Source organism: Hydrogenophaga sp. NFH-34, assembly GCF_021401345.1.
Taxonomy (GTDB): domain Bacteria; phylum Pseudomonadota; class Gammaproteobacteria; order Burkholderiales; family Burkholderiaceae_C; genus Hydrogenophaga; species Hydrogenophaga electricum.
This window is the reverse complement of sequence record NZ_JACBGE010000014.1, coordinates 1-56,057: the sequence shown is the minus strand read 5'-3', so window position 1 is coordinate 56,057 and position 56,057 is coordinate 1. Positions and strand designations below refer to the sequence as shown.

At 68.8% G+C, this 56,057-nt stretch carries 50 protein-coding genes (1 of these 50 running past the window's edge); 40 read left to right on the top strand and 10 right to left on the bottom strand.

Annotation, left to right across the window (positions count from 1 at the left end; all coding sequences use genetic code 11):
* The 3 genes in view from L0977_RS14540 to paaK are tightly spaced (at most 1 nt apart) and all read left to right on the top strand, a layout consistent with a single transcriptional unit that may run on beyond the window.
* Window positions 1-433, top strand: the 3' portion of a protein-coding gene (locus L0977_RS14540; protein ID WP_234265568.1) for an enoyl-CoA hydratase-related protein. Its footprint begins 374 nt before the window's first position; the window shows 433 of its 807 coding nt (coding positions 375-807); its start codon lies off the left edge, out of view; its stop codon occupies window positions 431-433.
* Window position 434: 1 nt separating this feature from the next.
* The gene (gene paaI, locus L0977_RS14535; protein ID WP_234265567.1) at window positions 435-875 is read left to right on the top strand and encodes a hydroxyphenylacetyl-CoA thioesterase PaaI; all 441 of its coding nucleotides are present in this window, start codon (window positions 435-437) and stop codon (window positions 873-875) included.
* Window positions 872-2,167 carry a phenylacetate--CoA ligase PaaK gene (gene paaK / locus L0977_RS14530; RefSeq protein ID WP_234265566.1) on the top strand — a complete coding sequence of 432 codons (1,296 nt, stop codon included), beginning with the start codon at window positions 872-874 and terminating at the stop codon, window positions 2,165-2,167. Before paaI ends, paaK begins: the two co-directional genes overlap by 4 nt.
* Window positions 2,168-2,188: 21 nt before the next feature.
* On the opposite strand, the gene L0977_RS14525 is transcribed toward paaK, so the two are convergent.
* From L0977_RS14525 to L0977_RS14510, 4 genes are read right to left on the bottom strand one after another with little or no spacing between them, the layout of a single operon-like run.
* Window positions 2,189-4,033, bottom strand: a complete 1,845-nt coding sequence (locus tag L0977_RS14525; protein ID WP_234265565.1) for a M61 family metallopeptidase — start codon at window positions 4,031-4,033, stop codon at window positions 2,189-2,191.
* A 13-nt stretch (window positions 4,034-4,046) separates the two neighbouring features.
* A complete protein-coding gene (locus L0977_RS14520) occupies window positions 4,047-4,532 on the bottom strand; it encodes a DUF3429 domain-containing protein (protein WP_234265564.1) in 486 nt (161 codons plus the stop codon).
* A 13-nt stretch (window positions 4,533-4,545) separates the two neighbouring features.
* Window positions 4,546-5,262, bottom strand: a complete 717-nt coding sequence (locus L0977_RS14515; protein WP_234265563.1) for a DsbC family protein — start codon at window positions 5,260-5,262, stop codon at window positions 4,546-4,548.
* A gap of 43 nt (window positions 5,263-5,305) precedes the next feature.
* On the bottom strand, window positions 5,306-6,490 hold the full coding sequence (locus tag L0977_RS14510) for an FAD-dependent monooxygenase (RefSeq protein ID WP_234265562.1): 1,185 nt from the start codon (window positions 6,488-6,490) through the stop codon (window positions 5,306-5,308).
* A 75-nt stretch (window positions 6,491-6,565) separates the two neighbouring features.
* On the opposite strand from L0977_RS14510, the gene L0977_RS14505 reads away from it, so the two are divergent.
* The 3 genes from L0977_RS14505 (at window position 6,566) to L0977_RS14495 (ending at window position 9,501) form a co-directional block, all read left to right on the top strand.
* On the top strand, window positions 6,566-7,471 hold the full coding sequence (locus tag L0977_RS14505; protein ID WP_234265561.1) for an MOSC domain-containing protein: 906 nt from the start codon (window positions 6,566-6,568) through the stop codon (window positions 7,469-7,471).
* Between the two features lie 162 nt (window positions 7,472-7,633).
* A complete protein-coding gene (ychF, locus tag L0977_RS14500; protein ID WP_234265560.1) occupies window positions 7,634-8,728 on the top strand; it encodes a redox-regulated ATPase YchF in 1,095 nt (364 codons plus the stop codon).
* A complete protein-coding gene (locus tag L0977_RS14495; protein ID WP_234265558.1) occupies window positions 8,728-9,501 on the top strand; it encodes an RNA pseudouridine synthase in 774 nt (257 codons plus the stop codon). Before ychF ends, L0977_RS14495 begins: the two co-directional genes overlap by 1 nt.
* Here the strand turns inward: L0977_RS14495 and L0977_RS14490 are convergent.
* The gene (locus L0977_RS14490; protein ID WP_234265557.1) at window positions 9,474-10,670 is read right to left on the bottom strand and encodes an MFS transporter; all 1,197 of its coding nucleotides are present in this window, start codon (window positions 10,668-10,670) and stop codon (window positions 9,474-9,476) included. The two genes, L0977_RS14495 and L0977_RS14490, sit on opposite strands and share 28 nt — an antisense overlap.
* Window positions 10,671-10,708: 38 nt before the next feature.
* Window positions 10,709-11,191 (bottom strand): YqaA family protein, encoded by a 483-nt coding sequence (locus L0977_RS14485; protein WP_234265556.1) that lies wholly within the window; start codon window positions 11,189-11,191, stop codon window positions 10,709-10,711.
* A 160-nt stretch (window positions 11,192-11,351) separates the two neighbouring features.
* Here L0977_RS14485 and dusB point away from each other — a divergent pair, with 160 nt between their 5' ends.
* The 4 genes from dusB (at window position 11,352) to L0977_RS14465 (ending at window position 15,667) form a co-directional block, all read left to right on the top strand.
* On the top strand, window positions 11,352-12,407 hold the full coding sequence (dusB, locus tag L0977_RS14480; protein ID WP_234265647.1) for a tRNA dihydrouridine synthase DusB: 1,056 nt from the start codon (window positions 11,352-11,354) through the stop codon (window positions 12,405-12,407).
* A gap of 21 nt (window positions 12,408-12,428) precedes the next feature.
* Window positions 12,429-12,665, top strand: a complete 237-nt coding sequence (locus L0977_RS14475) for a helix-turn-helix domain-containing protein (RefSeq protein ID WP_234265555.1) — start codon at window positions 12,429-12,431, stop codon at window positions 12,663-12,665.
* 37 nt (window positions 12,666-12,702) lie between these two features.
* Window positions 12,703-14,301, top strand: coding sequence for a bifunctional phosphoribosylaminoimidazolecarboxamide formyltransferase/IMP cyclohydrolase (gene purH, locus L0977_RS14470; RefSeq protein ID WP_234265554.1), 1,599 nt, complete (start codon window positions 12,703-12,705; stop codon window positions 14,299-14,301).
* 64 nt (window positions 14,302-14,365) lie between these two features.
* Window positions 14,366-15,667, top strand: a complete 1,302-nt coding sequence (locus L0977_RS14465; protein ID WP_234265553.1) for a DEAD/DEAH box helicase — start codon at window positions 14,366-14,368, stop codon at window positions 15,665-15,667.
* Here L0977_RS14465 and L0977_RS14460 read toward each other — a convergent pair whose 3' ends face one another.
* Window positions 15,668-15,997, bottom strand: coding sequence for a DUF6172 family protein (locus L0977_RS14460; protein WP_234265552.1), 330 nt, complete (start codon window positions 15,995-15,997; stop codon window positions 15,668-15,670).
* Between the two features lie 176 nt (window positions 15,998-16,173).
* Here L0977_RS14460 and L0977_RS14455 point away from each other — a divergent pair, with 176 nt between their 5' ends.
* Together L0977_RS14455 and L0977_RS14450 are read left to right on the top strand one after the other, a co-directional pair.
* Window positions 16,174-17,457, top strand: coding sequence for a sigma-70 family RNA polymerase sigma factor (locus L0977_RS14455; protein WP_234265551.1), 1,284 nt, complete (start codon window positions 16,174-16,176; stop codon window positions 17,455-17,457).
* A 119-nt stretch (window positions 17,458-17,576) separates the two neighbouring features.
* Window positions 17,577-19,973 carry a TonB-dependent siderophore receptor gene (locus tag L0977_RS14450; protein WP_234265550.1) on the top strand — a complete coding sequence of 799 codons (2,397 nt, stop codon included), beginning with the start codon at window positions 17,577-17,579 and terminating at the stop codon, window positions 19,971-19,973.
* Window positions 19,974-20,036: 63 nt separating this feature from the next.
* On the opposite strand, the gene hemL is transcribed toward L0977_RS14450, so the two are convergent.
* Together hemL and thiD are read right to left on the bottom strand one after the other, a co-directional pair.
* Entirely contained in the window at window positions 20,037-21,335 is a 1,299-nt protein-coding gene (gene hemL, locus L0977_RS14445) for a glutamate-1-semialdehyde 2,1-aminomutase (protein ID WP_234265549.1), read from the bottom strand.
* 14 nt (window positions 21,336-21,349) lie between these two features.
* The gene (thiD, locus tag L0977_RS14440; RefSeq protein ID WP_234265548.1) at window positions 21,350-22,294 is read right to left on the bottom strand and encodes a bifunctional hydroxymethylpyrimidine kinase/phosphomethylpyrimidine kinase; all 945 of its coding nucleotides are present in this window, start codon (window positions 22,292-22,294) and stop codon (window positions 21,350-21,352) included.
* A 142-nt stretch (window positions 22,295-22,436) separates the two neighbouring features.
* Between thiD and L0977_RS14435 the strand changes: the two genes are divergently transcribed.
* The 6 genes from L0977_RS14435 to L0977_RS14410 all read left to right on the top strand — a co-directional run bounded on the left by L0977_RS14435 (window position 22,437) and on the right by L0977_RS14410 (window position 32,568).
* The gene (locus tag L0977_RS14435) at window positions 22,437-22,610 is read left to right on the top strand and encodes a rubredoxin (RefSeq protein ID WP_234265646.1); all 174 of its coding nucleotides are present in this window, start codon (window positions 22,437-22,439) and stop codon (window positions 22,608-22,610) included.
* Between the two features lie 93 nt (window positions 22,611-22,703).
* Window positions 22,704-23,096: a response regulator gene (locus L0977_RS14430; RefSeq protein ID WP_234265547.1), complete on the top strand. Its 393-nt coding sequence runs from the start codon at window positions 22,704-22,706 to the stop codon at window positions 23,094-23,096.
* Window positions 23,096-23,461: a response regulator gene (locus L0977_RS14425; RefSeq protein WP_234265546.1), complete on the top strand. Its 366-nt coding sequence runs from the start codon at window positions 23,096-23,098 to the stop codon at window positions 23,459-23,461. Before L0977_RS14430 ends, L0977_RS14425 begins: the two co-directional genes overlap by 1 nt.
* Window positions 23,462-23,484: 23 nt before the next feature.
* Window positions 23,485-24,009: a chemotaxis protein CheW gene (locus tag L0977_RS14420; protein WP_234265544.1), complete on the top strand. Its 525-nt coding sequence runs from the start codon at window positions 23,485-23,487 to the stop codon at window positions 24,007-24,009.
* An 88-nt stretch (window positions 24,010-24,097) separates the two neighbouring features.
* Window positions 24,098-26,359, top strand: coding sequence for a methyl-accepting chemotaxis protein (locus L0977_RS14415; protein ID WP_234265543.1), 2,262 nt, complete (start codon window positions 24,098-24,100; stop codon window positions 26,357-26,359).
* A 35-nt stretch (window positions 26,360-26,394) separates the two neighbouring features.
* Window positions 26,395-32,568 (top strand): hybrid sensor histidine kinase/response regulator, encoded by a 6,174-nt coding sequence (locus L0977_RS14410; RefSeq protein WP_234265542.1) that lies wholly within the window; start codon window positions 26,395-26,397, stop codon window positions 32,566-32,568.
* Window positions 32,569-32,587: 19 nt separating this feature from the next.
* On the opposite strand, the gene L0977_RS14405 is transcribed toward L0977_RS14410, so the two are convergent.
* The gene (locus L0977_RS14405; protein WP_234265541.1) at window positions 32,588-34,123 is read right to left on the bottom strand and encodes a cryptochrome/photolyase family protein; all 1,536 of its coding nucleotides are present in this window, start codon (window positions 34,121-34,123) and stop codon (window positions 32,588-32,590) included.
* Window positions 34,124-34,190: 67 nt separating this feature from the next.
* Between L0977_RS14405 and L0977_RS14400 the strand changes: the two genes are divergently transcribed.
* The 22 genes from L0977_RS14400 to L0977_RS14295 all read left to right on the top strand — a co-directional run.
* Window positions 34,191-34,781 carry a YqgE/AlgH family protein gene (locus tag L0977_RS14400; RefSeq protein ID WP_234265540.1) on the top strand — a complete coding sequence of 197 codons (591 nt, stop codon included), beginning with the start codon at window positions 34,191-34,193 and terminating at the stop codon, window positions 34,779-34,781.
* Window positions 34,782-34,950: 169 nt separating this feature from the next.
* Window positions 34,951-35,355: a Holliday junction resolvase RuvX gene (ruvX, locus tag L0977_RS14395; protein ID WP_234265539.1), complete on the top strand. Its 405-nt coding sequence runs from the start codon at window positions 34,951-34,953 to the stop codon at window positions 35,353-35,355.
* Window positions 35,352-35,870 (top strand): bifunctional pyr operon transcriptional regulator/uracil phosphoribosyltransferase PyrR, encoded by a 519-nt coding sequence (pyrR, locus tag L0977_RS14390; protein ID WP_234265538.1) that lies wholly within the window; start codon window positions 35,352-35,354, stop codon window positions 35,868-35,870. The genes ruvX and pyrR overlap by 4 nt, the downstream gene beginning before the upstream one ends.
* Window positions 35,871-35,875: 5 nt before the next feature.
* Window positions 35,876-36,832, top strand: coding sequence for an aspartate carbamoyltransferase catalytic subunit (locus L0977_RS14385; RefSeq protein WP_234265537.1), 957 nt, complete (start codon window positions 35,876-35,878; stop codon window positions 36,830-36,832).
* On the top strand, window positions 36,829-37,899 hold the full coding sequence (gene hisC / locus L0977_RS14380; protein ID WP_234265536.1) for a histidinol-phosphate transaminase: 1,071 nt from the start codon (window positions 36,829-36,831) through the stop codon (window positions 37,897-37,899). Before L0977_RS14385 ends, hisC begins: the two co-directional genes overlap by 4 nt.
* A gap of 130 nt (window positions 37,900-38,029) precedes the next feature.
* Window positions 38,030-39,358 (top strand): dihydroorotase, encoded by a 1,329-nt coding sequence (locus tag L0977_RS14375; protein ID WP_234265535.1) that lies wholly within the window; start codon window positions 38,030-38,032, stop codon window positions 39,356-39,358.
* A gap of 1 nt (window position 39,359) precedes the next feature.
* Window positions 39,360-40,163, top strand: a complete 804-nt coding sequence (locus L0977_RS14370; protein ID WP_234265534.1) for a lysophospholipid acyltransferase family protein — start codon at window positions 39,360-39,362, stop codon at window positions 40,161-40,163.
* An 8-nt stretch (window positions 40,164-40,171) separates the two neighbouring features.
* Entirely contained in the window at window positions 40,172-40,531 is a 360-nt protein-coding gene (locus L0977_RS14365) for a DUF2946 domain-containing protein (protein WP_234265533.1), read from the top strand.
* A 242-nt stretch (window positions 40,532-40,773) separates the two neighbouring features.
* Window positions 40,774-42,780, top strand: a complete 2,007-nt coding sequence (locus L0977_RS14360; RefSeq protein ID WP_234265532.1) for a TonB-dependent receptor family protein — start codon at window positions 40,774-40,776, stop codon at window positions 42,778-42,780.
* A gap of 53 nt (window positions 42,781-42,833) precedes the next feature.
* Window positions 42,834-43,346, top strand: coding sequence for a copper chaperone PCu(A)C (locus tag L0977_RS14355; protein ID WP_234265531.1), 513 nt, complete (start codon window positions 42,834-42,836; stop codon window positions 43,344-43,346).
* A 36-nt stretch (window positions 43,347-43,382) separates the two neighbouring features.
* The gene (locus tag L0977_RS14350) at window positions 43,383-43,820 is read left to right on the top strand and encodes a DUF2946 family protein (protein ID WP_234265530.1); all 438 of its coding nucleotides are present in this window, start codon (window positions 43,383-43,385) and stop codon (window positions 43,818-43,820) included.
* A gap of 84 nt (window positions 43,821-43,904) precedes the next feature.
* Window positions 43,905-44,552 (top strand): Crp/Fnr family transcriptional regulator, encoded by a 648-nt coding sequence (locus L0977_RS14345; RefSeq protein WP_234265529.1) that lies wholly within the window; start codon window positions 43,905-43,907, stop codon window positions 44,550-44,552.
* 41 nt (window positions 44,553-44,593) lie between these two features.
* Window positions 44,594-46,009, top strand: a complete 1,416-nt coding sequence (locus L0977_RS14340) for a PepSY-associated TM helix domain-containing protein (protein WP_234265528.1) — start codon at window positions 44,594-44,596, stop codon at window positions 46,007-46,009.
* A gap of 26 nt (window positions 46,010-46,035) precedes the next feature.
* Window positions 46,036-46,536, top strand: a complete 501-nt coding sequence (locus L0977_RS14335) for a copper chaperone PCu(A)C (protein ID WP_234265527.1) — start codon at window positions 46,036-46,038, stop codon at window positions 46,534-46,536.
* 38 nt (window positions 46,537-46,574) lie between these two features.
* On the top strand, window positions 46,575-47,468 hold the full coding sequence (locus L0977_RS14330) for an MbnP family copper-binding protein (protein ID WP_234265526.1): 894 nt from the start codon (window positions 46,575-46,577) through the stop codon (window positions 47,466-47,468).
* Window positions 47,469-47,518: 50 nt separating this feature from the next.
* The gene (locus L0977_RS14325) at window positions 47,519-49,594 is read left to right on the top strand and encodes a TonB-dependent receptor domain-containing protein (protein WP_234265525.1); all 2,076 of its coding nucleotides are present in this window, start codon (window positions 47,519-47,521) and stop codon (window positions 49,592-49,594) included.
* Window positions 49,581-50,768: a methanobactin export MATE transporter MbnM gene (locus L0977_RS14320; RefSeq protein ID WP_234265524.1), complete on the top strand. Its 1,188-nt coding sequence runs from the start codon at window positions 49,581-49,583 to the stop codon at window positions 50,766-50,768. Before L0977_RS14325 ends, L0977_RS14320 begins: the two co-directional genes overlap by 14 nt.
* A 28-nt stretch (window positions 50,769-50,796) precedes the next feature.
* Window positions 50,797-52,968 (top strand): TonB-dependent siderophore receptor, encoded by a 2,172-nt coding sequence (locus L0977_RS14315; RefSeq protein WP_234265522.1) that lies wholly within the window; start codon window positions 50,797-50,799, stop codon window positions 52,966-52,968.
* 9 nt (window positions 52,969-52,977) lie between these two features.
* The gene (locus tag L0977_RS14310; protein WP_234265521.1) at window positions 52,978-53,820 is read left to right on the top strand and encodes a DJ-1/PfpI family protein; all 843 of its coding nucleotides are present in this window, start codon (window positions 52,978-52,980) and stop codon (window positions 53,818-53,820) included.
* A 19-nt stretch (window positions 53,821-53,839) separates the two neighbouring features.
* Window positions 53,840-54,757 carry a DJ-1/PfpI family protein gene (locus tag L0977_RS14305; RefSeq protein WP_234265520.1) on the top strand — a complete coding sequence of 306 codons (918 nt, stop codon included), beginning with the start codon at window positions 53,840-53,842 and terminating at the stop codon, window positions 54,755-54,757.
* A gap of 87 nt (window positions 54,758-54,844) precedes the next feature.
* Complete coding sequence (locus L0977_RS14300) at window positions 54,845-55,552, top strand: energy transducer TonB (protein ID WP_234265519.1); 708 nt, start codon at window positions 54,845-54,847, stop codon at window positions 55,550-55,552.
* Window positions 55,553-55,594: 42 nt separating this feature from the next.
* Window positions 55,595-56,057, top strand: a 463-nt coding sequence (locus tag L0977_RS14295; RefSeq protein WP_234265518.1) for a MotA/TolQ/ExbB proton channel family protein, incomplete at its 3' end; no start/stop codon positions are given.

Genomic DNA, 56,057 nt, shown 5'->3' with positions numbered 1-56,057 from the left:
GGCCATGACCTGTGACATCGCCATCGCGGCGCCGGGTGCCGGTTTCATCCAGGCCTTCAGCAAGATCGGCCTGATCCCCGATGCCGGCGGCAGCTGGTTCCTGGTCGAGCGGCTGGGGCTGGCGCGCGCCATGGCGCTGGCGATGACGGGCGACAAGCTGCCCGCGCAGCAGGCGAAGGAGTGGGGCCTGATCTGGGACGTGCAGGACGATCCGCTGGCCGCCGCGCTGGCGATGGCCGAGCGCCTGGCGGTGATGCCGACCCAGGCCCTGGTGGCCACGCGCGCGCTGCTGCGTGACGCGTCCACGCGCACGCTGGACGCGCAGCTCGATGCCGAGCGCGACACGCAATCGGCGCTGGGCCGCACGCACGACTACATCGAAGGCGTGATGGCGTTCCGCGAAAAGCGCGCCCCGCGGTTCAAGGGGCAATGACATGAGCCCGGAAGAACGCGCCCGGCAAGTCGGTGACACCATGTTCGCGGCCGACGTGGCGGCGCGCGAAACCATGGGCATTCAGATCGTGAGCGTCGAGCCCGGCCGCGCCGTGCTGCGCATGGCGGTCCAGCCACTGCACCTCAACGGGCATCGGATCTGCCACGGTGGCTTCATCTTCACCCTGGCCGACACCACCTTTGCCTACGCCTGCAACAGCTACAACCGCAACGCGGTGGCGGCGGGCTGCAGCATCGAATTTCTCAAGCCCGGTCTGGAAGGTGATGTGCTGACCTGCGAGGGCGCCGAGCAGGTGCTGCAGGGCCGGCATGGCATCTACGACATGCGGGTCACCAACCAGAACGGCGAGGTGGTGGCCGTGTTCCGCGGCAAGAGCGCGGTGATTCCCGGCCAGGTGTTTCCGGAGGAGCCGTGCGCATGAACCCCTTTCCGCTCGAACCCATCGAAAAGGCCAGCGTCGACGAACTGCGGGGTCTGCAACTCAAGCGCCTGCAGGCCACACTGCGCCACGCCTACCGGAACTCACCGGTCTACCGCCGCAAGTTCGACGAAGCCGGCGTGCACCCGGACGACTGCCGCTCGCTGGCCGATCTGGCCAAGTTCCCGTTCACCACCAAGCAGGACCTGCGCGACAGCTACCCGTTCGGCATGTTCGCGGTACCGCGCGCGCAGTGCGCGCGCATTCACGCCAGCAGCGGCACCACCGGCAAGCCGACCGTGGTGGGCTACACGCTGCGCGACATCGACACCTGGGCGACGGTGATGGCGCGCAGCATCCGGGCCAGCGGCGCCAAGCCCGGCGACATGGTGCACGTGAGCTACGGCTACGGGCTGTTCACCGGCGGCCTGGGCGCGCACTACGGCGCCGAAAAACTGGGGCTGACCGTGGTGCCTTTCGGCGGTGGCCAGACCGAGCGCCAGGTGCAGCTGATGGAGGACTTCCGGCCCGACATCATCATGGTCACGCCCAGCTACATGCTGGCCATCGCCGACGAATTCGAGCGCCAGGGGCGGGACCCGCGCGAGAGCAGCGTGCGCCTCGGCATCTTCGGTGCCGAGCCCTGGACCAACGACATGCGCGTGGCGATCGAGGCGCGCATGGACATCGACGCGGTCGACATCTACGGCCTGTCCGAGGTGATGGGGCCGGGCGTGGCCAACGAGTGCGTCGAGACCAAGGACGGCCCGACGATCTGGGAAGACCATTTCTATCCCGAGATCATCCACCCCGAAACGGGCGAACCGGTGGCCGACGGCGAGATGGGCGAGCTGGTGTTCACCAGCCTCACGAAAGAGGCGCTGCCCATCATCCGTTATCGCACGCGCGACCTCACGCGCCTGCTGCCCGGCACGGCGCGCACCATGCGCCGGATGGAAAAGATCACCGGCCGCAGCGACGACATGATGATCGTGCGCGGCGTCAACGTGTTCCCGACGCAGATCGAAGAACTGATCCTCCGGCGCCCGGAACTGACCGCGCACTACCAGTGCCTGTTGCGCCGCGATGGGCACATGGACGAGCTGACCGTGGCGGTCGAGACCCGGCCGGGCCTGTCACCCGACAGCCTGGAGGCGCGCGCGGCGGCCGAGCTGCTGCGGCACGAGATCAAGGTCTATGTCGGCAGCAGCGTCGAGGTCGCGTTGCGGCCCGAAGGCGGCGTGGAGCGCAGCCAGGGCAAGGCCAAGCGGGTGCTGGACCTGCGCCACGGCTGAGGCGCCGCGACGGCGTGCGGCTCAGGGGGCCAGCCAGGCCTGCAGGCGCTGGGCGTCGGCCGGGCCTACCCGCAGCGCCTGCACAGGTTCTTCGGGCCAGACCAGCTCGCAGCGCAGCAGGCGGCGGTCGCGCGCGACGATCGCGGTGCAGCGCCGCCGCGCGCCGAGCAGCAGGGGCAGCTCGTCGAGTTTGCGGATCTGCCAGGCTTCGGCGGGCTGGCCGCGCCGCGGCGGCGGTATCTCGATGCCCAGCCATTCGTCGCCAGCCGCCAGCCCGGCCGCTTCGGCCGCGCCACCGCGCAACACGGTCTTGACGGTGATGCCGCCGGATTCGCTCACGCGCAGCCCCAGTTGCTGCGCCAGCGGCGCCTTGTCGCGGTCCACGCTGGCGCCTTGCGCGCGCAGCAGCTCGGCCAGCGGCAGGTCGTCGGTGCCGTGCACCCAGTCGCGCAATTCGCGGGCGAAGCTGCGGCCGCCGACCGCGCGCAGCGCCCGGGCAATGTCGGCCTCGCGCACCGGGCCCCCGGCACAGGCGGCCCACAGGTGCCGCATCACGTCGTCCAGCGAGCCGGTGCCGGCCGCGCGCAGCGTGAGGTCCAGGCACAGCGCCACCAGCGCTCCCTTGGTGTAGTAGCTGACGGTGGCGTTGGGCGTGTTTTCGCCGACGCGGTAGTACTTGATCCAGGCGTCGAAGCTGGCCTGCGCCACGCTCTGCAGGTGGCGTCCCGGCGTCTGGAGCACCTGGTTGGCGGTCTTGGTGACCAGTTGCAGGTAGGCGAGGTTGTCGATCAGGCCCGCGCGGCGCAGGAACAGGTCGTCGTAATAGCTGGTGAAGCCTTCGAAGAACCACAGCAGCTCGGTGTAGTTCTCGTGCGCGTAGTCGTAGTGGGCGAACTCGGCCGGCCGCAGGCGCTTGACGTTCCAGGTGTGGAAGTACTCGTGGCTGATCAGCCCGAGCAGCGTGGTGTAGCCGTCAGCGGCCTTGAGCGGGGTGGTGGCCCGCGCAGCGGCGGAGCGTGGGGGCAAATCCGCCCTCTGGCAGATCAGGGCGGTGCTGTTGCGGTGTTCCAGGCCGCCGTAGCCGTCGGCGCTGGCGTGCAGCATGAACACGTAGTGGGTGAAGGGCGGTGCCTGGTCGCCATGCCAGAAGCGGATCTGCGCTTCACAGAGGCGGCGCGTGTCGGCCAGCAGCCGTTCGCCGTCGAAGCCCGCGCCGGCACCGCTGACCACGAAGCGGTGGGGCACGCCGCAGGCTTCGAAATCGCCTTGCCAGAAGGTGCCCAGCTCGACCGGGCAGTCGGCCAGCTCGTCGTAGTCGGCTGCCCGGTAGCGCCCACGGCCGTCGGCATCGGCCTGCTCGGGGCTCAGGCCCGTGGCGACGCGCCAGCCGGCCGGCAGATCGTCGGCGGCCAGCGTCAGCGTGTGGGGCTGTGCGGTCTGGCCCGCGACCCGCAGGCACAGGCTGGTGCTGTTGAAGAAGCCGCGCGTGGCGTCGAGAAAGGCGGTGCGCACCGAGGCGTCGAAGGCGTAGACCTCGTAGCGCAGTTCCAGCGGCTGACCGGCTTGGGCATCGATCTGCCAGCTGTGTTTGTCGAGCTGGCGCACCGCCACGGCCTGTCCACCCTGGGTGGCTTGGAGGTTCTGCAGGTGCTGCGAAAACTCGCGCACCAGGTAGCTGCCCGGGATCCAGACCGGCAGCGACACGCGCTGGCGCGCACTGGGGTGGTGAATGGTCAGCGTGAGCGCGAACAGGTGTCGGTGCGGATCGGGGATGGCCACGCGCAGGTGCACGCCGGCCGGCGTTTCGGCCGGGCGGGCGGCGCGTTTCGGGCGGGCGGGACGGGCAGGGGGGCGGGTGGTGGTCATCGGGTCGGGGCGGTCAGAGCGCACCGGCTCCGACGAAGCAGCACAGCGCCGCCACCGCAGACAGGCGGAAGCGCAGGGTCAGCCAGGCTTGCAGCCCGGCACGGGGATAGAGCGTGCGATCGGCCAGATAGCACAGCACGAACAGGAAGCCCAGCCAGGCCAGGCCCGCGAACGGGGGCATGAGGATGCCGGGCCAGGCCAGCAGCGGTGGCACGATGCCCCAGAGGAAATGGGGGCGGCAGGGATGGCGCGGGGGCACGCCGGCGTCCGGATGGCCGAGCGCGTGCCAGCCGATGCCCCAGTGGATGCCGCCCAGGAACGATGCCACCAGCGCGCCGTAGGCGGTGATCGCCATGGCGACCCAGGCTTGCAGGCCCGGTTCCACCAGCCAGAGCAGCACGGCCAGGCCGATGAACGGCAGCAGGCCGGCGTGGCCGAGGGTGCGCACCAGCGCGAGGTCCTGCGGATCGTGCAGTTCGGAGGCGGCCACCGGGGTCATGGGCGAACGGGGCTCAGTTCTTGATCTCGTTCAGGCGCTTTTCCACCCGGTCGGCGCCGATGGCGCCGGGCACACGCGAGCCGTCGGCGAAGAAGATGGTGGGCGTTCCGGTGATGCGCATCTTGCGGCCGAACTCGGTATTGCGGGCCAGCGCGCCGGCTTCGCACTGGGCGGTGGGCGGTGTGACGTCCTTGGTCATCCAGTCGAGGAAGGCCTTGCCCTTGTCCTTGGCGCACCAGATGTTGCGGGACTTTTCCGGTGAATCGCCGCCCAGGATGGGATAGAGGAACACGTGCACGGTCACGTTGTCGATCTTGGCCAGGTCGCGTTCGAAGCGTTTGCAGTAGCCGCAGTTGGGATCTTCGAAAACGGCCAGCTTGCGTTTGCCGTTGCCGCGCACGATGGTGAAGGCGTCCTTGAGCGGCAGCTCATCGAACGCCACCGCCGAGAGCTTGTCCAGCCGCTGTTCGGTCAGGTCGACCCGGTTGCGCGCGTCGATGAGGTTGCCCTGGATCAGGTAGTTGCCCTGTTCGTCGGTGTAGAGCACCTCGTTGCCGTTGATGCGGACTTCGTAGAGCCCAGGCATCGGGGTCTTGCTCACCTCGTCGATCTTGGGCAGGTTGGGCAGCCGCTCGGCCAGGTTCTTGCGGATCGTGGCTTCCTGGGCGAAGACCGCCAGCGACAGGGTGGTGGCCAGCAGCGCTGCCAGGGTGTTCTTGAGAAGGTTCATGCCAGGCCCGAAGGCTCTCCTGATAGACAACAAGTCGGTCGGCTCACAGCGCGTGCTGGCCCATGGCCTGGCGCGCAAGCCAGTGTTTCAGCGGGCCCAGGCGGTCCACACTGCGCAGGCCCCAGTTGCGCAGGGCCTGCACGCGGGCGTCGGGCTGGGCGAATAGGCTGAACAGACCGTCGGTCAGCCGGCTCATGGCCCCCACGTCGGCCTGCCGCGCCCGTTCGTAGCGGCGCAGCAGCCGCGGGTCACCCAGCTCGCGCCAGAACTCCCGGCCGTGCAGCACCCGCGCCAGTTCCGCTGCGTCGGCCAGGCCCACATTCAGGCCTTGCCCGGCCAGCGGATGCATGGCGTGGGCCGCGTCACCCGCGAGCACCACACTGGCACGCCCCTGGGTGGCGATCCACCGCCGGGCGCGCGCCAGTTCCAGCGGCCAGGCCTGGGGGGCGCTTTGCAGCGTCATGTTTCCCAGGGTCTGGCCGGCCCGTTCCTGCACCGCTTCGGCCAGGGCTTCGGGCCCGGCTGCCAGCCAAGTGTCGGCCCGCTGTGCCTGCACAGACCAGACCAGCGCCACAGAGTTCCCCTGGGCGCCGCCCAGCGGCAGCAGGGCCATGACCTCGCCGTCGCGGAACCACTGGCGCGCCACGCCGCCGTGTGGCCGTTCGCAGGTCAGGCGGGCGGCGATGGCCTTGTGGGGGTAGGGGTGGGTGTCGTAGTCGATGCCCCATTCGGCGCGCGTGCTGCTGCGCCGGCCTTCGCACACCACCGTCAGCGGGGCGGGCAGCGTGGGCGGGGCGTCCAGCCGGTCGATGCCGGCCTGGAAATGCACCGCGTCGGCCAGGCGCTGCTCCAGCGCCGGCACGTCCACGATCCAGGTCAGGGCGTCGGTGCCCAGGGCGCTGGCATCGAAGTGCAGCTCGCCGCCCTGGTCGCCGTGCACCGCCATGGCCGTGACCGGAGTGACCGACGCGTCGGCCGCCGCGCCGCTGTGCGGGGCCGAGGCCTCCGGCCAGGCACGCACCGAGCGCAGCAGATCGCGGGCGGCGGTGTTGAGGGCGTAGGCGCGCACGTCGGGCGTGCCCGGGGTAGCGCGGGGCGGGCTTACCAGCGCGACCTTGAGGCGCTCGCGCGCCAGCAGCAGGGCCAGGGTCTGGCCGACCACGCCGGCACCCCGGATGACGACGTCGTACCGGCGTGGGGCGCCTGGGCGGGAAGGGCTGGAAATCATGCGGGGATTCTAGGCGCCGGGCACAATGCGGCCCTGTTGCCCGCCCATGACCCTCCTGTTTGCCCTGTTGCCCGCATGACCGATTCCTTGCCGCAGGCCGATGCTTCGGCCGACCTCCTGGCCCGTATCGCCGAACTCTGGGTCTACCCCGTGAAATCCTGTGCCGGCGTCGCCATGCCGGAGGCCGAGCTCACGCCCACCGGCCTGGCCTGGGACCGGGCCTGGATGGTGGTGGACGAAACCGGCGGGTTCGTGACCCAGCGCGAGCTGCCACGCATGGCCCTGATCCAGCCGGCTTTCCGGCTTGGACAACTGGTGCTGCGCGCGCCCGGCATGCTGGCCCTGCACCTGTCGCTCGAAGCCGCCGAGTTCCCGCGCCGGGTGCGCGTGTGGGACGACGAGGTCGACGCCTGGGACATGGGCGACGTCGCGGCCCAGTGGTTCAGTGACTTCCTCGCGCCCGAGGCACCGCCGGCGCTGAAAAAGCTGCGTCTGGTGCGTTTCGATCCCGAGGTGCAGCGGCGCTGCAGCGAAAAGTGGACGGGCGGTCGCGCGGCGTTTGCGCAGTTCGCCGACGGGTTCAGCGTGCTGGTCACCAGCACCGCTTCGGTGGCCGAGCTCAACCGGCGCCTCGGGGCGGCGGGCGAAGCTGCGGTGGATCAGCGGCGCTTTCGCGCCAACATCGTGCTGGCCGATGTGGAGCCTCACGACGAGGACCGCATCGGGGCCTGGCGCGTGCACACGGCCGACGGGGTGGCGGCGCTGGAAAACGTCAAACCCTGCTCGCGCTGCCCGATTCCGAACATCGATCCCGACACGGCCCAGTCCTACCCGGCGGTGAACGACGCGCTGCAGGCCTACCGGCAGGACCGGCGCCTCGGTGGCGCCCTGACCTTCGGCATGAACGCCATCGTTCTGGAAGGCGACGGCCTGGTGCTGCGGGTGGGGCAGGCGGTGAGCGCCGACTGGGCGTTTGACTGATCGGCCCCGCTCGCTTTACCGCTGCGCGCGTCACGGGCGCAGCATCCCCGTCATTCCCGCAGAGGCGGGAATCCAGCCACGGCGGTCGTTCGGGGCTGTGCAGCCCTTCAGACAGGCGCTTCTTTAAAATCCCCCGTTTCCCCTGAACCCGAAAGCCTCGCCATGAGCCTCAAATGCGGCATCGTGGGCCTGCCCAACGTCGGCAAGTCCACCCTCTTCAACGCCCTGACCAAGGCCGGCATCGCCGCCGAAAACTACCCCTTCTGCACCATCGAGCCCAACGTGGGCGTGGTGGAGGTGCCCGATCCGCGCCTGGCGCAACTGGCCGAGATCATCAGCCCCGAGCGTATCGTGCCGGCCATCGTCGAGTTCGTGGACATCGCCGGCCTGGTGGCGGGTGCCTCCAAGGGCGAAGGCCTGGGCAACCAGTTCCTGGCCCACATCCGCGAAACCGACGCCATCGTCAACGTGGTGCGCTGCTTCGAGGACGACAACGTCATCCACGTGGCCAACAAGGTCGACCCGATCGCCGACATCGAGGTGATCCAGACCGAACTCTGCCTGGCCGACATGACCACGGTGGAAAAAAGCCTGCAGCGCTACACCAAGGCCGCCAAGAGCGGCAATGACAAGGAAGCGGCGGCGCTGGTGCAGATCCTGACCAAGGTGCAGGCCGTGCTCGACGAGGGCAAGCCGGTGCGCACACTGGAACTCAGCGACCAGGAAAAGGTGCTGCTCAAGCCCCTGTGCCTGATCACCGCCAAGCCGGCCATGTTCGTCGGCAATGTGGCCGAGGACGGTTTCGAGAACAACCCCTTCCTGGACCGCCTGCGCGAGTACGCCGCCGCGCAGAACGCGCCGGTGGTGGCCATCTGCGCCAAGATCGAGGCCGAACTGTCCGAGATGGACGACGCCGACCGGCTGGAATTTCTCAAGGAACTGGGCCAGGACGAACCGGGGCTGAACCGCCTGATCCGCGCCGGCTTCAAGCTGCTGGGCCTGCAGACCTACTTCACCGCCGGGGTGAAGGAAGTGCGCGCCTGGACCATCCACATCGGCGACACGGCCCCGCAGGCGGCTGGCGTGATCCACGGCGATTTCGAGCGCGGCTTCATCCGCGCCCAAACCATCGCCTTTGACGATTTCATCGCCTTCAAGGGCGAGCAGGGCGCCAAGGACGCGGGCAAGATGCGCGCCGAAGGCAAGGAATACGTCGTCAAGGACGGCGACGTGATGAACTTCCTGTTCAACGTCTGATGGACGACAGCGCCAGCCCGGTGGGTGAGCGCCTGGCCAAGCGCCTGGCCGCTCAATTGGGTTGCTCGCGCGCCGAGGCCGAACGCTACATCGCGGGCGGCTGGGTGCGGGTCGATGGCCAGGTGGTCGAAGCGCCGGAAGCGCGGGTGGTGCCGGCCCAGACGGTGGCACTGGACGAAGGTGCGCGACCCGAAGACCTGGGGCCGGTGACCCTGCTCTGGCACAAGCCGGCGGGCGTCCAGGTGCCCGAGGGCCTGCATGTGCCCACCGACACCGCGCTGCTGTGGCTGGCCGATGCGCAGGGCTCGCCCGCCGACCGCTCGCGCGTGCGAGCCCTGCGCGTGCACCGCCACCGCCTGCAAGCCTTGCTGCCCCTGAGCCGGGACGCGTCGGGCCTGATGGTCTTCACCCAGTCGCCGGGAGTGGCGCGAAAGCTCGGCGAAACGGCGGCCGATCTGGAGCATGAGTGGCTGCTGGACCTGGCCGCCACCGCCCCGGTGCCCGACGCCGCGGCACGCGAGTCCGTGCTCCGTTCGTTCGCACAGGCGGTCACCTTTGACGGGCGCCGTCTGCCGCCGGCACGCGCCAGCTGGCAGAGCGACCGCCGTCTGCGTCTGGCCCTCAAGGGATGCGTGCCCGGGCAGCCGGCGTTTCTGGTCGAGCGTGCCGGGCTGGCCGTGGCCAGTGTGCGCCGCCAGCGTCTGGGCCGCGTTGCGCTGACCGGGCTGGACGCCGGGCAGTGGCGCTACCTGCTGCCCACCGAACGTTTCTGAACCCGCGTGGCCCATGTGCTCAGCGCCATGGCCAGCAGCATCAGCACCAGGCCCACGGCATGCAGCCGCAGCATGCCACCCTGGGCAATGAGCGCACCGCCCAGGGCGGCTCCCAGGGCTTGTCCGCCGTAGATGGCCGAGGTGTTCAGGGCCACCGTGGCCGGGGCCAGTGCCGGTGCCATGTGCACGAGCCGGGCCTGCTGGGCGGAGTTGCACGCGAAACAGCCCAGTCCCCAGGGCACCAGCACCAGCATCTGGACCCAGAGCGCGTTGGTGCCCAGCGGCCACAGGGCCAGGCTCAACGCCATGGCGCCCAGGGTGAGCAGCACCGCCCGCGGCGGGCCGAGCCGGTCGATCCGCCGGGACACCAGCATGTTGCCCACCAGCCCGAAAGCGCCGAACCAGAGAAACAGCAAGGACAGGGTGCCGGTCCCGGGGCGCAACACCTGCTGGAAATAGGGGGCGAAATAGGAAAACAGCACGAACTGCCCGAATGCGGACAGCAGTGTGACCCCGACCGCCATCATCAGCGCCGGCGAGGCCAGGGTGCTGGCCCAGTCGCGGCGCGTCAGCGCGGCCGGCCGCACGCCGTCGGGCATGGCGCGCCAGACTGCGACGGCGCTGGCCAGGGCCAGCACGGCCACCAGGCCAAAAGCCCAGCGCCAGCCGAGCAGGCCGCCGATCCATGCCGACAGTGGCATGCCCAGCACCGATGCCACCGACCAGCCGAGGAACACGAAGGTGATGGCCCGCCCCCGGCCGGCCATGGGTACCAGCAGGCCCACGCAGGCCGCGGCCTGGGGCGTGAAGATCGCGGGAGGCACCATGGCCAGCACGCGCAGGGGCAGCAGCGTGCCGTAGTGCGGGGCGAGCGCGCAGGCGGCCATGAACACGGCGTACCACAGCATGCACAGGGTCAGCAGGCGCCGCCGGTCCCAGCCGGCGACCAGGCCGGCGAACACGGGCGCGCCGACGCCGATGAGCGCGGCGCCAACCGTGATGAGCTGACCGGCCTGGGGCACCGACACGGCCAGCGAGGCGCTGATGTCGTTGAGGGTGCCCGGCACCGCCATCACCCCGGTGCCGATGACGAAGTTGCCCAGCATGAGCGCCCACAGGCTGGCGGGCAGGCGCGGGGCGGTGGATGGGGGAGCGGCAGGCGGGGTCATGGGGCGCGGTGTGGGCGCCGCAGTATCGCGGCCACCGCTCAGAGCGACAGTCCCCCGGGAAACACCCACATCAGCGCGCCGGTCATTGTGAGATAGCGGGCGAACTTGCCGATGGCCATGTAGACCACGCAGGGCCAGAACGGAAACCGCAGCCAGCCGGCCACGGCGCACAGCGGGTCGCCCACGCCCGGCAGCCAGGACAGCAGGCAGGCTTTGGGCCCGAAGCGCTCCAGCCAGCGCAGCGCGCGCCATTCGGTGGGCGTGTGCCGGGCCTTGTCCACCGCGTGGTGCGCGCCGTATCCCATGCCCCAGCTGATGGCGCCACCCAGGGTGTTGCCGGCGGTGGCCACGAGAATCGCGGGCCAGAACAGGGACGGGTTCAGCTTGATCAGGGCAAACACCGCCGGTTCGGAGCCCATGGGCAAGAGCGTGGCCGAAACCGTGGCCACGACAAAAACGGTGCTCAATCCGACCTCGGGCAAGGCCAGGGTGTTCAGCAGGGCAGAGAACCAGTCGGGCATGGGCGGGGCGTGAGGGAGGAAGTCGCGAGCATATCGCCTGCTGAAAAAAGAGGCAGATACAATGCGCGTCCCCCGCCCGTTTCCACCGGGTCCGCCGATGCTGGCGCCGGGGTCTTCCCTTCCCGCCGCCACCACCGAGTTCTCCGCCTTCGCCCGAGCCATGCAACTGGGTCCCTACACCTTGCCCAACGCTTTGTTCGTTGCCCCGATGGCCGGGGTGACGGACCGGCCGTTCCGCAAGCTGTGCAAGCGGCTGGGCGCGGGTTATGCGGTCAGCGAGATGGTGACCAGCCGGCCCGACCTGCAGGACAGCCTCAAGACGTCGCGCCGCGCCGATCACCAGGGCGAACCCGCGCCGATCGCGGTGCAGATCGCGGGCACCGATGCGCAGATGATGGCCGATGCCGCGCGTTACAACATCGACCGCGGCGCGCAGATCATCGACATCAACATGGGCTGTCCGGCCAAGAAGGTCTGCAACAAATGGGCCGGTTCGGCGCTGATGCAGGACGAGGCCCTGGCCCTGGCCATCGTCGAGGCGGTCGTGGCCGCCTGCGCGCCGCAGGGTGTGCCGGTCACGCTGAAGATGCGCACCGGGTGGTGTGCCAGCGTGCAGAACGCGCCCACGATCGCGCTGGCGGCCGAGGCGGCCGGCGTGCAGATGTTGACGGTGCACGGCCGCACGCGCGAGCAGGGCTACAGCGGTCGTGCCGAACACGACACCGTGGCCCAGATCAAGAGCCGCGTGCGCATTCCGGTGGTGGCCAATGGCGACATCGATTCCCCCGAAAACGCGGCCGCTGTGTTGCGCCAGACCGGCGCCGATGCGCTGATGATCGGGCGTGCCGCCCAGGGGCGGCCGTGGATCTTCCGCGAAATCGCCCACCACCTGACCACGGGCGGGCATCTGCCGCCCCCGGACTTGGGCGAAGTGAAAGGCTGGCTGCTGGAGCACCTGGCCGAGCACCACGAGCTGTACGGCGAATTCACCGGCGTGCGCAGCGCGCGCAAGCACCTGGGCTGGTACGCACGTTCGCTGCCGGTGCCCGCGGCGGAGGCGGAGGCTTTCCGCCGCCGCGTCAACGCCCTGACCACCGCCGATGCGCAGGTGCATTGCGTGGGCGAAGCCCTGGACGCCTGGGCCGCCGGGCTGGCGCTCGACGGCCGGCCGTTGCCGGCACCCGAAGAGGAACCACTTTGGAGACTGGCCGCCTGACTGGCCAGACATCACAAGACCATGAGCAACCCGCAGAACCTGCACGATTGCGTGCGCGCCAACCTGGAAACCTATTTTCGCGACCTAGGGGGCACCGAGCCTTCGGACCTCTACGACATGCTGGTCAAGGCGGTCGAGAAGCCCCTGCTCGAAGTCGTGATGGCGCAATCGCAGCACAACCAGTCGCGCGCAGCGCAATGGCTGGGGCTCAACCGCAACACCCTGCGCAAGAAGCTGCTCGACCACCACCTGCTCTGATTTCCGTTTTCTCCATCCACCCTCATCCTCCACAGTCATGCGCGCACTGCTCTCCGTCTCCGACAAGACCGGCATCGTCGAATTTGCCCAGGCCCTGCACGGCCTGGGTGTCACGCTCCTTTCCACCGGCGGCACCGCCAAGCTGCTGGCCGATAAGGGCCTGCCGGTGACCGAAGTGGCCGAGGTCACGAACTTCCCCGAGATGCTGGACGGTCGCGTCAAGACCCTGCACCCCAAGGTGCACGGTGGCCTGCTGGCCCGCCGCGAACTGCCCGAGCACATGGCCGCGCTGAAAGAGCACGGCATCGAAACCATCGACCTGCTGGTGGTCAACCTGTACCCGTTCGAGGCCACCGTGGCCAAGGCCGGCTGCACGCTGGCCGATGCGATCGAGAACATCGACATCGGCGGCCCGGCCATGGTGCGCAGCGCCGCCAAGAACTGGAAGGACGTGGGCGTGGTCACCGACGCCGGCCAGTACGAGGCCGTGATCGCCGAACTCAAGGCCGCCGGCAAGCTGAGCGACAAGCTGCGCTTTGCGCTGTCGGTCGCCGCCTTCAACCGCATCGCTCAGTACGACGGCGCCATCAGCGACTACCTGTCGTCGGTGGCGTTTGAGGAAGAGAAGCTGGCCGAGAGCTATGTGCCGGCCCGCAACCTGTTTCCTGGCCAGTCCAACGGCCAGTTCATCAAGGTGCAGGACCTGCGCTACGGCGAAAACAGCCACCAGCAAGCCGCGCTGTACCGCGACCTGTACCCCGCGCCCGGTTCGCTGGTCACAGGCGTCCAGCTGCAGGGCAAGGAACTGAGCTACAACAACATCGCCGATGCCGACGCGGCCTGGGAATGCGTCAAGAGCTTCGACGCGCCCGCCTGCGTGATCGTCAAGCACGCCAATCCCTGCGGCGTGGCGGTGGGCAAGGATGCCCACGAGGCTTATGCCAAGGCCTTCCTGACCGATCCGACGAGCGCGTTCGGTGGCATCATCGCCTTCAACCGCACGGTGGACAAGGCGGCGGCCGAGGCCGTGGTCAAGCAGTTCGTCGAAGTGCTGATGGCGCCCGACTTCACCCCCGAAGCGCTGGAAATCTTCAAGCCCAAGGTCAATGTGCGGTTGATGAAGATCGCGCTCCCCCAGGGCGGCGCCACCGCCTGGGAGCAGGGCCGCAACGCCATGGACGCCAAGCGCGTGGGCTCGGGCCTGCTGCTGCAGACCGCCGACAACCACGAACTGGTGCTGGCCGACCTTAAGGTCGTGACCCAGTTGCAACCCACCGCGCAACAGCTTGACGACCTGATGTTTGCCTGGAAGGTGGCCAAGTACGTCAAGAGCAATGCCATCGTGTTCTGCAAGGATGGCATGACCATGGGCGTGGGCGCTGGCCAGATGAGCCGGCTCGACTCGGCCCGCATCGCCAGCATCAAGGCCGAACACGCCAAGCTCTCGCTGCAAGGCACGGCGGTCGCCAGCGACGCCTTCTTCCCGTTCCGCGATGGCCTGGACGTGGTGATCGACCACGGCGCCACCTGTGTCATCCAGCCGGGCGGTTCCATGCGCGACCAGGAAGTGATCGACGCGGCGAACGAGCGAGGCGTGGTCATGGTGTTCAGCGGCGTGCGCCACTTCCGGCACTGAAGGTGATGCTCTCCTTGCGCCGCGTTGCGGCTTTCCCCTCCGTGGCGCGCCTTCGGCGTTTCGCATGAGCTTCGATGACTTTCGGCTGAGCCCCGCGTTGCGTCGCGCGGTGACCGATCTCGGGTTGACCGAACCCACCGCCATCCAGGCCCAGACCATGGCGCCGGCGACCCAAGGCCGCGACGTCTGGGCCGCAGCGCCGACCGGCTCGGGCAAGACGCTGGCCTATGCACTGCCGCTGGTGCAAGGGCACGAACGCGCCGCGCGCAAGGACGGTTACCGCCGGCCCGTGCGCACCCTGGTGCTGTTGCCCACGCGCGAGCTCGCGTTGCAGGTGGGCGAGGTGCTGACCCACCTGGCCTATCCGCTGTTCCTGCGCGTGGGGGTGGTGCACGGCGGTGTGTCGATCAACCCGCAGATGTTGGCGCTGCGCGGCGGCGCCGACATCGTGGTGGCCACGCCCGGCCGCCTGCTGGATCTGGTGGCGCACAACGCCGTGCGGTTGGGCGATGTGCAGCACCTCGTGCTCGACGAGGCCGACCGCCTGCTCGACAGCGGCTTTGCCGACGAACTGCAGCGCGTGCTCGCGCTGCTGCCCGCCCGGCGCCAGACCCTGCTGTTTTCGGCCACCTTCGCTCCCGAGGTGCAGGCTTTGGCCGAAGCGGTGCTGCGCGACCCGGTGCGCCTGGGAGTCGTCGCCGCCGACGCCCCGCCATCGGACGATGGGCACCCACAGCCGGACATCCGGCAGCACGCTGTCGCGGTGGACGCGCGCAACCGCACCTCTTTGCTGCGCCACCTGCTGAGCACGCAAGGCTGGTCGCGCGTGCTGGTGTTTGTGGCCACCCGCCATGCCTGCGAGCACGTCGCAACCAAACTGCAACGGGCCGGGATCGGCGCGGCACCTTGGCATGGCGAGCTGGCGCAGGGCGCGCGCCAGCGTGTGCTGGCCGATTTCAAGGCCGGGCGGTTGCAGGTGCTGGTGACCACCGATCTGGCCGCACGAGGCATTCACATCGACAGCCTGCCCGTGGTGGTCAACCACGACCTGCCGCGCTCGGCCACCGATTACACCCACCGCATCGGCCGCACCGGTCGTGCCGGCGCGGCAGGCGAAGCCTGGAGTTTTGTGACCGCCGAGACCCACGCCCATTGGGCGTTGATCTGCAAACGCGAACAGATCGACCTGACGCCCAAGCCCGTGGCGGGCTTCGAACCGACGGACGCACCCTTGCCAGCGGCACCGCTGGTCGCCGCCGATGGTGGCGGGATCAAGGGGCGGCGACCCAGCAAAAAGGACAAGCTGCGTGCGGCCCAGGCCGCCGGCACCGGTGCGGCCCGGGGATCAGAGCCGGGCTCGCGCTGATCAGTCTTGCGAGGGCGACTCGGCCGGCGTGTCGATCTTCGGCGGGCGGGGCGTTCGCACGCCGTGCTTGCCGAGGATCTCCACGTACACCGCGTCGATGCCCGTTTGGGCGAGCGCGTCCACCGTCGCGATGACTTCACTCACCTGCACCGTTTCGGCGCTGTCGGCCGTGGCGCCAACCTTGCAGTCGAAGTCCCAGAAATCCACGCCTTCGGGCAGTGGGCGGCCGCGCTCGCGCCGGAAATAACGGCGGATGTCGTGCTTGACGGCATCGAGCACGCGGTCGGGGTGCTTTTTGCCTTGGGCTTGCAGGGGGTAGGTCTTGCGCATGGGGGCTGTCCTTCTCGGGTGGCCACGGCCCGGGATGGACGTGATGCAGGGGGCGGATTATCACCGCCAGAGCCTCCGGCCACGGTCTGTCCTGGCATCTCCGCCCCATCCGGGTGGGTCGGGGTATGGGTTGTTAATGAGATTCATTCTTGATAAATCCGGTATGCTCGCCGGCCATGCGTCCCCCGGCTCTGTCCCTTGTCCTGAACGAGTTTCCCCAGCGCTACGAAGCCATCGTGCGCTTTTTGCGTCGCCGTCTGGGCAGTGTGGAGGATGCCCGTGAGGTGGCACACGAGACCTGGTTGCGGTTGGCCGAGCAGGCGGGCACTGAAGCATCCTGCGGTCCGGCAGCCGATGCCCGGGCGTACCTCTATACCGTGGCGGCCAACCTCGGGCAGGACCGCCAACGCCGCGCACATTGGTTGCAAGCCCATCTGCAGCAAGGGAGGGAGGCTGGAGCGGGCGTCGACCACACGCCCGATGTGGCCGAAGGCCTGATGTACCGCCAGGCTCTGAGCGCGCTTGACGCCACACTGATGGCGATGCCGGCCAGGGTACGCGATGTCTTTGTGGCGCACCGTATCCACGGCGAAGCGCAGGCCGATATCGCCTTGCGCCTGGGGGTGTCGCTCAATACCGTGGAGCGCGACCTCATGGCGGCCCATGACCGGGTGGATACTGCGCTTCGACATTGGCGGGGGGAGCCCCGGCGCGGCCTGGGCGGCCCGACACAGGGGCGGCGCAAAAGCCTGGCTTCGCTGCTGGGGGCGGCGGCGGTGGGGGTGCTGGGCCTGGCCGGAGGCTGGCGCTACCGGCAGACCCAGGCGCTGCATTGGGCGGCGGCTCTGTCGACGCCGCAAGGGCAGCGTCTGCAACAGGGTTTGCCCGACGGTTCGATGCTCACGCTCGATGCGCAGACCCGTGTGGAGATGGCTTTCGATGCGCGCCGCCGCACTGTGCGATTGCTGCGGGGAGCCGCTTTTTTTGCCGTCAGCACCGATGCCGATCGCCCTTTCACGGTGGAGGTGGGGGCGCTGAGTGTCACCGTTCTGGGCACGCGGTTCGGTGTCGACATCGAGCCGGCCGGCACGGTGCTCGTGCAGGTCGAATCGGGCCGTGTGCGGGTCGCGCGCTCCGCGCAGGTATTGGCGGCAGGGCTGACGGCGGGCCAGGGGCTTCGCGTGGCGCCGGACGGGCGGAGCCAGGCGGTCACTGGCCCAGCGGCGGCGTGGCGGCAGGGGCGCGTTCATTTCGACGCGGTGCCCCTTGGCGAGGCCGTGGAACGCCTGGCACGTTATGCGAAAGTCGATCTCCGTGCCGACCCCAGGACGGCCCAACTGCGTGTCAGCGGCACGGTCGAGATCGCTCAGTGGGACGACTGGTTGCAGGCCTTGCCCGCTGTCTTGCCGGTGCGTGCCGTGCGCGACAGCGAGGGTGGCGTCATGCTGATGGCTCGCTAGCGTTGCGTTCCGCGATGCGACGTCGCTTCGCTCTCTCAAAAAAAGCTTCAGGGTTGTGCCGATTCGTTCGTCCAGCAGAAGAAAGCCTTTTCTTCATGCCCTATCCAGGACGATCTTCTATGCACCACCGATTCCCCGCTTCTTCCCTGCCGCGCACCCGTGTGGTGGCCAGAGCGGCCCTGGCCCTGGGCCTGGCACTCCAGATACAGGCCACCATGGCACAGACTGTGCATTTCGACATTCCCGCGCAACCGCTGGCGCCCGCGCTCACCGCACTGGCCAGCCAAGCCGGGCTGCAACTGGCTTTTGCGCCGGAGCTCGCGCAGGGGCGGCAGGCGCCCCCGATCCTCGGCCTGCAGGACGTGGCGCAGGCACTGCGGACCCTGTTGGCCGGCAGCGGTTTGCAAGGGCGGGTGCAAGGGCGAACACTGGTGATCGAGCGCCCGGCACCTGGCGGCACCGTTCTGCCCGAAGTGGTGGTGCGTGCCAGCGCCGAGCGTGATGCCGCCACAGGTCCGGTCAGCGGTTACGTGGCACGACGCAGCGCGACCGGCACCAAGACCGACAGCTCGATTATCGAGACGCCGCAGTCGATCACCGTCATCGGGGCGGAAGAGATCGACACCCTGAAGGCGCAAAGCCTGCAAGGCGCGCTGGGTTATGTGGCCGGCGTCAGCCGCACGGAAGGCATGGACCGAACAACCGACGGCATGTTTCTGCGCGGGTTCCAGACCGGCAGTGTCGGCAGCCACTACCGGGACGGTACACCGTACAGCGTCAACTACTACAACGGTCAGCAGGAGCCCTATGGGCTCGAGCGCATCGAACTGCTCAAGGGCGCAGCGTCGGTGCTGTACGGCGCTGCTGCGCCCGGCGGCATCATCAACACGATCAGCAAGCGCCCGACGGCGACGCCGCTGCGTGAGCTCAATGTGGAGGTCGGTAGCTTTCGCCGGCGCCAGGTGTCGGGGGATTTCGGCGGGGCGTTGGGAGACGGCAGCGACTGGTCGTACCGGCTGACCTTTCTCCGACGGGACAGCGACAGCTTTGTCGAGCACGTGCCCGATGACCGCACTTACCTGGCGCCGGCCCTGCGCTGGCAGCCCAGCGCGGACACCTCGCTGACTTTGCTGGCCGAGTACCACGAAGACAAGACGGCCTATGTCTACGGCCTGCCAGGCCCCGGCACCGTGCTGCCCAACCCCAGCGGTCGATTGCCGCGCAACCGCTTCACAGGCGAGCCCGGTTACGACCGGTTCCACCTCCAGCGCCACAGCGTCGGCTATCTGTTCGAGCACGCCTTCAGCGAGCAGCTCAAACTCCGCCACAGTCTGCGCCACTACCGTGCCGAGAATGTGTACAACAACGCGTGGATCTGGGGGCTGGAGAGTGATCTGCGCACCACCGCCTTTCGGGGTGCCCAAGATCGTCAGGACCGCTCATCGGCGACGACGATGGACACCTCGTTGCAGTACCAGACCTCACACGGCAACGTGCAGCACACCCTGCTGGCGGGTTTCGATTACGCCACCCCGCGCCATCGGGATGAGCGCTACAACCGCGACAGCGCGCCGCTGGATCTGTACGCACCGGTGTACGGCGCCGAGCGTGGACCAGCAGCTCCCGCATCCAATTCGTCCATTTCCAGGATGAAACGCATGGGCGTGTACGCACAGGACCAGATCAAGATCGATCAGCGCTGGGCGATGCTGCTGGGCGGGCGGTACGACACCGTGCGCTATGACGAGCAGGCACTCTTTTCCGGTGACAAGAGCGCCGATGGCGAAAAGAGCCACGCCTTCACCGGCCGCGCTGGGCTGGTCTACCTGGCGGACAACGGGGTGGCGCCGTTTCTGAGCTACAGCGAGTCTTACGAACCCACCACCGGCACCGATCGCCTGGGGCGTCGCTTCAAACCCACGAGCGGTGAGCAGGTGGAGGCGGGGGTGCGTTTTCAGCCCCCCGGCACGGAAACCCTGCTGTCGGCGGTGGTCTACCGGTTGACGCGTGACCATGTCACCGTGACCGATCCGCTGGACGTGAACCACATGATCCAGCAGGGCCGGGTGCGCTCCCAGGGATTGGAGCTGGAAGCCCGCACCCGCATCGGGCGCCACGTCAACCTGATTGCCGCCTATGCCTACACCGACGCCCGCACGCTGCGGGCCAGCCCTTTGCAGCCCGAAGAAAGGGGGCAGCGATCGATCGGTGTGCCTGACCACCAGGCATCGCTCTGGGGGGATCACGACTTTGGCGCGTTTGGGCTTTCGGCGCTGAAGGTCGGCCTTGGGGCTCGTTACGTCGGCGAGGCACGTGGTCGCGCTCACGGACTGGCCGTGAGCGTGCCGGCCTTCACGTTGTTTGACGCCATGGTGGCGTACGACACCGGTCTGTGGAGGTTGGCCCTGAACGTGAGCAACCTGGCGGACAAAACCTACATCGGCAGCTGCGCCATGTACGGCTGCTTCTACGGAGAGCCGCGCAAGGCCATCGTCACGGCCACCCGTCGCTGGTGATGCAGGCCGGAGCCGCCAGATGGCCGTTCTTTCAGGGACTGAATCCCAGGAGGCGTTGTGGTCTCAGGACCCGCGGGCGAATACCGCTCGCGCGGCAGCCACCGTGGCCGCGATGTCCTCATCGCTGTGCGCCGCGCTCACGAAGCCCGCTTCGTACAGGGCTGGCGCGATGTACACCCCCCGGTCCAGCAGGCCGTGGAACAGGGTGTTGAACTTCGTGCCATCGCTCTTCATCACGGTCGCGTAGTTCTGTGGCAGTTCGGGCAACAGGAAGAAGCCGAACATGCCGCCCTGGCAGTCGGCGCTGAAGGGGACGCCTTCTGCGGCGGCGGCGGCCTGGAGACCATCGACCAGCGTGCGGGTTTTGGCCGACAGCGCTTCGAAGAAACCGGGCCGGCTGATCTCGCGCAGCGTGGCCAGACCGCAGGCGGTCGCCACGGGGTTGCCGCTCAGGGTGCCGGCCTGGTACACGGGCCCCAGCGGGGCGAGCTGCTCCATCACGGCGCGCTTGCCGCCAAAGGCCGCCAGCGGCATGCCGCCGCCGATGACTTTGCCCATGACCGTCATGTCGGGCTCGAAACCCGGGATCAGGCTGGCATAGTGGCCCTGGGCACTGCCCAGACCGACGCGAAAGCCCGTCATCACCTCATCGAAGACGAACAGCGCGCCATGTTGCGTGCACAACTCGCGGATGCGCGTCACGAACGGCACGCTGGCGCGGACGAAATTCATGTTGCCGGCGATGGGCTCGATGATCACGCACGCGATGTTGGCGCCATGCTGCGCAAAGGCCGCTTCGATCTGCGCGACGTTGTTGTACTCAAGCACCAGCGTGTGCTGCACCACCTCGGGCGGCACGCCAGCGCTGGTGGGGTTGCCGAAGGTGGCCAGGCCCGAGCCGGCCTTGACCAGCAGCGCGTCGGCATGGCCGTGGTAGCAGCCCTCGAATTTGATGAGGGTCTTGCGGCCGGTGGCGCCACGTGCCAGGCGGATCGCGCTCATGCCGGCTTCGGTGCCGGAACTGACCAGGCGCACCATTTCCAGGCTGGGCACCAGTCTGATGATCTCTTCGGCCAGTTCAACCTCGCGTTCGGTGGGCGCGCCGAACGAGAAACCGTCGAGCACTGCTTTCTGCACCGCTTCCAGCACGGCCGGGTGGCCGTGGCCCAGGATCATCGGACCCCAGGAGCCGATGTAGTCGATGTATTTCTGGCCGTCAGCGTCCCAGAAATACGCGCCCTGGGCGCGCTGCACGAAGCGCGGAGTGCCCCCCACCGCGCGGAAGGCGCGCACGGGCGAGTTCACGCCGCCGGGAATGGTCTGCTTGGCGCGTTCGAACAGGGCGAGGTTGCGGTCGGTCATGGCGGGGAGTTCCCTCAATGCTTGGTGGTGTCGAGCGGAAAGTCGTCGGCGTCGAGCGCGCTGTCCGGGGTGGGCTCGCCGTCTTCGGCGCTTTCGTCGGTCGCATCATCTTCGTGCGCCCAGAACAGCCGGTCGGGAACTGCGTGGCCCATGCCAGGCTGGAAGCCGGCGTTCAGGCACTGGTCCAGATAGGTCAGGGCCTCGGCACAGGCTGTCTGCAGGTCGTTGCCGCCGGCGATCAGGGCGCACAGCGCGGCCGACAGGGTGTCCCCGGCGCCGCTGAAAGTGGCTTCGAAGCGTTCGTAGCGCGCGCTGGCCAGCACGCTTTCGGGGCTGGCGAGGTGGCTTTCCAGGTACTGGTCGGCTGCGTTGAATCCGGTCACCAGGGTGTAGGGCACGCCGTGCACGGCGGCCGCACGGGCCACTTCGCGGGCATTGGGGGGGCGGTCGCCTTCCCATTCGGGCAGCAGCCAGCGGCACAGGGTGCTGTGGTTGCCCACCAGCACCGTGGTCTGGGGCAGCAGCAGTTCGGCGAAAGCATCGAGGTAGGTCTCGATGGCCAGTTCATCCCACCAGGACAGGTCGGGCATGTAGGCAATCACCGGCGTCTCGCTGTAGTCGCTGGTGATTTCAGCGATGGTGCTGAGGTTCTCGGGGGTGCCCACGAAGCCCACCTTGAAGGCTTGCACCGGCATGTCCTCCAGGGCGCAGCGTGCCTGGTCGGCCACGGCTTCCTCGTCGAAGGCGACGTGGTCGTGGATCTCGGTGGTGTCGCGCACGTAGCTGCCCGTGACCACGGCCAGCACGTGCGCCGAAGCGCTGCTCATGGCCGTGAGGTCGGCGCTGAGCCCGCCCGCACCGCTGGGGTCGTTGGCGTTGAACACCATGGCGCAGGGCAGGGTGGCTTCGGCAGCGGACAGGGAGAGGTTGGTGGCGCCGGATTCGGGGGAGTCAGACATGGAGGGCGCGATGAACGGGGTCGTGAGGGCGATGGCCGGCAGATCGGGTTGGGCCCTCGCGACAAAGCCATGGATGTGTGACCGGAGGGGCTGTCATGGCTCGATACAATGATTGCATTCTATGCCATCGCCCTCTATAACCATGCCCGAAACGAAGACTTGGATGTGCCTGATCTGCGGCTGGATTTACGACGAGGCAGCGGGTGCGCCCGACCACGGCATTGCCCCCGGCACGCCGTGGGATCAGGTCCCCATGAACTGGACCTGTCCGGAGTGCGGTGCACGCAAGGAAGATTTTGAAATGGTCCAGATCTGAAACGGCGGCTGGATCACGGAACGACGTTCGGGAAGGCTTCGAATCGCCCGCCACCCTTGACCCAACGATCACCCAACCAGGGAGCCTGCGCGCATGAGTTCCACGCCTTTGAAAGTCCTCGTGGTGGACGACAGCAACACCATCCGGCGCAGTGCGGAGATCTTCCTCAAGCAGGGAGGGCATGAGGTGTTGCTGGCCGACGACGGATTCGATGCGCTGGCCAAGATCAACGACTACAAACCCGATCTGGTGTTCTGCGACATCCTGATGCCGCGCCTGGATGGTTACCAGACCTGCGCGATCATCAAGCGCAACGCCCGTTTTGCCGACATTCCCGTTGTGATGCTGTCTTCCAAGGACGGGGTGTTCGACAAGGCCCGTGGCCGCATGGTCGGGTCGCAGGAATACCTGACCAAGCCGTTTACCAAGGACCAGCTGCTGCAGGCCGTGCAGCAGTTCGGTATGCATTCAACCGGAGCCGCGTGATGCCCATTCGAAGTGTCCTGATCGTTGACGATTCCAAGACCGAACTGATGGTTCTGTCGGACCTGCTGGGCAAGAACGGCTACAGCGTCCGCACGGCCGAGAATGCCGAGGAGGCATTCCGCAAGCTCAGCGAGCAAAAACCCGATCTCATCCTCATGGACGTGGTGATGCCGGGGCAGAACGGTTTTCAGTTGACCCGGGCCATTGCGCGCGACCCGCAATATTCGGAAATCCCCATCGTGATGTGCACCAGCAAGAACCAGGAGACCGACCGGGTCTGGGGGATGCGCCAGGGTGCCCGGGACTACGTGACCAAGCCGGTGAATGCCGAGGAACTGCTGTCCAAGATCCGGGCCATCGGCTGACGGTCGGCATCTTCGAGCACAGCATGGCCAAACGCCAGTCCCTCAAAGAATTGCAGGAACGCTTGGCGCGGCGTCTGACCGCCGCCCGGGCCGAAGCCGCCACCGCCTCCTGGCTGGCCATTGAAGTGGCCGGCCAGGGGTTTCTGGTGCCCCTTGTCCAGTCGGGCGAGATCTTTCCGTGGTCCGGGGTGCAGAAGGTGCCTTTCACCAAGTCCTGGTATGCGGGGGTCGCCAGCTTGCGCGGCGGGCTGTTCGGTGTGGTCGACCTGGCCGGTTTCCTCGGCGTCGACGCGGCCGGCGGTGACCGGTTGAGCATGGATGCGCGGCTGGTCAGTCTGAACCCCACCTTCGGGGTCAATGCGGTCCTGTGGGTGGATCGCCTGCTCGGGCTGCGCAATCCGTCCGTGTTCACGTCGGTGGAGCCGACGCCGCCGGAAGCGCCGGGCTTTGTTCCGCGCCAACTGACCGACGCGCAGGGCCGGGTCTGGAAAGAGCTGGACCTGGGCGTGCTGGCCAGTCAGGCCGAGTTCCTGGCCATCGCGGCGTGATGCGGCGCGCGGGAGCCAGGGTTTTCTTCAAGGCCGGAGCCCGGTTCCGGTCCGGGCATTAGTTCACTCATCGTTGGAAGGTTGTTTCATGGCCATGTTTGATCGACTTCAGGGGCTGTTCAAGCGCAAGGAGGTGGGCAACGAGGACGTGGACCTCTCGCGCGCGACGGACCAGGACCTGGCCGAGCTCGCGGCCGCGCGGCTGGCGCCCGCTGCGACCGTCCAACCCTTTGCGGAAAGCCGGCTGGCGCCGGACGAGGGGGATGCCGGACCTGTGGACCTGGAGACGGTGTCGGTTCCCCTGCTGGGTCGCAAGCCGGTCGAGGTGCACCGCCGCTCGCTGCTGACCCTGCTGGGGCTGGGCGCGGTGGTGCTGCTGGCCACCATCTTCTTCATCCTCACCCAGACCGAGAAGTTCGGTCAGCAGGTGGCCGCCAGCGGTCAGGCGTTGATGCAGTCCCAGCGGTTGGCCAAGAGCGTGTCGCAGGCGCTGGTGGGCAGTGTGCCCGCCTTCGCCGAGGTGCGCGAAAGCGCCGACGTGCTGGCCCGCTCGGTGCGCGGCCTCAAGCAGGGCGACGACGCGATGTCGCTGGCCGCGGTGGGGCCCGAGTTCGGTGCGTCGCTGGAAGAGATCGCGCCGCGGGTCGACCGGGCCGAGCGCAATGCGGCGGCCGTGCTGGCCCAGCAACAGATCCTGACGCAGGTGGGCGACGCGCTGCGTTCCATCAACCGCCAGACGTCCGATCTGCTGGAAATCGCCGAGACCGTGTCTTCGCTCAAGTTGCAACAGGGTGCGCAGGCGGCCGAGATTTCGGCCACCGGCCAACTCGTGATGCTGACGCAGCGCATCGGCAAGTCGGCCAACGAGTTCCTGACCATGGAGGGGGTGAGTCCCGAGGCGGTGTTCCTGCTCGGCAAGGACCTCAACACTTTCAAGGAAGTGGCCGAAGGTCTGCTCAATGGCAGCAGCGAACTGCGCCTGGCCCCGGCGCGCGATGCGCAGGTGCGCGAGCGGCTCGGGGCCCTGCTCAAGCTCTATGACGAAACCCGGGTGGAGGCCGGTGCGATTCTGGGGAACCTGCAGGGGTTGGTGTCGGCGCGCGAAGCGCAGGCAGGCATCGTGGCCGACAGCGAACCGCTGCGGCTGGGGTTGCAGAAGCTGCAGGACGGGCTGTCGGCCCGTTCGGGGCTGGGTGGTGGTGAACTGGTGGCCCTGCTGCTGTCGACGCTGTTCGTGCTGCTGTGCGGTGGGGGCCTGGCTTATGTGCAGCTGCAGGACAGCCGCCAGCGTCAGCAGATTGCCGAGTCGCAACGGCTGTCGGCCGAGTCGCTGGAGCAGGATGCCAAGCGGGTCAACGACGCCAACCAGGCGGCCATTCTCCGGCTCATGAACGAGTTGCAGACGGTGGCCGAAGGCGACCTGACCCAGGAAGCCACGGTGACGGAGGACATCACCGGCGCCATCGCCGACTCGGTGAACTACACGGTCGAGGAACTGCGGTCGCTGGTGGGCAACGTGCAGGCCACGGCGCAACGGGTGGCGCAAACCACGGCCGCCGTCGAAAGCACGTCGACCGAACTGTTGGCCGCCTCCACGGAGCAGTTGCGGGAGATCCGCGAAACCGGCCAGTCGGTGCTGGACATGGCGCAGCGCATCAACCAAGTGTCCGGTCAGGCGCAGGAATCCGCCACGGTGGCGCGGGCTTCGCTGGAAGCCGCCGAATCGGGCCTGAAGGCGGTGCAAGACGCGATTGGCGGTATGAATGCGATCCGTGACCAGATCCAAGAAACCTCCAAGCGGATCAAGCGGCTGGGCGAATCGTCGCAGGAGATCGGCGAAATCACCGAGCTGATTTCCGACATTACCGAGCAGACCAACGTGCTGGCACTCAACGCCGCCATCCAGGCCGCCTCGGCCGGTGAGGCGGGTCGGGGCTTCTCGGTGGTGGCGGAAGAAGTGCAGCGGCTGGCCGAACGGTCGGGCGATGCGACGCGCCAGATCGCGGCGCTGGTGAAGGCCATTCAGACCGATACGCAGGATGCGGTGGCCGCCATGGAACGTTCCACGCAGGGTGTGGTGGAAGGGGCGCGCCTGTCCGACAACGCCGGCACGGCGCTGTCCGAGATCGACCGCGTGTCGCGCCGGCTGGCCGACCTCATCGAGCAGATTTCCAGCGCAGCCTCTCGCGAGGCCCAGTCGGCCAACGAGGTGGCGGGCAACATCCAGCACATTTTTGCGGTGACCGAGCAGACCGGTGAGGGTACGCGCTCCACCGCCGAGCAGGTGCGTGAACTCTCGGCGGTGGCCGAGGAACTTCGCCAGTCGGTGGCGCGGTTCAAGATCGCCTGATTCATCGACACGTTCCGAACCCCCATCCGATCGCCATGTCCGATTCCACGTCCCACCGATCGCCCGAAGACGCATCTCTGGCCGACCTCGGGCCACTGGCCTGGGTGTTCGATGAACTGCGCAAGTCGCTGGACGGCGCGAACAAGGCGGTTCGCCGTTTCCTGCGCGAGCACGAGCAGTCCCACCGCGAGGACCTGGAGGCGGTGGACCCGGCTTCGCTGCGTCTGGCGCGGCAGCAGCTGCACCAGGCTGTGGGGGCGCTGGAGATGGTGGGGCTGGGGGCGCCCGCGCAGGTGTTGCGGGCCATGGAGGCTGCGGTTCACCGCTTCATCCAGAAGCCGCAGACCTGCACCGAGGCCGCCGCCATCCAGGTCGAGCAGGCCAGCTTTGCCCTGATCGAATACCTGGAAGCCGTGCTGGGCAACAAGGTGTTGTCGCCCGTGGCGCTGTTCCCCCAGTACCGCGATGTGCAGGCACTGGCGGCAGCCGAGCGGGTGCACCCGGCCGATCTGTGGCCGTTTGAGCAGCGCGGGCAGGAAATGGGCGCGCCGGCCGACGTGGCCCCCCTGCAGCCCGACGTGCGCATCCGCTCGATGCTGGACCGTCTGGTGCTGCTCTCGATCAAGACCCGCAGCCCCGCGGCGGCGCAGCAACTGGTGCGCCTCTGTGCAGGGCTGTCCGCCAGCGCCGGTGCGGTGCGCGCAACCACTTTCTGGCGCGTCGCCGCAGCCTATTTCGAGGCGCTGGCACTGGACGCCCTACCGGGTGATCTGTACGTGAAGCGGGCCGCGTCGCGCGTGCTGCTGCAGTACACGACCCTGGCCCAGGGACAGCAGCAGGTGTCCGAGACGCTGATTCACGACCTGCTGTTCTTCTGTGCGCAGGCCACCTTGCCGGCGGATGCGCCGGCGCCCCATGTCCGGGCGGTGCGGCAGGCGTTCGGGCTGGAGCAGGAGCCGCGTGTCGACTACGCCCGCGCCGAACTGGGCCAATACGATCCGGCCGTGCTCGCGCAGGCGCGCAAGCGCATCGGGGCGGCCAAGGAATCCTGGTCCCTTTTCACCGGTGGCGATACCAGTCGGGCGCGCCAGGTGCTGGACCAGTTCAGCCTGATCGGTGACTCGCTGATCAAGCTGCATCCCGGCAGCCAGGCGCTGGCCAAGGCCCTGCTCAAGGCGGTCGATTTTGCGGTCCGCAGCAGCCAGGGCGTGCGCCCCGAGCTGGCGATGGAGGTGGCGACCACGACCCTTTATCTGGAGGCCACGTTCGAGGACTTCGACCCGAACGATGCCGAGCTGTCGCGGCGGACCGAAGCGCTGGCGCAGCGCCTCGAAGGGGTGTTGTCGGGGCAGGCACCGCAACCGCTCGAACCCTGGATGGAGCAGTTGTACCGCCGCATCAGCGATCGCCAGACGATGGGCTCGGTGGTCGGCGAGCTCAAGGTGTCGCTGGCCGAGGCCGAGAAATCGCTCGACCAGTTTTTCCGCACCCCTGCCGAGAAGGGCGGCTTGCACGCCGCCGTGTCCCAGTTGTCGCAGATGCGGGGCGTGTTGTCGGTGCTCGGCCTGGAGCCGGCGGTGCAGACGGTGTCGCGCATGCGCACCGTGATCGAACAGAGCCTGCACGAAGACAGCGCGCTGGCCGAAGGCGAGAGCCTGCGGCTGCTCGGCAACAACCTCAGCGCGCTGGGTTTCCTGATCGACATGCTCAGCTACCAGCCGGCGCTGGCCAAGAAGCTCTTCGTGTTTGACGAGGAACGTGGTGAGCTGCTGCCCATGATGGGGCGCCGGGGCGAATCGGCCGAGCCGCGCCCAGCCCAGCGCGAGGCCTTGGCCCTCAGCGAGGATGTGCAGCGGGTTGTTGACGATGTGCAGCAGGGCACCGATCTGGTGGATCTCAGCCAGCGCCTGGACCGTCTGGCCGACGAGGCGACGCTGGCCGAGCATGCGGGGGTGGCCAAGGCCGCCCGCGATGCCGCGCAGGCCGTGGTGCGTCCCGATGCGTTGGAAGGCGCGCAGGCTCTGGTGGGGCTGGCCGGGGCGGTGTCGCCACCGGCGGCACCCGCACAGGCGGAAAGCGCCGGTGCGGACGACGAGGATGACGGCGATCTGCTCGATATCTTCCTGGAGGAAGCCCGCGAAGTGACGGGGCAGGGCCACGCCGCCATCGAGGGCCTGCGCCAGGCTTCTGGGCAGCTCGAACCCCTGACCGCGTTGCGCCGGGCTTTTCACACCCTCAAGGGCAGCTCGCGCATGGTCGGGCTCACCGATTTCGGCGAAGCCGCCTGGGCGCTGGAGCAGGCGCTCAACGCGGCGCTGGCCGAACAGGGCGCGGTCGAGTCCGGTCTGTTGTCGCTTTCCACCGAGGCGCTCGACGCGTTGGGCCAGTGGGTGGAAGACATTGCCCAGGGCCGTGCTGACCACTGGCGCCCGCAGCCATTCCGTGCCAGTGCCGACGCCTGGCGGCTGGAGCGGCGTGAACTGTCCCTGTCGGGCGTGGCGGCCGTTGACGCCCCGGTTGAACCGGTATCCGATGACGCGGTGCTGGCGGCACCGGTGGTGCCGTTCGACGAGGCCACCGAAGCCGAGGTGACGCCGGACCTGGTGCCGCAAGCCGATGGCGAGGGGCCCTTGCCGGTCACCGTGGAGTTCGATGGCGATTTTGTCGAAACGGCGCCGTTCGATGAAGACACGATCACCGAAGAGGATCTGCTGGCAGCGGGAATTCCCGTGCCCGGTGCCGAGCCGCTACCCGCAGAGATGCCGTCTCTGGAGGCCATCGATTTCGAGCGTCTGGCCGCGTTGTCGGACCGTGCGGTCGAGGCGTCTGACGAGCCGGCGCAGGCGTCTGCGCCGGCGGGTATGAGCTTCCCGCCGATCGAGCCGCCCGCGCCCGACACGGCAGCGGTCGAGGTGGTGGAAATGCCGGCTTCGGCGTTCTCGGTCGACTGGCCGGAGCTGTCGCTCCCAGCCGAAGTGCCGGAGGCGCCTGCACCAGCCGCCGTGCCGGAAGAGCACCAGCCCGTGACCGTCAGCGACGCGGAGGAGGCACCAGCGCCCGACCCCGAGTCGGAACCGGCATCGCCCACAGCAGGCGCCGACGAGGGGCTGGTGACCGCTGACAGCGACATGCCGGCGGTCACGGTCGTGGCTGAGGAATCCGCAGACGCGGCGAACATGGCCGATGACACCAAGGTCATCGGCCCGCTGTGCATCGGCATCCGGCTCTACAACGTGTACCTCAACGAGGCCGACGAATGGTCCCGCCGGCTGGGCAATGGTCTGGCCGAATGGGCGCTGGAACGGCACGAACCCCTGGGTGGGCAGGCCGAGGCGCTGGCGCACTCGCTGGCCGGCAGCTCCGCCACGGTGGGGTTCGAGCCGCTCTCGCGCATTGCCCGCGCCCTCGAGCACGCCCTGGGTGTGGCCGCCTCGCACCAGCAGGCCGGCCAGCCCGTGAGCGCCGAGCGGGCGAAACTGTTTGTCGATGCGGCCGAAGACATCCGCCGCCTGCTGCACCAGTTTGCCGCCGGGTTCTACAAGGAGCCGTCGGCGGAGCTGATCGCCGCGCTCGACGCCGTGACCCATGAGCCCTTGCCGAGTCTGGACGAGGGTGATTTCGATCCGCTCGCTTCGCCCCTGGACAGCCCGTGGGCAGTTGGCGACGCCTTGGTGGTGGCGGAGCCTTTGCCCGCTGATGAAACCCCGGCCGACTTTGGCGTGTCGACCTTCGGCGCGATGACGGCACTGGAGCCGCCCGCGCCCCGCCGCGACGGGCCGGTGCAGGACATCGATGACGACATCGATGCGCTGGACACCATCGACGTCGATCTCTTCCCCATCTTTGCCGACGAAGCGCAGGAACTGCTGCCCCATCTGGGCGGGGCCCTGCGCCAGTGGGTGGCAAGGCCGGAAAACGCCAGTGCCCGGGGCGAAGTGCTGCGCACTTTGCACACCCTCAAGGGCAGCGCGCGACTCGCGGGCGCCCTGCGCCTGGGCGAAATGGCCCACCGCATGGAAACCGAGGCCGAACGCCTGGGTTCCGACGTTCACCGCAGCGCGGATGTCGAGCCGTTGCTGGCGTCGTTTGACGCCATCAGCGCCCGGTTTGACCTTCTGCGGCGCAACGACTCGCCGGGCCAAGGGGTGGTGCAAACGGCGCCGGAACAGGACCTTTCGGCGGCGCCCTTGCAACCGGATACCCCGGCTGCTGGCGAACCGTTGCCCGAGGTGTTCTCGCCTGCCGCTCCGGCACCCGAAGCCGTGGATGGACTGGCTGTGTCGGCCAGCATGGCGCCTGCTGTTCCCGGGCTGCAGGGTCTGGCCTTGCCGCCAGGGCCCACGGCCCCGGCACGTGCGGCGGGCGCGGCCGTGCGCGTGCGCCCGGAGCTGCTCGACCGGCTGGTCAACCAGGCCGGGGAGGTGATCATCACCCGCTCGCGTCTGGAGTCCGAACTGGTGACCTTGCGCGGTTCGCTCAAGGACCTCACGGGCAACCTCGACCGTTTGCGCCAGCAGTTGCGCGACATCGAACTGCAGGCCGAAACCCAGATGCAGTCGCGCCTGGCCCAGGCCAAGGACGCCAACCAGTCCTTCGATCCGCTGGAGTTCGACCGCTTCACGCGGGTGCAGGAGCTCACGCGCATGATGGCCGAGTCGGTGAACGACGTGGCCACCGTGCAGCGCAACCTCCAGCGCGCCGTGGACGCGACCGAAGACGGCCTGGCCGCCCAGGCCCGCCAGACCCGCGAGTTGCAGCGCGACCTGCTGCGCACGCGCATGGTGGAGTTCGAAGGGATTTCCGAGCGCCTGTACCGCGTGGTGCGCCAGGCGTCGAAGGAGTCGGGCAAGCAGGTGCGGCTGGACATGACGGGCGGTGCCATCGAAATGGACCGCGGCGTGCTCGACCGCATGACCGCTGCGTTTGAACACCTGCTGCGCAACAGCGTGGTGCATGGCATCGAAACGCCGGACGTGCGCATGGCCGCCGGCAAGCCACCGGAAGGGCAGATCCACATCCGGCTGCAGCAGGAACTCAACGACGTGTCGGTCACCTTCGAGGACGATGGTGCCGGGCTCAACCTGCCGAAGCTGCGGGAAAAGGCGGAGGCCCAGGGCTTCGTCACGCCCGGGACGCAGCTGTCCGACGAAGAGGCTGCGCAACTGGTGTTTGCGCCTGGCCTGAGCACAGCCACCGAGGTCTCGGCGCTGGCCGGGCGTGGGGTGGGCATGGACGTCGTGCGCAACGACGTGGTCGCCCTGGGGGGGCGTGTCGAAACCAGCACGCAACCGGGCCAGGGCACGCGCTTCAAGCTGGTGCTGCCGCTGACGACCGCCGTCACCCAGGTGGTGATGGTGCGGGCCGGTTCGCTGGCCTTCGGGGTTCCGTCCAATCTGGTGGAAATCGTGCGCCGGGTTTCCGCCGACGAGCTGACGCAGGCCTACGCCAGCGGCACGCTGCAGGCCGGTGGCGAGGCCATTCCGTTCTACTGGGCGGGTGCTCTGCTGCAGGCTTCGCCGCAGTCGCAGGAACTGCAGGGCCGTACCCTGCCGGTGGTGATCTTCCGCTCGGCGGCGCAGCGCGTGGCGATGCATGTCGACGAAGTGCTGGGCAACCAGGAAGTGGTGGTCAAGAACCTGGGGCCGCAGCTGTCGCGCCTGCCGGGCCTGGCCGGCATGTCGGTGCTGGCTTCGGGGGCCGTCGCTCTGATCTACAACCCGGTGGCTTTGTCCACCGTGTATGGCGCCCAGGTCCGCGAATGGGTACTGGCCCAGCAGCAGCAAGCGCCGCAGGCGCACGAACCGGTGGTGGCCGATCTGGTGCCGAACGCCGTGCCGCTGGTGCTGGTGGTCGACGATTCGATCACGGTGCGGCGGGTCACGCAGCGCCTGCTGCAGCGCGAAGGCTACCGGGTGGTGCTGGCTGCCGATGGCTTGCAGGCGCTGGAGAAGTTGCAGGGCGAGCGGCCGTCGGTGGTGCTGTCCGACATCGAAATGCCGCGCATGGACGGCTTCGATCTCGTGCGCAACCTGCGCAACGACCCGCGCCTGGCCAGCCTGCCGGTGATCATGATCACCTCGCGCATCGCCACCAAGCACCGCGACCACGCGCGCGAGCTCGGCGTCGACCACTACCTGGGCAAACCCTACGCGGAAGACGAGCTGCTGGCGCTGATCGCCCATTACGCGCGCAGCGAAGCCCAGGCCTGATGGGGCCGGGGCGCCGCTTTCAGCGGTGCCCGTGTGACCCGGTGGGCGAAGGGGCAGCCGCCCGGCTCTTGACCACCGCGTAGCGCTGCAGCGTGCGCTCGCGCGCCTGGGCGTGGTCGACGACGGGTGCGGGGTAGGTGGCCCCCAGTTGCACGCCCGCCGCCAGCAGTTCGAGTTCCCGTGCCTGCCAGGGGGCGTGCACCGCGTTGTCGGGCAGGGCCTGCAAGGCGGGCAGGTAGCGGCGGATGAACTTGCCTTGCGGGTCGAATTTTTCGCTCTGTGTCACCGGATTGAAGATGCGGAACCAGGGCTGGGCATCGCAACCGCTGGAAGCCGCCCATTGCCAGCCGCCGTTGTTGGCCGCGAGGTCGTAGTCGATCAGGTGGTCGGCGAAGTAGCGTTCGCCCCAGTGCCAGTGCAGGCCCAGGTCCTTGACCAGGAAGCTGGCCACCACCATGCGCAGCCGGTTGTGCATGTAGCCGGTCTGGTTGATCTGCGCCATCGCTGCGTCCACCAGCGGGTAGCCGGTGCGGCCTTCGCGCCAGGTGTCGAAGAGGGTCTGGGCGTGTTTGCCGTGTTCGAAGCGGATGGCGTCGTATTCGGGCCGGAAGGCCCGCTCTACCACGTGCGGGAAGTTGGCCAGGATCTGGTGGTAGAAGTCGCGCCAGATCAGCTCGCCCAACCAGGTGGAGGCGCCTTGCAGGCCTTGCAGGTGCATCTGGTAGGCCACGGAGGCGACCTGGCGGATGGAGATCGTGCCGAAGCGCAGGTGGACGCTCAGGTAGCTGGGGCCTTTGATCGCCGGGAAGTCGCGCGTCTCGTGGTAGCGGTCGATGCGCTCGACAAAATCCTCGAACAGGCGCTGCGCCCCGCGGGCGCCGGTGGGCAGGGGCAGTTGCGACAGGTTGGTGGGCGCGAAGTCGATGTCGGACAGGCGCGGCACCGGGGTGTTCCATTCGCCGCCCTCCGGGCCAGGCAGCGGCGCCAGGCTGGCGGCGTGGCGGTCGATGGGGTAGGGCTGCAGGTAGAACGGGGTCAACGCCTTGAGCCAGGCGTTGCGGTAGGGCGTGAACACGCCAAAGGGCTGTCCGGCCTGCGTCAGCACCTCGCGCCGCTCGAAGACCACGTGGTCCTTGAAGCCGTGGAACATGATGCCGGCGTGCGCGAGCGACCCGAGCACGTGGGCGTCGCGTGCCTTGGCGTCGGGTTCGTCGTCGTGGTTGGCAAACACGGCCTGCACGTGCAGGGCCTGGGCGATGGCCGGGATGGCGTCGCGGGCGCGGGCATGGCGCACGATCAGCCCGGTGGCTACTTGGCCGTGCGCGGCGCCGAGGGCACGCAGCCGCTGGTCCAGATCGACCAGCGACTCGCGAATGAACTCCACCCGGCGGTCTGCTTCGAGTCCACGCGCCAGCAGCGGGTCGAGAATGTCGGTGTCGAAAACGAACACGCACCAGACCTGCCGGCACTGGCGCAGCGCGTGGTGCAGGGCGGCGTTGTCTTCCGCCCGCAGATCGCGGCGGAACCACATCAGGCCTCGGTCGTAACGGTTCATGCGCAACTGCGTGAAAGGGGGCTGAAGGTGTGCGGGTGGGCCGGAGGGGGCCGCTTAAAATCACCGGATGCCCGCTGATTTTGCCCCCATCAATCTGACCAATCACTTCCTGATTGCGATGCCCGGCCTCAGCGACGAGCTTTTCGGCCGCAGCGTGGTGTTCATGTGCGAGCACAGCGAGCGCGGCGCCCTGGGGCTGGTGATCAACAAACCCAGCGACATCCTGCTGCCCCAGCTGTTCGAAAAAGTGGAACTGCCACTGCAGCGCGACGACCTGAGCGCGTTGCCGGTGTTCCAGGGCGGGCCGGTGCAGACCGAGCGCGGCTTCGTGCTGCACGACGCCATCGAGGCGGGCGAGGGCGAATCGGTCTACGCCTCCACGATGTCGATTCCGGGCGGGCTGGAGATGACCACCTCGCGCGACGTGCTCGAAGCCATGGCTTCGGGTGCGGGGCCGCGCCGGGTCTTCGTGACCCTGGGCTATGCCTCCTGGGGGCAAGGCCAGCTTGAATCCGAGATCACCGAAAACAGCTGGCTGACGGTGGAGGCCGATCCGGCGCTCATCTTCGACGTGCCGGTGACCGAACGCTACGACCGGGCCATGGCGCTGCTGGGGCTGCAGTCCTGGATGCTGTCGCCCGATGCGGGGCATGCTTGATGCACACCCCCTGCGCCGCTTCGCGTCTTCCCCCTCTCTCGCCTGCGGCGGGAGGGGGACGGCAGCCGTGGCCCGGCCAAGCCGGTTCCACGCTGCCCTGCGGATTGGGGCTTCCCTTCGTTGGCGTGGGGTTTCTTTCCAACCCTTCGCGTGTTGCGGAGTTGGCCTGATGGCGTCGTCGCCTTTTTCGGGCCAGACATTTCTGGCCTTCGACTATGGTCTCAAGCGCACCGGGGTGGCCACGGGCAACCGGCTTACGGGCACGGCCACGCCGCGTGGCACGATCACGGCCGAGGGCGATGCGCGTTTCGTGCAGATCGCCACGAGGCTGAAGGAATGGCAACCCGATGCGCTGGTGGTGGGCGTGCCGTTCCACCCCGATGGGGCCGCGCACGAGAACACGGCGCGGGCGCAGAAGTTCGCCCGCCAGTTGCGGGGCCGTTTCGGTCTGCCGGTGTTCGAGGTGGACGAGCGCTACAGCACCACCGAAGCCCACAGCCTGGGCGCCCGCGACGCCGACAGCGCGTCAGCCTGCATCATTCTGGAACAGTTTCTGAGGAGCCTGCCGTCATGACTTCCCCGACCCCGTTGCCCGATGCCGAGCAACTGTATGGCGCGCTGCTCGCGGGGGTGAAAGCCCTGGCCGCCGCCACGCCGCAGCCGATCCACCTGGCGGGCATTGCCTCCGGCGGCGCCTGGCTGGCCGAGCGCCTGCACCGCGACCTGGGGTGGCCCGGGGCGCACGGCGTGATCTCGTCGGCCATGCACCGCGACGACTTTGCGCGCCGCGGCCTGGCGCACAGCGAACAGACGGCGCTGCCGTTCGAGATCGCCGGTGCCCACGTGCTGCTGATCGACGACGTGCTCTACACCGGGCGCACCATCCGCGCCGCACTCAACGAGCTGTTCGACTACGGCCGCCCGGCCAGCGTGCAACTGGCGGTCCTGATCGACCGTGGCGGCCGCGAACTGCCGGTGGAAGCCACCTTCAGCGCGGCGCGGCAGGCCCTGCCGGAAGGCCAGTCGATCGAGCTCGGCCGCGACGCCGACGGCCGCCTGCATTTCGTGCTGGAAAACAAGGAAGCCTGAACACCATGGCCCGCAACCCGCAACTCAACAAGAACGGCGAGCTGATCCACCTGCTGTCCACCGAAGGCCTGTCGCGCGACATCCTCACGCACATTCTGGACACCGCGACCAACTTCGTCAGCGTCAGCGACCGCGAGGTCAAGAAGGTGCCGCTGCTGCGCGGCAAGAGCGTGTTCAACCTGTTCTTCGAAAACAGCACCCGCACCCGCACCACTTTCGACATCGCTGCCACGCGCCTGTCGGCCGACGTGTACACGCTGGACATCGCGCGCAGCTCCACCGCCAAGGGCGAGTCGCTGCTCGACACCATCGCCAACCTCTCGGCGATGGCGGCCGACATCTTCGTCGTGCGCCACAGCGAAAGCGGCGCGCCCTACCTGATCGCCCAGCACGTGGCGCCCCACGTGCACGTGGTCAATGCCGGCGATGGCCGCCACGCGCACCCCACGCAGGGCATGCTGGACATGTACACCATCCGGCACTACAAGAAAGACTTCAGCAACCTGTCGGTGGCCATCGTCGGTGACGTGCTGCACTCGCGCGTGGCGCGCAGCGACATCCACGCGCTGACCACGCTGGGCTGTCCCGACGTGCGTGTGGTCGGCCCGCGCACCCTGGTGCCCAGCGACCTCTCGCACCTGGGCGTGCGCGTGTGTCACACGCTGGAAGAGGGCATCAAGGACTGCGACGTGGTGATCACGCTGCGCCTGCAGAACGAGCGCATGAGCGGCGCGCTGCTGCCGTCGAGCCAGGAGTATTTCAAGAGCTTCGGCCTGACCATCGAGCGCCTGCGCTGGGCCAAACCCGATGCCATCGTCATGCACCCGGGCCCGATCAACCGCGGCGTCGAAATCGAGTCGGCCGTGGTCGACGGGCCGCAGAGCGTGATCCTGCCGCAGGTGACCTTCGGCATCGCGGTGCGCATGGCGGTGCTGAGCATCGTGGCCGGGAACGAGGCATGACTGTGCCCGCCTCGCCGTTCTGGAGCCCGGCGATCCGCGGCCTGCACGCCTACGTGCCGGGTGAGCAGCCGCAGGGTGAAGGCTGGATCAAGCTCAACACCAACGAGAGCCCGTACCCGCCGTCGCCGCGCGCGCTGGCCGCGATCCGGGCCGCGGCAGACGAGCGCCTGCGCCTGTACCCCGACCCCCAGTCGCTGGCGCTGCGCCAGACCGTGGCCAGCCGTTTCGGTCTGGAGGCTGCGCAGGTGTTCGTGGGCAACGGCTCCGACGAGGTGCTGGCGCTGGCCTTCATGGCGCTGCTGCGGCATCAGCGGCCGGTGCTGTTTCCCGACATCACCTACAGCTTCTACCCGGTCTACGCCAACCTGTACGGGGCGGCCTTCGAGCAGGTGCCGCTCGATCCGCAGTTCGCGGTGCGGGTCGCCGACTACGAACGGCCCAACGGCGGCATCCTGCTGCCCAACCCGAACGCGCCCACCGGCGTGGCCCTGCCGCTGGCCGACATCCGGGCGCTGCTGCGGGCCCACCCGACGTCGGTGGTGGTGATCGACGAGGCCTATGTGGATTTCGGCGCCGAGAGTGCCGCCGCGCTGGTGCCCGAATTCCCGAACCTGCTGGTGGTGCAGACGCTGTCCAAGTCGCGCGCGCTGGCCGGTCTGCGGGTCGGGTTCGCGCTCGGCCAGGCGGCGCTGATCGAAGCGCTCACCGTGGTCAAGGACAGCTTCAATTCCTACCCGCTGGACCGTCTGGCCCAGGCTGGCGCGCAGGCGGCGCTGGCCGACGAAGCGCACTTCGAACACACGCGGCAGCAGACCATCGCCTCGCGCGAATGGCTGGCGGCGGCGCTGGCGACGCGCGGTTTTGCCTGTTTGCCGTCGTGTGCCAACTTCCTGTTCGTGGCGCACCCGGACCACCCGGCCGCCGGCCTGATGCAGGCGCTGCGCGAGCGGCGTATCCTGGTGCGGCATTTCCGCCAGCCCCGCATTGACAACCACCTGCGCATCACCATCGGCACGCAGGCCGAATGCGAGCGCCTGGTGGCGGCCATCGACGAGGTGTTGGCGTGACGTCCCCCTGCGCCGCTTTGCGACGTCTCCCCCCTCTGGCGCAGCCCGGTGTGGTGCGGGGAGCGGCTGCGGCGCGTGGCATCCCTGAATGGAAAGAACGACCGGTCGCCGGTCAGCGAGTTGAGGCAGCATGAAGATCCTGATCCAGAACGGCCGCGTCATGGACCCCGCCACCGGGCGCGATGAAATCACCGACATCGCGATCGCCGCCGGGCGCATCATCGCGGTCGGCAACGTGGCGGCCGACTTCCACCCCAACCGCACCATCGATGCCAGCGGCTTGGTGGTGGCGCCGGGGCTGGTCGATCTGGCCGTGCGCCTGCGCGAGCCGGGGCAGGAACACGCGGGCATGCTCGAAAGCGAGATGGCCGCGGCCGCCGCCGGCGGCGTGACGGCGCTGGTCTGCCCGCCCGACACCGACCCCGTGCTTGACGAACCGGGCTTGGTCGACATGCTCAAGTTCCGAGCCGAAAAGCTGCACCAGTCGCGCGTGTTCCCGCTCGGGGCGCTCACGCGCGGCCTGCAGGGCGAGGTGCTGACCGAGATGGCCGAGCTGACCGAGTCGGGCTGCATCGGTTTCGGCCAGGCCGAGGTGCCCATCGTCAACACCCAGGTGCTGCAGCGCGCGTTGCAGTACGCGGCGACGTTCGGCTACACGGTCTGGCTGCGGCCGCAGGACCCGTGGCTGGGCAAGGGCGTGGCCGCCAGCGGCCCGCTGGCCACGCGCATGGGCCTGTCGGGCATCCCGGTCACGGCCGAAACCATCGCCCTGCACACCCTGTTCGATCTGCTGCGCAGCGTGCACAGCGCCAGCCGCGCGGCTGGCGAAAAAGGCCTGCGCGTGCACCTGTGCCGCCTGAGCAGTGCCGCCGGGCTGGAGCTCGTGCGCCAGGCCAAGGCCGAGGGGCTGCCCGTGACCTGCGACGTGAGCGTGCACAACCTGCACCTGGCCGATGTGGACATCGGCTATTACGACAGCCGCCTGCGCCTGCAGCCGCCGGTGCGCCAGCAGCGCGACCGCGAGGCCCTGCGCGCCGGCCTGGCCGATGGCACGGTCGATGCCCTGGTGTCCGACCACAACCCCGTCGACAGCGACGCCAAGGTGCTGCCGTTTGCCGAAGCCGAGCCTGGAGCGACGGCGGTCGAGCTGCTGCTGGGCCTGTCGGTCAAATGGGCGCAGCAGGAGGGGCTGGGCCTGATGCAGGCGCTGGCCGCGCTGACCACCGGGCCGCAGCAGGTCCTGGGCTCGGCGCTGGGCACGCTGCAGCACAGCGTCGGGCAGATCGCCGTCGGGGGGGTGGCCGATCTGTGCCTGTTCGACCCGAACGACAGCTGGGCGGTGCAGCCCGGTCAGTTGCGCAGCCAGGGGGTGCACACACCCTTCGAAGGCCATGAAATGCCGGCGCGCGTGCGCTGGACCCTGGTGGGCGGCTACGTCGCCTACGAAGGCAGGGGCTGAGGTGGCGGCGGGCCGACGCTCGCCCCTGCAGGCGGCGTGGCGCATCGTGCGTGCCGTGACCCATGTGCTGCGCGGCATCTGGACCATCCGCAGCGAATTCGGCCGTCTGACGCCCGAGGCCTGCGACCTGCTGGTGCGCGAATGGTCGCGGCAGATGCTGGGCATCCTGGGCGTGGCGCTGCGCGTGCAGGGGGAGCTGCCCTCCCGCGGGCCGGTGCTGCTGGTGGCCAACCACAGCTCCTGGCTCGACATCCTGGTGATGAACGCGGCCCAGCCGGTGCGCTTCGTGTCCAAGGCCGACGTCAAGCGCTGGCCGGTGCTGGGCACCCTGGTGACCGGTGCCGGCACGCTCTTCATCGAACGGGAAAAACGCCGCGACGCCATGCGCGTGGTGCACCAGATGGCCGAGGGTCTGCGCGGCCATGCCCGGCTGGCGGTCTTTCCTGAAGGCACCACGGGCGACGGCCGCGCGCTGCTGCCTTTTCATGCCAACCTGATCCAGGCCGCCATCGTGGCCGAGGCGCCCGCGCTGCCCGTCGGTCTGCGCTTCGTGGACACGGCCACCGGCGAGCCCAGCGAGGCGCCGCTGTTCGTGGGCGACACCACCTTGCTGCAATCGGTGTGGCGCACGCTGCGCACCACGGGGGTCGGGGCGGAGGTGTTTTACGGCGATCCCCAGCGGGCCGACGGGCGCGACCGCCGCGCCTGGGCCCGCGATCTGCGTGTGGCGGTGGGCGGCCTTTGCGGTGCGGCCACGCCCGATACGGCGCACAGTCTTCCTGATCGGCGCGGGCTTCCTTCATAATCGGGGCCATGCAATCCCTGCGCGCTGCCACCACGCTCGCACGCCTCGTCCTGGCGTGGTTCGTGTTGACGCTGGGCGTTGCGGTGGCCTCGCCGATCATTCAGCCCCACTCGGTGGAGATGGTGTGTTCGGCGGCGGGCAACATGAAGCTGGTGGTGGTGGACAGCAACGGCGAAGCCGTGGTCTCGCCCCATTCGTCGCTCGATTGCCCGGCGTGCCTCGTGGTCACGCCGCCCACGCCGGCCATCGCGTGGGATTTTGAACCGGTGCAGCCGCTCAGCCAGGCGCTGCATCCTTTCACGGCCGCACACATCGCGGCCCTGACCGGGGCACCACTGCCCCCCCGCGGCCCGCCGGCCGCCGCCTGAACGGTCGCCGGCTTCCGCGTTCCGGGCTCTGTGGCCCGTGACATCGCGGCGGTGAACGGCGGCAATCGGTTCGGTATCGCAGCGGCAGGCCCGCCCGGTACCGATCTTCTTGCGGTGGTCAGGCCCCAGGGGCCCCGTCCGATCTGTGGCCCTGTCGAACCGGGGCGGGTCGACGGTGATGGTGGATCTTCATGGTTTCTTTGCGATGGTGGGCGTGCTGCGTATCGGCAGGCGCCTTGTTCATGCCCGCGGCCGCCTGGCCGCAGACCGCCGCGCCCGCTGCGGCGCCCCTTCCGGTGTTGCCCACGGTGGAGGTCCGCGCCAGCGGGTCGGTCGACGCGCTGGCCGAGCAAGCCCAGGAGCAAGCCCGGGAAGCCCTGTCACAGCGTGCTGGTGGCACGGCGCTGGTCACGGCCGACAGCTTCCGCCAGGGGCGCGCTGCCACGCTGACCGATGCCCTGGCCTGGGCGCCCGGGGTGCTGGCCCAGACCCGGCACGGGCAGGAGGCGCGGTTTTCCATCCGGGGTTCGGGCATCCAGCGCGGGTTCCTGATGCGGGGCATCCAGATCTACCAGGACGGCACACCGCTGAACCAGGCCGACGGGGCCGGTGATTTCCAGTCCGTCGATCCGCTGTCCACGCAGTACGTCGAAGTCTGGCGCGGCGCCAACGCGCTGGAGTACGGGGCCAACGGCCTGGGGGGTGCGGTGAACTTTGTCTCCCCCACTGGCCTGACGGCGCCGCGCGCGTCGCTGCGGCTGCAGGCGGGCTCTTTCGGCCAGCAGCAGGTGCAGGCCAGCCTGGCCGGCCGCCATGAGGCGCTGGATGGCTATCTCAGTGTCAGCGACAGCCGCCAGGACGGCTGGCGCGAACAGTCGGCCACGCGGACCCGCCGCGTTTCGGCCAACGTGGGGGCACAGGTGGGGGAGGGGCTGGAGCTGCGCGCCTTCCTGGCTTACCTTGATGCCGATCTGCAGATGCCCGGCAGCCTGACCCGTGCGGCCCTGAACACCGATCCGCGTCAGGCCGCGCCCGGTTATGTGAACCAGAACGCGGTCAACAACTACACGCGCACCCGGGGGGCCGTGCGGGCCACGTGGCAGCTCAGCGACCAGGTGCGCTGGACCACCGTGGCCCACACCTCCGAGCGCGACCGGTTCCACGCCATGACCATGGGGATCCTCCAGCAGGACCTGCGCGACAGCGGTTTCGATTCGCGCGTGGTGGCCGCGTGGGGCCCAGCGGGGCTGACGCGGCAGCTCACGGCCGGCCTGTCCTCGGCCCGTCTCAAGGGGGAAGAATGGCGCTTCGCCAATGTGGGCGGGCAGGCCGGCGCGGCCACCGGCCGCAATACCTTGCGTGCGCGCCAGGACACGCTGTACGGCGAATACGCGCACGGGCTGGATGAACGCTGGACCGTGCAGGCCGGGGCCCAGGCGGTCCGGGTGAAGCGGCGGGTAGACAACCACACCACGCCTTCGGCCAGCTACGACACCGCATTCGACCATGTGGCCCCCAAGCTGGGCGTGCTGTACGCGCTGACCCCGACGGCCCAGGCCTACGCCAACGTGAGTGGCAGCGACGAAGTGCCGCCCATTGGCGAGATGGTGGTTCGGCCGCAATGGCCGCTGGGCCATCCGCAAAAGGCCACCACGGTCGAAGCGGGCTGGCGCGGTCGCGCGGGGGACCTTTCGTGGGACATGGCGGTCTACCACGCGCGGGTCCGCCACGAACTGCTGGCACTCACCGACGCCACCGGCGCAGCGCTGGGCACGACCAACGCCGACCGCACCGTGCACCAGGGGCTGGAGCTGTCGGCCAGCGTGCCGGTGGCGCCGTCGTTCGCGTTGCGCCTCCAGTACCTCTACAACGACTTCCGCTTCGACGGTGATCCGCTCTATGGCGACAAGCGCCTGGCCGGCATTCCGCCGCACCTGCTGCGTGCCGAACTGCGCTGGAAGGCCGCGCCGTGGCTGACCGTGACGCCCGGTCTGGAGTGGTTGCCCGGCAAAACCTGGGTCGACCACGCCAACACCGTGTCGGCCCCGGGGTACGCGCTGTGGAACCTCTCGTTCAGCGGCGAACTGGGCCAGGGCTGGAGCTGGTTCGTCGAAGGCCGCAATTTGAGCGATCGCCGCTACGTGGCCACCACCGCGGTGCAGGCCCAGGTGCGGGGCGCCGACGGGGCCTATTACTTCCCGGGCGACGGCCGCGCGGTCTACGCCGGCCTGAGCTGGCGCATGCCCTGAGCGTTGCCTGTTATTTCTTTCTGTTTTCCATCCCCTGTCCAAGGAGCTTACCCATGAAAACCTTCATCACCGCCAGCCTCATGGCCCTGGCTTCGCTGAGCGCCGCCGCCCACGACGGCCACGCCCACGGCAGCACCAGCGTCGACGTCAAGGACGCCTGGGTGCGTGCCACCGTCGCCCAGCAAAAAGCCACCGGCGCGTTCATGCAGCTGACGGCCAAGGCTGACAGCAAGCTGGTGGCCGTGCAGTCGCCCGTCGCCGGCGTGGTGGAAATCCACGAAATGGCGATGGACAACAACGTCATGAAAATGCGCGCCCTGCCGGCCGGGCTGGAGTTGCCCGCCGGCAAGGCCGTGGAACTCAAGCCCGGTGGCTACCACGTGATGCTGATGGATCTGAAGAGCCAGGTGAAAGCCGGTGACACCGTGCCGCTGACCCTGGTCTTCGAAGGCAAGGACGGCAAGCGCGAGACCGTCGAGCTGCAGGCGCCCGCCCGTCCGATCAACAGCGCCGGCATGGCCGCGCCCCAGGGCGACCAGGGTGGCCACGGCGCGCACAAGCACTGACCGGAGAAGCCCTGAGGCGCTGATCCCGCTCGCCCGATGACCCTCTCCCGCCTGTCCGTCACGGCCCGTGGCCTCACCCGCTGGGTGCTGGCCATGATGCTGCTGGCCAGCCTGGCGCCCGCGTTCTCGCGCGCGCTGGGGGCCGGTGGCGGGCCGCCGGGCGCGGCGGCGCCGGGCAGCGGCTGGGTGGAGATTTGCGGCCCCGGCGGCATCCGCTGGGTGCAGGTCGACGTGGCCAGCGCCCAGGCCCAGGCGGCGGAGCCGGCGCGCGAGCAGCCCGCTGCAGGGCTGCATGCTGGCGCGCTCGACCACTGCGCGCTGTGCGGCCTGTCGCTGGACCGCTGCCTGCCCGATGAAACGCCCACGCTCGGCCTGCCGGCCGGGCTGCTGATGCGCCTGTCGCGGGCGCCACCGGCCGAGCCGGTGATACCGGCCCCCACCGGGCCGCTGCCTGCCCGGGGTCCTCCGGCCTGAACCGCTCGGTGAGGCGGCGCTGGTGCGCCGCCGGGGGCAGACCCGGTCGGGCCTGCCTGTCTTCCGGCCTTTCAGGAGCAGGACATGTCTTCTCTTTCGTCTTCTTCGTCGGCGGTGCTCGTGTGCCCCGCCTCCCAATCCGTGTTCGCCAGCGGCGAGCGCGGGCCGCTCTGGCGTGTGGTCAGCGGCGAAATCCGTATCGATCGCGTGATCGGCCACACCCGGCAACTGGTGCAGGTCGCCCTGGCTGGTGACCTGGTGGGCATCGAAGCCCTGTGCGACCAGGCCTACCGCTACAGCGCCACCGCGCTGACCCCGGCGCGGCTCGCTTCTGTGCGTTTTGACAGCGATGCCGAACGCGACACCCTGCTGCGCCAGGCGCTCATGCAGCAGCAGACGCGTTGCCAGGACATGGCCGCCTTGCGCACCGGGCCGGTTCCGCAGCGGCTGGTGCACCTGCTGCAACTGCTGGGCCATGCCTGGCGGCAGGCCCAGGGCGACGACGCCGAGGCGCGCGCGCTGTCTGACCACATCCGCGAGGCGCTGCCTGCCCTGCGCGAAGTGGCCCAGGTGGTGGACGCCAAACACGAAACCGTCTGCCGCGCACTGGCGCGCCTGCTGCCGCCGCGCAGCCGCAAGCCCGGGCCGCCTGCCACCCAGACGCCGGCGCTGCGCTGGTTTGCCAGCGCCAACGACGCGTCCGCCCCGGCATGGCAGGCCGCGGCGGCCTGAACCTCTTTTTTCCATCTGTCGACAGGTCCGAGGAGACAAACATGACACCCCATCCCGCCCAGGCCGAACGGGCCGCCGCCCCGCGCCAACCCGCGCTGGGCCGATTCCACGCCCTGGCCTGGCGCTGGCATTTTTACGCCGGCCTGTACGTGGTGCCTTTTCTGCTGATGCTGGCCGTGACCGGGCTGGTGATGGTGTTTTTCACCGGTTTCCAGACCCGGTTGGGCATGAAGATCGTGGTCAGCCCGCAGGCGCAGACCGTGCCGGTGAGCACGCAGGCCGAGGCCGCGTTGGCGCAGTGGCCGCAAGGGCAGTTGCGCAGCTACCTGGCGCCCAAGACCGCCACCGCGCCCAGTTGGTTTGACGTGGGGGTGGATGGCCGCACCGAATCGGTGGCTGTGGACCCGTACACCGCCAGCGTGATCCGTGTCGTGAACAAGGAAGACACCGTCTTCGCCTGGGCCGAGAAGATCCATGGCACGCTGCTGATTGGCGACGTGGGCGATCGCCTGATCGAAATCGCCGCCGGCCTGGGCATCGTGCTGATTCTCACCGGGCTGTACATGGCCTGGCCGCGCACCCCCGGGGGCTGGCGCCAGCTGTTCTGGCCCGGTTGGGCGCAGCGGGGTCGCGCGGCCTGGAAGGCCTGGCATGTGAGCGTGGGGGCCTGGATCGGCGTGATCCTGCTCGGCTTTCTGCTCAGCGGGCTGGCCTGGTCGGGCGTGTGGGGCAACCAGTTCGTGCAGCCCTGGGGCAGTTTCCCGGCCACCAAGTGGGACAACGTGCCGCTGTCCGACGCCACCCACGCCAGCCTCTCGGCCAACGGCCTCAAGGAAGTGCCCTGGGGGCTGGAGCAGACGCCGCTGCCCGTGTCCGGTTCGCAGGCCGGCGCCCCCGGCATTCCGTCCGGCCAGCCGGTCAACCTCGACGCCGTGGCCGACTTCGCGCGCCGCAGCGGCTTCAGCGGGCAGTTCCGCATCGCCGTGCCGCAAAGCGAGAGCGGCGTCTACACCGTCAGCGCCGACAGCATGAGCGGCGACCTGAGCAACCCCACCCACGACCGCTATCTGCACATCGACCGCTACAGCGGCCAGGTGCTGGCCGAGGCCGCGTTTGCCGACTACTCGCCCATGGCCAAGGCCATGGCCGTGGGCATTGCGCTGCACCAGGGCGACATGGGGCTGTGGAGTGCGGTGCTCAACGTGGTGTTCTGTCTGGCGGTGGTGTTCCTGTGCGTCAGCGGCATCGTCATGTGGTGGAAGCGCCGTCCCGCTGGCGCCGGCCGTCTGGTGGCCCCCGGCGTGCCCGCCCGCGCCGCGCGCTGGAAGACCGGGGCGCTGGTGATGCTGGTTACGGCGGTGCTGTTCCCGCTGTCCGGCGCCGTGCTGCTGGGCGTGCTGCTGCTCGACTGGCTGGTGATCTCGCGTCTGCCAGCGCTCAAGACCGCGCTGAGCTGACCGGCCGCGCATTCAAGGAGTTTTTCATGCAACGACGAATGGTCTGGAGCGCCGCCGTGGCGCTGTCCCTGGGAGCGCTGGGGGTCGTGGCCCATGCGCACGACTTCAAGGCCGGTGCACTGCGCATCGATCACCCCTATGCCACCCCCACACGGCCGGGCCTGAACACCGGCGCGGTGTATTTCCGCGGCATCAGGAACACCGGTCGCACGCCCGACCGGCTGCTGTCGGCCACCACGCCCGCTGCCGAACGTGTGGAGATCCACCGGATGCAGATGGACGGAGACGTGATGCGCATGCGGGCACAACCCGCGCTCGATCTGCCGGCCCAGACCACCGTGTCGCTGCGGCACGGCGATGCCCAGGGGGTTCACCTCATGTTGCTGAACCTGAAGTCACCTTTGCGGGACGGAGACCGCTTCCCGGTGACGCTGGTGTTCGAACACGCCGGCACGCACACCGTCACGGTTTGGGTCCAGACACCCCGTGCAGAGAAGCCCGGGGCCCTCGCCCCCCACGCGCACTGACGCCGTTTTTGTTCCTTTCAGACATTTTGGAGATCGTGATGCACCGTCCGTTTTTACTGGCCACCTCCCTGGCTCTCTCGGCCCTGCTGGCAGCATGCGCCTCGGCGCCGACAGCGAGCGGGACGCAGCCCGTGACGTTGAACTTTGCGGCCGAAGTCCTGGGTCAGCCCTTCCAGTGCGGCCAGCGCTATACCGGTATCGGCAGCACCGGTTCGACCGTCACCCCTTCGGACTTCCGTTTCTACGTCAGCGAAGTCCATATGCTCACGGCCGGCGGTGAGGCGGTGCCCGTGCAACTGGCCCAGGACGGCGTCTGGCAGTTCCAGAACGTGGCGCTGCTCGACTTCGAGAACGGCGCGGGCGTGTGCCGCAATGGCACCACGGGCATGAACACCCAGGTGCGGGGCACGGTACCGGCCGGCAGCTACACCGGTGTGCGTTTCACGCTGGGGGTGCCTTTCGCGCTCAACCATGGCGACCCGACGGTGGCCCCCTCGCCGCTGAACAGCACGGCGATGTTCTGGAACTGGCAGGGTGGTTACAAGTTCCTGAAGTTCGACACCACCTCCAGCGGCCTGTCCCCGGAGAAGCCGGGCGCTGCAGGCCCGCAGGGCCCGACCACGCGTTATTCGGTGCACCTGGGCAGCACCGTGTGCGCTGCCGCCAGCCGCACCAGCGCGCCCAGCGCCTGCCAGAACCCCAACCGCGTGGTGGTTGCGTTCCCGGACTTCGATCCGGGCCGCCACACCGTGGTGGCCGATATCGGCCGCGTGCTCGCTCAGGCCAATGTGGACGTCAACGCTCCCCAGACCTCACCGGGCTGCATGAGCTTTCCGGGCGATGCCGATTGCCCGCCCGTGATGGGGGCGCTGGGCCTGCCTTTCGACGGTCAACCCGCTGCGGGGCTCCAGCAACTGTTCAGCCGCCGCTGATCGCGGGCGCATTCCCGCTCCGAGTGTTCGTGCTTTTTCCAAGAAACCCCATGACGATCTTTCGATACACCCCCTGTGCCCTGGCACTGGCTTCCTGCAGCATGGCCGCGTGGGCCGAGGCCCCCCCGGTCGAACTCGAGACCGTGGTGGTCGTGGCCAACAAGCAGCGCGAGAGCGTGGAGCGCACAGCGGCCTCGGTCAGTGCCGCCGATGCCGGACAGATCGAGGACTGGCAGGCGACCACCCTGCAACCGGTGCTGCGTGCGATGCCCAATGTCGAGCTGGGCGGGGGGCAGCGCGCCGACGGTCTGGTTCCCACCATCCGGGGGGCTTCGGGCGCATCGATCACCCTGTTGCTCGACGGCGCGCGGCAGAACGATCTGCAGTCGCCCGCGATGAAGTCGCCGCTGTACGCGGATCCGTACTTCCTGCGCCAGGTGGAGGTGCTGCGGGGCGCGGCCTCGGCGCTGTACGGCACGGGCGGCAACGGCGGCGTGCTGGCGCTGACCACCCTGTCGGCCCGCGATCTGCTGACCGATGGACACAGCGTGGGCGGCGGGGTCCGGCTGGGCCATGCCAGTGCCGACGGCGCCAACCGGGTGAATGCCCGGGTCTACGGCGGCAATGACCGCGTGGACGCCTTGCTGGCCGTGGGGCGGCACAGCTGGGGGAAGATCCGCCAGGCGCGGGGTACCTACATCGACCCGAACGACGGCGACGCTGACACGGGCCTGCTCAAGCTGGGGGTCCAGCCGGTGTCGCAGGCACGGCTGGAACTGTCGCACCAGTTCTACAACAGCGACAACCTGGCTCCCAACAACCCGCAGGTGGGGGTCTACCGGAAAGTGACCGACACCGCGTCCATTCCCTATCTGCAGCCGACCCACATCCGGCAGCACAACACTGTCCTCAAGGGGCATTGGGAACCGGAAGATCCGGCGACCGGCCTGCAGGCCGAGGCCAGCGTGTACCGCTCGGAGCTGGACAGCCGTCTCGACGCTTTCGGCACCGACCCGCGCTACCAGAATGCGCCCATTGCCAATCGCCAGCGCACGGTCACCACCACAGACGGTGCCCACTTCCATCTGGCCCGGGCGTGGGGGGCGCACCGGCTCTCTGTGGGGGGCGACCACTACCGGGACGCGCTCGACTCGGCCTCGGGCACCGCCACGCTGGCGGTCAATCCGGTGAACCCTGCGGGCATCCGCGAAGGCACGGGCTTGTACGGGCAGGCCCAGTGGGCGCTGGCACCCCGGTGGACCTTCACATCCATCGTGCGCCATGATCGCTTCCAGGCGCGGCAGCAGCAGGGTTCGGTTGCGGCGCGCTCGGCCAGCCGGCTGTCGCCCAAAGCCACGCTCGCCTGGGCGTCGGACGACGGATGGCTTCTGTACGGCAGCTATGGCGAAGGCTTCCGCGCACCGGCGGTCAACGAGCTGTACCAGCGCAGCACGTTCGGCACCTTCACCTGGTTCTTGCCCAACACAGATCTGCGGCCCGAAGTGGACCGGACCGCCGAACTCGGCGCCAAATTCCTGCGGCGGGATCTGTGGTCGGCAGGGGATCGGCTCTCGGTGCGCGCGGCGGTGTTCGACTCGCGCGTCCGGGACCTCATCACCAGCGTCAACCTGGGCAACATTCCTGGTCAGACGGCCTGCGCAGCCACGGGCCTGGGTTGTCGCTACCAGTACCAGAACATGCCCCATGCACGGCGCCAGGGTGCGGAAGTCGAACTCGCCTACCGCCAGGGACTGTGGCAGTACCAGGCGGGCTACGGGCGCGTTCGTGTGACCGATCCGGATGCCGGGCAGAACCTGTTTGCGCCCCCCGACAAACTCGTATTTCAGGTTCAGCGGCAGTGGCCCGCTCACAACCTGAGCGTGTCGTGGAACAGCACTCTCGTGGCGGCGCAGGATCGCGACAGCACGGTCCTGCGCCGCCGGAATGGCTACAGCCTGCACGACGTGTTCGTGAGCCGAACCTTCGCGGACGATCGCTACCGCGTGGACGTGGGCATCACCAACCTGTTCGACAAGGCCTGGGTGGCTTACCAGTCGGGCAATGCCTACGCCAACACCTTCCAGGAAGGGCGCAGCTTCAAGGTGGCCTTCCATGCGACGTTCTGACGGTGCCCGGTGGTTTCGCCGGGGCCTGTTCGGACTGACCGTGGCCGGGGCCTGGCTGCTGCTTTCGGGCAGCACGCGCGAGGTGTTCGTGTGGGACCTGCCCGCGTGGGTACCGCCTCCGGTGGTGCCGGCCGACAACCCGATGACGCCGGCCAAGGTCGCGCTGGGGCGGCACCTGTTCTACGACCAGCGCCTCTCGGCCGATGGCACGCAGGCCTGCGCCAGCTGTCATCACCAGGAAAAGGCCTTCACCGATGGCCTGGCCGTGGCCACCGGCGTGACGGGTGTCACCGGCACGCGCAGCGCCATGGCGCTGGGCAACGTGGCTTACATGCCCACCCTGACCTGGGCCAATCCGCAGCTCACCTCGCTGGAAGTCCAGGCCCTGGTGCCGCTGTTCGGCGAGCACCCGGTGGAGATGGGGCTGGCGGGCCAGGAGCAGGCACTGTTCGAGCGCCTGCGTGCCGACGCCACCTACCAGCGGCTGTTTGCCCAAGCCTTTCCGGACGAGGCCCGGCAGGGCCCTGCGGTGCTGTACACACTCTCGACCCTGACCAAGGCGATCGCGGCCTTCCAGCGCACGCTGCTGTCGTTCGACAGCCCCTACGACCGCTACCGCTATGGCGGCCAGCCCGATGCCATCAGCGTCGCGGCCCGCCGGGGCGAGGCCCTGTTTTTCGGCGAGAAGATGGAGTGCTACCACTGTCACGGGGGCTTCAACTTCAACGACAACGTGCTGCACGCAAGGCTGCCTTTCGCTGAAAAAGGCTTTCACAACACGGGGCTCTACGACGTGGACGGCCGTGGCGCCTACCCGGCCGACAACCCTGGCGTGGTCGAGTTCACCGGCGATCCTGCGGACACCGGCCGGTTCCGCACACCCAGCCTGCGCAATGTGGCGGTCACGGCGCCCTACATGCACGACGGCTCGGTGGCCACGCTGGCCGCGGTCATCCGCGAGCACTACGCCGTGGCCGGCCGCGCCGCACACACCCAGGGTCGGCCCAATCCCATGCGCAGCGAACTGGTGGCCGGCTTCGACGTGAGCGACGCCGAGGTGGCCGACCTGGTGGCCTTTCTCGAATCGCTGACCGATGCGCGGTTTCTGACCCGTCCCGAATTGGGCGACCCGTGGCCACGCCCGGCTTCTGCAAGCGGCTCGTCGCCACCCTGATTGACCACCAACCGAGGAGATGATTTTGATGAACACCCCGAAACGCCCCACCGCCAGGACCGTCGTTGCCCTGGCCTGCGCCGCCGCGGCGGCCCCGCTTGCACAAGCCCAGTCTGCACCCGCGTTGCCGGTGCTGCCGACGGTGGTCGTGACCGGCGTCCCCGAGAGCTACCAGGCGCCAGTCAGCGACACCGCTACCCGCACCGACACACCATCGCTGCAAACCGCCCAGAGCATCCAGGTCGTGCCCCGCGCGGTCATCGACGACCAGAACGCGCTGACGCTCACCGACGCCGTGCGCAACGTTTCCGGTGTGCAGCACGACTTCGGCTTCAACGGTTCCCTGCAGCCGCTGCTCATCCTGCGCGGCTTCCCCACAACATCGATGACGGCCATGAGCTCGATGTCCGGCAGCTCCAGCTACTACCTGGACGGCACCAAGGTCATGGGCGTGCCCATCAACATGGCCAACGTGCAGGCGGTCGAGGTGATCAAGGGGCCCTCCAGCGTGCTCTACGGCCGTGCCGAGCCGGGCGGGCTGGTCAACGTGGTCACCAAGCCCATCGCTGCCGTTCCCGAATGGGGTTTCGAGCAGACCATCGGCCAGCGCGGTCTCTCGCGCACCCTGATCGAAGCGGCCGGCGCACTCAACACCGACGCGACCCTGCGGGGCCGGGTGGCCGTGTCCCACTACACCACCGACTCGATCCGCGACTTCGTCGAGGATCGCCTGAGCAGCTTCACCGGCGGCCTGGCCTGGGTGCCCAACGCACGCACCAGCGTCACCGCCACGCTGGACCATTCCGACAACCGCTACCGCACCGACTACGGCATTCCCGCCGTGGGCGACCGGCCTGCCGACCTGCCCTGGTCGCGCCAGTACAACGACTCGCCCTACCTCTCCAGCGCGAAGACCACGAGCTTCAAGCTCGATGCCTCGCACCGGTTCAACGACACCTGGCAGCTCAAGGGCCGGTTGCTGAGCCTGAACAGCGACACCGCCGAAATGGACATCGCCACCTACCGCGCGGACCTCGGCATGGGCATGCTGCCCGGCCAGACCTGCCCTGGCACGGGTGACCCGCTGTGCCGTTACTACTTCGGCGTGCGCCCTGATGGCCGCTACCAGGTGGATCAGTTCAACGCGGACCTGACCGGCAAGTTCCAGACCGGCGGCGTCGGCCACACCGTGCTGGTGGGTTTCGACACCTACCGCACGAAGAAGACCGGCACCACCTACATGCAGCAGATCTCGTCGGTGGATGTCTACAACCCCATGCTGGGCCACACACCGGGGCTGGACCCGATGATGGCCATGCCGCAGGACTACGACGACCACAACCGCTGGACCAGCTTCTACGTGCAGGACCAGCTCGCGCTGGGCCATGGCGTGTTCCTGACCGGCGCTCTGCGCCACGACCGCACCAACGCAGTGTTCGGTATGCCGGGCACCGAACCCAACAAGCAATCCTTCACCACGCCGCGCCTGGGCGCCGTGTGGCAGTTCGCGCCCAACCAATCCGTGTACGCCCAGTACCAGGATGCGGTCGCGGCCAACAACGGCCGCGACACCGTCACGGGCGCCGCCCTGGCGGCCGAGCGCGGCCGCCAGGTCGAGGTCGGCCACAAGATCGAGCTGTTCGACGGCAAGCTCAATTCCACGGTCGCCCTGTTCCAGCTGACCAAGCGCAACCGCGGCGCTTCGGTGCTCGATCCGCGCTCGCCCACTGGCACCAATGTGGTCACCATGGGCGAGGCGGTCGCGCGCGGCTTGGAGTGGGACATCTCGGGCCAGGTGACCTCGAAGCTGTCGCTGATCGGCTCCTACGCCTACACCGACACCGAAGTCACCCGGGACCCGACCTACCAAGGCATGAAGCTGGCCAACGTGGCCCGGCACGCCGCGAGCCTGTGGGCGCGCTACGCCATCGACAGCCAGTGGGCGGTGGGTGGCGGCGTGTTCGCGCAGAGCGCGCGACCAGGGGATTCCGGCAACACCTTCCGGATGCCGGGCTACGCCCGCGTGGATGCCATGGTGGCCTACCGCTTTGCGCTGGGTGCCAGCAAAGCGTCCCTGCAGTTCAACCTGGACAACGTTTTCAACCGCAAGTACTACACCAGCAGCCACCAGTTCGTGCAGGACTGGATCAAGCTGGGCAACCCGCGCACCGCCAAGCTCACGCTGCGCGTGGACTACTGAGGCGCGACCATGAGCACCGCTGAACGGCGAGGGTTCCTCCGCGCGGCCGCGGCCGCACTGGCCACCTCGCCATGGCTGGCCCGTGGCGAGGCGGCAGCGCCCAGGCAGGCGCCGGCTCCGCACGACATGAGCCACCTGCCCGCCTCCTGGACCGGCCAGGAGCAGATCGGCCTGCTGCTCTACCCGGGCATGACCGCGCTGGATGTCGTGGGACCGCAGCACATGTTCGCCGGGTTGATGGGGGCCACGGTGCACCAGGTCGCCAAGACCCTGGCACCGGTGGAGAGCGACACCCAACTCGTGTTCTCGCCCACGGTCACGCTGGCCCAGTGCCCCCGCGATCTGGACATCCTGTTCGTGCCCGGTGGTGGCGCGGGCACCGTGGCGGCCATGCAGGACGCGCAGACCCTGGCGTTTCTGGCCGAGCGCGGCAGCCGCGCCAAACTGGTGAGCAGCGTCTGCACCGGCTCGCTCTTGCTGGGTGCGGCCGGTCTGCTGCGCGGCTATCAGGCGACAACACACTGGGCAACACACGCGCTGCTGGCCGACGTCGGCGCCACGCCGGTCCACGCGCGCGTGGTCCACGACCGCAACCGCATCACCGGCGCCGGTGTGAGCGCGGGCCTGGACCTGGGTCTGGCCATCGTCGCCATGCTGCGCGACACCGCCTACGCACAGACCATGCAGTTGCTGGCCGAGTACGCGCCCGAGCCGCCGTTCAACGCGGGCACACCGCACACCGCGCCGCCGGCCGTCACCGCCATGGTTTCGGACATGTTCAAGGACTTCACGCCACAGGTCCGCGCGGCCCTGGCGCAGGCCCAGGGCACCCGGCCCACCACCCACCGATGACCCCCGGATGCCGAACACCATGACACAACGCTTCGGAACGCCGGGGGGGATGCGCGGCCTGGGCACCGCCGCGCTGGCCGGTGCGTTGGCCCTGTGCGGCTGCGGAGAACAGCCCGCACCGCGCGCAGCGCCACCGGCCATCGAAGGGCGGCCGGCCGATGATGCGGCGCCGAAGGCACCACTGCCACAGGAGATCACGCCCGAGAACCATGCCTGGGTCATGGACGCGATCCTGGGCAGACCCAAGCACCCGATCCGCCAGATCGGCATCCTGGTCTACGACGGCGTCAACGACCTGGATTTCATGGGGCCACGCTACATCCTGGGCCAGGCGGGTGCCACCACACGGCTGATCGGTGTGAAGCAGGGGCCGATCAAGACCGTGATGGGGGTGCAGGTCATCCCCGACACGGTGATCGATGAGGTGAAGCAGCTCGACATCCTGATCATTCCCGGCGGCTTCACCGGCACCATCGAAGCTGCTTACGACAATAAGGTGCTCGACTGGATTCGTCTGATCGACCAGGGCACCACCTACACCGGCGCCATCTGCACCGGCGTGTGGATTCTCGGCGCCACCGGTTTGCTGGAGGGCAGGCGCGCTTCCACCAACTGGTACCGCGAAGAGGCATTTCTCCAGAAGTACAAGGCCATTCCGGCCAACGAGCGCTACACGGTCGACGGCAAGTACTGGACCTCGGCCGGCGTCACCGCCGGCATGGACATGTCGCTGGCGCTGCTCAACGACAACTGGGGCCATCGCTACACCCAGGGCGTGATGCTCGACATGGAGTACGACCCCGCACCACCGATCCAGGGGGGGACGCCCGAGAAGACCAACTGGCTGGTGACGTGGATGCTCACGGCCATGTACGACGCGGGCGTCAACCCCTTGGTCGAACGGTTGGAGCGGGCGCGTGCATCCGCGAAGCGTTGACCGGTGCAGGATCCGCCGGGCTTTTCGCTACAGTCCGGAAAGCGGTCTGCGACGGGCGTGCAGGCCTTCGCAACCAGAAAGGGCTTGATGGTGTTCAGTCGGCGCAACGCGGTGGTGTTGCTGGTGGTGCTGCTGCACGGGGGGGTGCTCTGGGCGCTGCAGACCGGCCTGCTGCACCGGGCGGCCGAGGTGGTGGTGCCGGTGCAGGTACTGGCCCAGTTGATGGAGTCACCGCCTGCGCCAGCGGTCGCTCCGCCACCAGCGTCCCGGCCTCTGCCGCAGGCACCTCCAGCGGCGCCGGCCCGCCCGCGCCCGGTGCCTGCGCCGCCTGCACCCGTGCCCGCAACGTCCTTGCCACCCGTGCCGGCCGATGCCGAGCCGGACCGCGCACCGCGGGTGGCGCCCGTGCCCCCGTCTGCGGCCAATCCCGCCTCCGCCTCCGCCGTGGTGGTGGCCCCGCCGGCCACCTCAGCCCCCACACCGGCGCCTGCAACGCCCGCCGCACCCCAGGTGGTGCTGCCTTCCAGCGATGCCCGCTACCTGTACCGGCCCCTGCCGGTCTACCCGCGGCTGTCCGAACGGCGCATGGAGCACGGCACCGTGGTGCTGAAGGTGTGGGTGCGCGCCGACGGCTCGGTCGACCAGGTGGAGGTCGAGACCTCCAGCGGCTTTCCCCGGCTGGACCGGGCGGCGCTGGACGTGGTGCCGCGATGGACCTTCGTGCCCGGGACCGTGAACGGGGTGCCGCAGCGCCTGCCCGTGCTGGTGCCGGTGCGTTTCGATGCCCCCAACTGAACCGGTCGCCACGGCCTGGATGCCCTTTTAGCAAGGATCGCCATGAACCCCTCTTTCGCCTCCTCCGGCCTGGCCCACGTGTGGACCCAGGGCGATGCCGTCACGCGCAGCGTGGCCGCCGTGCTGCTGATCATGTCGCTGACCACCTGGGTCATCATCCTGCTCAAGGTGCTGGACCAGCGTGCCCAGCGCCGCCAGGCCCGCGCTTGCGAGAGCTTCTGGCACAGCGCCGACTTCGCCGAAGGCATGGACAAGCTCGGCGCGGAGCCCGGCAACCCTTTCCGCAACCTCGCCCTCGAAGGCCGCGAAGCCGCCCGCCACATCGTGCACAAGGAAGGCAGCGCGCCCCAGCTGCACGACAGCCTGGACGTCAGCGACTGGATCGAGCGCGGCCTGCGCCGCAGCCTGGACGACCACCTGGCGCGCGCCCAGGGCGGCCTCACGGTGCTCGCCTCCATCGCCTCCACCGCCCCCTTCGTGGGCCTGTTCGGCACCGTCTGGGGCA

Excerpts from the sequence above, each read along its gene's own strand:
- paaI (WP_234265567.1), top strand. The coding sequence starts at position 435 with ATGAGCCCGGAAGAACGCGCCCGGCAAGTCGGTGACACCATGTTCGCG.
- paaK (WP_234265566.1), top strand. The coding sequence starts at position 872 with ATGAACCCCTTTCCGCTCGAACCCATCGAAAAGGCCAGCGTCGACGAA.
- L0977_RS14525 (WP_234265565.1), bottom strand. The coding sequence starts at position 4,033 with ATGACCACCACCCGCCCCCCTGCCCGTCCCGCCCGCCCGAAACGCGCC.
- L0977_RS14520 (WP_234265564.1), bottom strand. The coding sequence starts at position 4,532 with ATGACCCCGGTGGCCGCCTCCGAACTGCACGATCCGCAGGACCTCGCG.
- L0977_RS14515 (WP_234265563.1), bottom strand. The coding sequence starts at position 5,262 with ATGAACCTTCTCAAGAACACCCTGGCAGCGCTGCTGGCCACCACCCTG.
- L0977_RS14510 (WP_234265562.1), bottom strand. The coding sequence starts at position 6,490 with ATGATTTCCAGCCCTTCCCGCCCAGGCGCCCCACGCCGGTACGACGTC.
- L0977_RS14505 (WP_234265561.1), top strand. The coding sequence starts at position 6,566 with ATGACCGATTCCTTGCCGCAGGCCGATGCTTCGGCCGACCTCCTGGCC.
- ychF (WP_234265560.1), top strand. The coding sequence starts at position 7,634 with ATGAGCCTCAAATGCGGCATCGTGGGCCTGCCCAACGTCGGCAAGTCC.
- L0977_RS14495 (WP_234265558.1), top strand. The coding sequence starts at position 8,728 with ATGGACGACAGCGCCAGCCCGGTGGGTGAGCGCCTGGCCAAGCGCCTG.
- L0977_RS14490 (WP_234265557.1), bottom strand. The coding sequence starts at position 10,670 with ATGACCCCGCCTGCCGCTCCCCCATCCACCGCCCCGCGCCTGCCCGCC.
- L0977_RS14485 (WP_234265556.1), bottom strand. The coding sequence starts at position 11,191 with ATGCCCGACTGGTTCTCTGCCCTGCTGAACACCCTGGCCTTGCCCGAG.
- dusB (WP_234265647.1), top strand. The coding sequence starts at position 11,352 with ATGCAACTGGGTCCCTACACCTTGCCCAACGCTTTGTTCGTTGCCCCG.
- L0977_RS14475 (WP_234265555.1), top strand. The coding sequence starts at position 12,429 with ATGAGCAACCCGCAGAACCTGCACGATTGCGTGCGCGCCAACCTGGAA.
- purH (WP_234265554.1), top strand. The coding sequence starts at position 12,703 with ATGCGCGCACTGCTCTCCGTCTCCGACAAGACCGGCATCGTCGAATTT.
- L0977_RS14465 (WP_234265553.1), top strand. The coding sequence starts at position 14,366 with ATGAGCTTCGATGACTTTCGGCTGAGCCCCGCGTTGCGTCGCGCGGTG.
- L0977_RS14460 (WP_234265552.1), bottom strand. The coding sequence starts at position 15,997 with ATGCGCAAGACCTACCCCCTGCAAGCCCAAGGCAAAAAGCACCCCGAC.
- L0977_RS14455 (WP_234265551.1), top strand. The coding sequence starts at position 16,174 with ATGCGTCCCCCGGCTCTGTCCCTTGTCCTGAACGAGTTTCCCCAGCGC.
- L0977_RS14450 (WP_234265550.1), top strand. The coding sequence starts at position 17,577 with ATGCACCACCGATTCCCCGCTTCTTCCCTGCCGCGCACCCGTGTGGTG.
- hemL (WP_234265549.1), bottom strand. The coding sequence starts at position 21,335 with ATGACCGACCGCAACCTCGCCCTGTTCGAACGCGCCAAGCAGACCATT.
- thiD (WP_234265548.1), bottom strand. The coding sequence starts at position 22,294 with ATGTCTGACTCCCCCGAATCCGGCGCCACCAACCTCTCCCTGTCCGCT.
- L0977_RS14435 (WP_234265646.1), top strand. The coding sequence starts at position 22,437 with ATGCCCGAAACGAAGACTTGGATGTGCCTGATCTGCGGCTGGATTTAC.
- L0977_RS14430 (WP_234265547.1), top strand. The coding sequence starts at position 22,704 with ATGAGTTCCACGCCTTTGAAAGTCCTCGTGGTGGACGACAGCAACACC.
- L0977_RS14425 (WP_234265546.1), top strand. The coding sequence starts at position 23,096 with ATGCCCATTCGAAGTGTCCTGATCGTTGACGATTCCAAGACCGAACTG.
- L0977_RS14420 (WP_234265544.1), top strand. The coding sequence starts at position 23,485 with ATGGCCAAACGCCAGTCCCTCAAAGAATTGCAGGAACGCTTGGCGCGG.
- L0977_RS14415 (WP_234265543.1), top strand. The coding sequence starts at position 24,098 with ATGGCCATGTTTGATCGACTTCAGGGGCTGTTCAAGCGCAAGGAGGTG.
- L0977_RS14410 (WP_234265542.1), top strand. The coding sequence starts at position 26,395 with ATGTCCGATTCCACGTCCCACCGATCGCCCGAAGACGCATCTCTGGCC.
- L0977_RS14405 (WP_234265541.1), bottom strand. The coding sequence starts at position 34,123 with ATGAACCGTTACGACCGAGGCCTGATGTGGTTCCGCCGCGATCTGCGG.
- L0977_RS14400 (WP_234265540.1), top strand. The coding sequence starts at position 34,191 with ATGCCCGCTGATTTTGCCCCCATCAATCTGACCAATCACTTCCTGATT.
- ruvX (WP_234265539.1), top strand. The coding sequence starts at position 34,951 with ATGGCGTCGTCGCCTTTTTCGGGCCAGACATTTCTGGCCTTCGACTAT.
- pyrR (WP_234265538.1), top strand. The coding sequence starts at position 35,352 with ATGACTTCCCCGACCCCGTTGCCCGATGCCGAGCAACTGTATGGCGCG.
- L0977_RS14385 (WP_234265537.1), top strand. The coding sequence starts at position 35,876 with ATGGCCCGCAACCCGCAACTCAACAAGAACGGCGAGCTGATCCACCTG.
- hisC (WP_234265536.1), top strand. The coding sequence starts at position 36,829 with ATGACTGTGCCCGCCTCGCCGTTCTGGAGCCCGGCGATCCGCGGCCTG.
- L0977_RS14375 (WP_234265535.1), top strand. The coding sequence starts at position 38,030 with ATGAAGATCCTGATCCAGAACGGCCGCGTCATGGACCCCGCCACCGGG.
- L0977_RS14365 (WP_234265533.1), top strand. The coding sequence starts at position 40,172 with ATGCAATCCCTGCGCGCTGCCACCACGCTCGCACGCCTCGTCCTGGCG.
- L0977_RS14360 (WP_234265532.1), top strand. The coding sequence starts at position 40,774 with ATGCCCGCGGCCGCCTGGCCGCAGACCGCCGCGCCCGCTGCGGCGCCC.
- L0977_RS14355 (WP_234265531.1), top strand. The coding sequence starts at position 42,834 with ATGAAAACCTTCATCACCGCCAGCCTCATGGCCCTGGCTTCGCTGAGC.
- L0977_RS14350 (WP_234265530.1), top strand. The coding sequence starts at position 43,383 with ATGACCCTCTCCCGCCTGTCCGTCACGGCCCGTGGCCTCACCCGCTGG.
- L0977_RS14345 (WP_234265529.1), top strand. The coding sequence starts at position 43,905 with ATGTCTTCTCTTTCGTCTTCTTCGTCGGCGGTGCTCGTGTGCCCCGCC.
- L0977_RS14340 (WP_234265528.1), top strand. The coding sequence starts at position 44,594 with ATGACACCCCATCCCGCCCAGGCCGAACGGGCCGCCGCCCCGCGCCAA.
- L0977_RS14335 (WP_234265527.1), top strand. The coding sequence starts at position 46,036 with ATGCAACGACGAATGGTCTGGAGCGCCGCCGTGGCGCTGTCCCTGGGA.
- L0977_RS14330 (WP_234265526.1), top strand. The coding sequence starts at position 46,575 with ATGCACCGTCCGTTTTTACTGGCCACCTCCCTGGCTCTCTCGGCCCTG.
- L0977_RS14325 (WP_234265525.1), top strand. The coding sequence starts at position 47,519 with ATGACGATCTTTCGATACACCCCCTGTGCCCTGGCACTGGCTTCCTGC.
- L0977_RS14320 (WP_234265524.1), top strand. The coding sequence starts at position 49,581 with ATGCGACGTTCTGACGGTGCCCGGTGGTTTCGCCGGGGCCTGTTCGGA.
- L0977_RS14315 (WP_234265522.1), top strand. The coding sequence starts at position 50,797 with ATGAACACCCCGAAACGCCCCACCGCCAGGACCGTCGTTGCCCTGGCC.
- L0977_RS14310 (WP_234265521.1), top strand. The coding sequence starts at position 52,978 with ATGAGCACCGCTGAACGGCGAGGGTTCCTCCGCGCGGCCGCGGCCGCA.
- L0977_RS14305 (WP_234265520.1), top strand. The coding sequence starts at position 53,840 with ATGACACAACGCTTCGGAACGCCGGGGGGGATGCGCGGCCTGGGCACC.
- L0977_RS14300 (WP_234265519.1), top strand. The coding sequence starts at position 54,845 with ATGGTGTTCAGTCGGCGCAACGCGGTGGTGTTGCTGGTGGTGCTGCTG.